The organism is Paractinoplanes rishiriensis, assembly GCF_016862375.1.
Classification (GTDB): Bacteria; Actinomycetota; Actinomycetes; order Mycobacteriales; family Micromonosporaceae; genus Actinoplanes; species Actinoplanes rishiriensis.
In genome coordinates this window covers 1-46,630 of record NZ_BOMV01000058.1, presented here as the reverse complement: position 1 = coordinate 46,630, position 46,630 = coordinate 1, and the positions used below count along the sequence as shown (strand labels likewise).

The 46,630-nt window shown below is 71.1% G+C and carries 53 protein-coding genes and 1 pseudogene; 31 read left to right on the top strand and 23 right to left on the bottom strand.

The annotated features are described in order from the left end of the window. Window positions 1-218: 218 nt before the first annotated feature. On the top strand, window positions 219-446 hold the full coding sequence (locus Ari01nite_RS26355) for an FmdB family zinc ribbon protein (RefSeq protein ID WP_203784858.1): 228 nt from the start codon (window positions 219-221) through the stop codon (window positions 444-446). A 625-nt stretch (window positions 447-1,071) separates the two neighbouring features. Next, window positions 1,072-3,813: an adenylate/guanylate cyclase domain-containing protein gene (locus Ari01nite_RS26350; protein WP_203784857.1), complete on the top strand. Its 2,742-nt coding sequence runs from the start codon at window positions 1,072-1,074 to the stop codon at window positions 3,811-3,813. A gap of 12 nt (window positions 3,814-3,825) precedes the next feature. Here the strand turns inward: Ari01nite_RS26350 and Ari01nite_RS26345 are convergent, their stop codons facing one another. Beyond that, window positions 3,826-4,329: a phospholipase gene (locus tag Ari01nite_RS26345; RefSeq protein ID WP_203784864.1), complete on the bottom strand. Its 504-nt coding sequence runs from the start codon at window positions 4,327-4,329 to the stop codon at window positions 3,826-3,828. A gap of 187 nt (window positions 4,330-4,516) precedes the next feature. Between Ari01nite_RS26345 and Ari01nite_RS26340 the strand changes: the two genes are divergently transcribed. Beyond that, window positions 4,517-5,530: a potassium channel family protein gene (locus Ari01nite_RS26340; protein ID WP_203784856.1), complete on the top strand. Its 1,014-nt coding sequence runs from the start codon at window positions 4,517-4,519 to the stop codon at window positions 5,528-5,530. 28 nt (window positions 5,531-5,558) lie between these two features. On the opposite strand, the gene Ari01nite_RS26335 is transcribed toward Ari01nite_RS26340, so the two are convergent. Genes Ari01nite_RS26335 through Ari01nite_RS26325 form a run of 3 tightly spaced genes read right to left on the bottom strand, consistent with a single transcriptional unit; the run spans window position 5,559 to window position 9,283 of the window. Then, entirely contained in the window at window positions 5,559-6,362 is an 804-nt protein-coding gene (locus Ari01nite_RS26335) for an SAM-dependent methyltransferase (protein ID WP_203784855.1), read from the bottom strand. 22 nt (window positions 6,363-6,384) lie between these two features. After that, a complete protein-coding gene (locus Ari01nite_RS26330) occupies window positions 6,385-7,437 on the bottom strand; it encodes a 2-oxoacid:ferredoxin oxidoreductase subunit beta (protein WP_203784854.1) in 1,053 nt (350 codons plus the stop codon). Then, on the bottom strand, window positions 7,430-9,283 hold the full coding sequence (locus tag Ari01nite_RS26325) for a 2-oxoacid:acceptor oxidoreductase subunit alpha (RefSeq protein WP_203784853.1): 1,854 nt from the start codon (window positions 9,281-9,283) through the stop codon (window positions 7,430-7,432). Before Ari01nite_RS26325 ends, Ari01nite_RS26330 begins: the two co-directional genes overlap by 8 nt. A gap of 205 nt (window positions 9,284-9,488) precedes the next feature. On the opposite strand from Ari01nite_RS26325, the gene ndhC reads away from it, so the two are divergent. From ndhC to Ari01nite_RS26300, 5 genes are all read left to right on the top strand, one after another. Continuing rightward, window positions 9,489-9,866, top strand: a complete 378-nt coding sequence (ndhC, locus tag Ari01nite_RS26320; RefSeq protein WP_203784852.1) for an NADH-quinone oxidoreductase subunit A — start codon at window positions 9,489-9,491, stop codon at window positions 9,864-9,866. Between the two features lie 69 nt (window positions 9,867-9,935). After that, the gene (locus Ari01nite_RS26315; protein WP_203784851.1) at window positions 9,936-10,469 is read left to right on the top strand and encodes a DivIVA domain-containing protein; all 534 of its coding nucleotides are present in this window, start codon (window positions 9,936-9,938) and stop codon (window positions 10,467-10,469) included. Further along, window positions 10,466-10,963 (top strand): SRPBCC family protein, encoded by a 498-nt coding sequence (locus Ari01nite_RS26310; protein ID WP_203784850.1) that lies wholly within the window; start codon window positions 10,466-10,468, stop codon window positions 10,961-10,963. Before Ari01nite_RS26315 ends, Ari01nite_RS26310 begins: the two co-directional genes overlap by 4 nt. Before the next feature lie 46 nt (window positions 10,964-11,009). Continuing rightward, window positions 11,010-11,603 (top strand): DNA-3-methyladenine glycosylase I, encoded by a 594-nt coding sequence (locus Ari01nite_RS26305; RefSeq protein WP_438872228.1) that lies wholly within the window; start codon window positions 11,010-11,012, stop codon window positions 11,601-11,603. Between the two features lie 12 nt (window positions 11,604-11,615). Further along, window positions 11,616-12,155, top strand: coding sequence for a hypothetical protein (locus Ari01nite_RS26300; protein WP_203784848.1), 540 nt, complete (start codon window positions 11,616-11,618; stop codon window positions 12,153-12,155). Window positions 12,156-12,368: 213 nt separating this feature from the next. Here the strand turns inward: Ari01nite_RS26300 and Ari01nite_RS26295 are convergent, their stop codons facing one another. The 3 genes from Ari01nite_RS26295 to Ari01nite_RS26285 all read right to left on the bottom strand — a co-directional run bounded on the left by Ari01nite_RS26295 (window position 12,369) and on the right by Ari01nite_RS26285 (window position 14,907). After that, window positions 12,369-13,160 carry a S1 family peptidase gene (locus Ari01nite_RS26295; RefSeq protein ID WP_203784847.1) on the bottom strand — a complete coding sequence of 264 codons (792 nt, stop codon included), beginning with the start codon at window positions 13,158-13,160 and terminating at the stop codon, window positions 12,369-12,371. A 104-nt stretch (window positions 13,161-13,264) separates the two neighbouring features. Then, window positions 13,265-14,098, bottom strand: a complete 834-nt coding sequence (locus Ari01nite_RS26290) for an enoyl-CoA hydratase/isomerase family protein (RefSeq protein WP_203784846.1) — start codon at window positions 14,096-14,098, stop codon at window positions 13,265-13,267. Next, window positions 14,095-14,907 (bottom strand): PaaX family transcriptional regulator, encoded by an 813-nt coding sequence (locus Ari01nite_RS26285; RefSeq protein ID WP_203784845.1) that lies wholly within the window; start codon window positions 14,905-14,907, stop codon window positions 14,095-14,097. Before Ari01nite_RS26285 ends, Ari01nite_RS26290 begins: the two co-directional genes overlap by 4 nt. 276 nt (window positions 14,908-15,183) lie before the next feature. On the opposite strand from Ari01nite_RS26285, the gene Ari01nite_RS26280 reads away from it, so the two are divergent. After that, entirely contained in the window at window positions 15,184-15,351 is a 168-nt protein-coding gene (locus Ari01nite_RS26280) for a DUF3117 domain-containing protein (protein ID WP_015625691.1), read from the top strand. A 160-nt stretch (window positions 15,352-15,511) separates the two neighbouring features. On the opposite strand, the gene Ari01nite_RS26275 is transcribed toward Ari01nite_RS26280, so the two are convergent. Then, the gene (locus Ari01nite_RS26275; protein ID WP_203784863.1) at window positions 15,512-16,144 is read right to left on the bottom strand and encodes an O-methyltransferase; all 633 of its coding nucleotides are present in this window, start codon (window positions 16,142-16,144) and stop codon (window positions 15,512-15,514) included. 269 nt (window positions 16,145-16,413) lie between these two features. Here Ari01nite_RS26275 and Ari01nite_RS26270 point away from each other — a divergent pair, with 269 nt between their 5' ends. Then, window positions 16,414-17,724, top strand: coding sequence for a S1C family serine protease (locus Ari01nite_RS26270; protein WP_438872227.1), 1,311 nt, complete (start codon window positions 16,414-16,416; stop codon window positions 17,722-17,724). Window positions 17,725-17,794: 70 nt separating this feature from the next. Continuing rightward, a complete protein-coding gene (locus tag Ari01nite_RS26265; RefSeq protein WP_203784844.1) occupies window positions 17,795-18,208 on the top strand; it encodes a twin-arginine translocase TatA/TatE family subunit in 414 nt (137 codons plus the stop codon). Window positions 18,209-18,211: 3 nt separating this feature from the next. On the opposite strand, the gene Ari01nite_RS26260 is transcribed toward Ari01nite_RS26265, so the two are convergent. The 3 genes from Ari01nite_RS26260 to Ari01nite_RS26250 are packed head-to-tail and all read right to left on the bottom strand — an operon-like array spanning window position 18,212 to window position 21,198. After that, complete coding sequence (locus Ari01nite_RS26260) at window positions 18,212-19,372, bottom strand: Mrp/NBP35 family ATP-binding protein (RefSeq protein ID WP_203784843.1); 1,161 nt, start codon at window positions 19,370-19,372, stop codon at window positions 18,212-18,214. A gap of 21 nt (window positions 19,373-19,393) precedes the next feature. Continuing rightward, window positions 19,394-19,921, bottom strand: coding sequence for a DUF1003 domain-containing protein (locus Ari01nite_RS26255; RefSeq protein WP_203784842.1), 528 nt, complete (start codon window positions 19,919-19,921; stop codon window positions 19,394-19,396). Next, window positions 19,918-21,198 carry a magnesium transporter MgtE N-terminal domain-containing protein gene (locus Ari01nite_RS26250; protein ID WP_203784841.1) on the bottom strand — a complete coding sequence of 427 codons (1,281 nt, stop codon included), beginning with the start codon at window positions 21,196-21,198 and terminating at the stop codon, window positions 19,918-19,920. Before Ari01nite_RS26250 ends, Ari01nite_RS26255 begins: the two co-directional genes overlap by 4 nt. Window positions 21,199-21,225: 27 nt before the next feature. Here Ari01nite_RS26250 and Ari01nite_RS26245 point away from each other — a divergent pair, with 27 nt between their 5' ends. Continuing rightward, window positions 21,226-22,101, top strand: coding sequence for a PhzF family phenazine biosynthesis protein (locus tag Ari01nite_RS26245; RefSeq protein ID WP_203784840.1), 876 nt, complete (start codon window positions 21,226-21,228; stop codon window positions 22,099-22,101). 27 nt (window positions 22,102-22,128) lie between these two features. Here Ari01nite_RS26245 and Ari01nite_RS26240 read toward each other — a convergent pair whose 3' ends face one another. Both Ari01nite_RS26240 and Ari01nite_RS26235 read right to left on the bottom strand, forming a co-directional pair. Continuing rightward, on the bottom strand, window positions 22,129-22,626 hold the full coding sequence (locus Ari01nite_RS26240; protein WP_203784839.1) for a hypothetical protein: 498 nt from the start codon (window positions 22,624-22,626) through the stop codon (window positions 22,129-22,131). 28 nt (window positions 22,627-22,654) lie between these two features. After that, window positions 22,655-23,374, bottom strand: coding sequence for an HAD family hydrolase (locus Ari01nite_RS26235; RefSeq protein ID WP_203784838.1), 720 nt, complete (start codon window positions 23,372-23,374; stop codon window positions 22,655-22,657). A gap of 133 nt (window positions 23,375-23,507) precedes the next feature. On the opposite strand from Ari01nite_RS26235, the gene Ari01nite_RS26230 reads away from it, so the two are divergent. Both Ari01nite_RS26230 and Ari01nite_RS26225 read left to right on the top strand, forming a co-directional pair. Next, the gene (locus Ari01nite_RS26230; RefSeq protein ID WP_203784837.1) at window positions 23,508-24,434 is read left to right on the top strand and encodes a DMT family transporter; all 927 of its coding nucleotides are present in this window, start codon (window positions 23,508-23,510) and stop codon (window positions 24,432-24,434) included. 339 nt (window positions 24,435-24,773) lie between these two features. Next, window positions 24,774-25,220, top strand: a complete 447-nt coding sequence (locus Ari01nite_RS26225; protein WP_239163040.1) for a hypothetical protein — start codon at window positions 24,774-24,776, stop codon at window positions 25,218-25,220. Here the strand turns inward: Ari01nite_RS26225 and Ari01nite_RS26220 are convergent. After that, window positions 25,217-25,822, bottom strand: a complete 606-nt coding sequence (locus tag Ari01nite_RS26220; protein WP_203784835.1) for a DUF4190 domain-containing protein — start codon at window positions 25,820-25,822, stop codon at window positions 25,217-25,219. The two genes, Ari01nite_RS26225 and Ari01nite_RS26220, sit on opposite strands and share 4 nt — an antisense overlap. 118 nt (window positions 25,823-25,940) lie before the next feature. Here Ari01nite_RS26220 and Ari01nite_RS26215 point away from each other — a divergent pair, with 118 nt between their 5' ends. Further along, a complete protein-coding gene (locus Ari01nite_RS26215) occupies window positions 25,941-26,837 on the top strand; it encodes an SDR family NAD(P)-dependent oxidoreductase (protein WP_203784861.1) in 897 nt (298 codons plus the stop codon). 45 nt (window positions 26,838-26,882) lie between these two features. On the opposite strand, the gene Ari01nite_RS50970 is transcribed toward Ari01nite_RS26215, so the two are convergent. From Ari01nite_RS50970 to trxA, 4 genes are all read right to left on the bottom strand, one after another. Further along, a complete protein-coding gene (locus tag Ari01nite_RS50970) occupies window positions 26,883-27,518 on the bottom strand; it encodes a DUF4190 domain-containing protein (RefSeq protein WP_203784834.1) in 636 nt (211 codons plus the stop codon). Window positions 27,519-27,636: 118 nt separating this feature from the next. Then, window positions 27,637-28,044, bottom strand: coding sequence for a CoA-binding protein (locus tag Ari01nite_RS26205; protein WP_203784833.1), 408 nt, complete (start codon window positions 28,042-28,044; stop codon window positions 27,637-27,639). A gap of 663 nt (window positions 28,045-28,707) precedes the next feature. Next, window positions 28,708-30,639 carry an intein-containing Rv2578c family radical SAM protein gene (locus Ari01nite_RS26200; RefSeq protein ID WP_203784832.1) on the bottom strand — a complete coding sequence of 644 codons (1,932 nt, stop codon included), beginning with the start codon at window positions 30,637-30,639 and terminating at the stop codon, window positions 28,708-28,710. Between the two features lie 129 nt (window positions 30,640-30,768). After that, window positions 30,769-31,131 carry a thioredoxin gene (trxA, locus tag Ari01nite_RS26195; protein WP_203784831.1) on the bottom strand — a complete coding sequence of 121 codons (363 nt, stop codon included), beginning with the start codon at window positions 31,129-31,131 and terminating at the stop codon, window positions 30,769-30,771. A 484-nt stretch (window positions 31,132-31,615) separates the two neighbouring features. Between trxA and Ari01nite_RS26190 the strand changes: the two genes are divergently transcribed. The 8 genes from Ari01nite_RS26190 (at window position 31,616) to Ari01nite_RS26155 (ending at window position 37,488) form a co-directional block, all read left to right on the top strand. Continuing rightward, complete coding sequence (locus tag Ari01nite_RS26190; protein ID WP_203784830.1) at window positions 31,616-32,248, top strand: TrmH family RNA methyltransferase; 633 nt, start codon at window positions 31,616-31,618, stop codon at window positions 32,246-32,248. Window positions 32,249-32,317: 69 nt separating this feature from the next. Next, window positions 32,318-32,992 carry a DUF6758 family protein gene (locus Ari01nite_RS26185; protein WP_307837786.1) on the top strand — a complete coding sequence of 225 codons (675 nt, stop codon included), beginning with the start codon at window positions 32,318-32,320 and terminating at the stop codon, window positions 32,990-32,992. Between the two features lie 10 nt (window positions 32,993-33,002). Next, window positions 33,003-33,281 carry a hypothetical protein gene (locus Ari01nite_RS26180; protein ID WP_203784865.1) on the top strand — a complete coding sequence of 93 codons (279 nt, stop codon included), beginning with the start codon at window positions 33,003-33,005 and terminating at the stop codon, window positions 33,279-33,281. 9 nt (window positions 33,282-33,290) lie between these two features. Next, window positions 33,291-34,139: a PH domain-containing protein gene (locus tag Ari01nite_RS26175; protein ID WP_203784829.1), complete on the top strand. Its 849-nt coding sequence runs from the start codon at window positions 33,291-33,293 to the stop codon at window positions 34,137-34,139. Window positions 34,140-34,163: 24 nt separating this feature from the next. Further along, on the top strand, window positions 34,164-35,015 hold the full coding sequence (locus Ari01nite_RS26170) for a PHP domain-containing protein (protein WP_203784828.1): 852 nt from the start codon (window positions 34,164-34,166) through the stop codon (window positions 35,013-35,015). 24 nt (window positions 35,016-35,039) lie between these two features. Further along, a complete protein-coding gene (locus Ari01nite_RS26165) occupies window positions 35,040-35,657 on the top strand; it encodes a MarC family protein (RefSeq protein WP_203784827.1) in 618 nt (205 codons plus the stop codon). A gap of 88 nt (window positions 35,658-35,745) precedes the next feature. Then, on the top strand, window positions 35,746-36,570 hold the full coding sequence (locus Ari01nite_RS26160; protein ID WP_203784859.1) for a RecB family exonuclease: 825 nt from the start codon (window positions 35,746-35,748) through the stop codon (window positions 36,568-36,570). A 60-nt stretch (window positions 36,571-36,630) separates the two neighbouring features. After that, window positions 36,631-37,488, top strand: a complete 858-nt coding sequence (locus Ari01nite_RS26155; RefSeq protein WP_203784826.1) for an oxygenase MpaB family protein — start codon at window positions 36,631-36,633, stop codon at window positions 37,486-37,488. A gap of 49 nt (window positions 37,489-37,537) precedes the next feature. Here Ari01nite_RS26155 and Ari01nite_RS26150 read toward each other — a convergent pair whose 3' ends face one another. After that, entirely contained in the window at window positions 37,538-37,972 is a 435-nt protein-coding gene (locus Ari01nite_RS26150) for a Fur family transcriptional regulator (protein ID WP_203784825.1), read from the bottom strand. Between the two features lie 181 nt (window positions 37,973-38,153). On the opposite strand from Ari01nite_RS26150, the gene Ari01nite_RS26145 reads away from it, so the two are divergent. Continuing rightward, window positions 38,154-38,627 (top strand): DUF2231 domain-containing protein, encoded by a 474-nt coding sequence (locus tag Ari01nite_RS26145; RefSeq protein WP_203784824.1) that lies wholly within the window; start codon window positions 38,154-38,156, stop codon window positions 38,625-38,627. Window positions 38,628-38,690: 63 nt separating this feature from the next. Here the strand turns inward: Ari01nite_RS26145 and Ari01nite_RS26140 are convergent, their stop codons facing one another. Then, window positions 38,691-39,014, bottom strand: a complete 324-nt coding sequence (locus tag Ari01nite_RS26140) for a translation initiation factor 2 (RefSeq protein ID WP_239163038.1) — start codon at window positions 39,012-39,014, stop codon at window positions 38,691-38,693. Between the two features lie 63 nt (window positions 39,015-39,077). Here Ari01nite_RS26140 and Ari01nite_RS26135 point away from each other — a divergent pair, with 63 nt between their 5' ends. Continuing rightward, window positions 39,078-39,254, top strand: coding sequence for a hypothetical protein (locus tag Ari01nite_RS26135; protein ID WP_203784822.1), 177 nt, complete (start codon window positions 39,078-39,080; stop codon window positions 39,252-39,254). 36 nt (window positions 39,255-39,290) lie between these two features. On the opposite strand, the gene Ari01nite_RS26130 is transcribed toward Ari01nite_RS26135, so the two are convergent. Then, window positions 39,291-39,467: a hypothetical protein gene (locus Ari01nite_RS26130; RefSeq protein ID WP_203784821.1), complete on the bottom strand. Its 177-nt coding sequence runs from the start codon at window positions 39,465-39,467 to the stop codon at window positions 39,291-39,293. Window positions 39,468-39,627: 160 nt separating this feature from the next. Here Ari01nite_RS26130 and Ari01nite_RS50065 point away from each other — a divergent pair, with 160 nt between their 5' ends. Beyond that, window positions 39,628-39,873: a hypothetical protein gene (locus tag Ari01nite_RS50065; protein WP_239163043.1), complete on the top strand. Its 246-nt coding sequence runs from the start codon at window positions 39,628-39,630 to the stop codon at window positions 39,871-39,873. Window positions 39,874-39,935: 62 nt separating this feature from the next. On the opposite strand, the pseudogene Ari01nite_RS50060 reads toward Ari01nite_RS50065, so the two are convergent. Both Ari01nite_RS50060 and Ari01nite_RS26120 read right to left on the bottom strand, forming a co-directional pair. Next, window positions 39,936-40,088 (bottom strand): annotated as a pseudogene (locus tag Ari01nite_RS50060) (FmdB family zinc ribbon protein); the annotation flags it as partial. A gap of 6 nt (window positions 40,089-40,094) precedes the next feature. After that, complete coding sequence (locus Ari01nite_RS26120; protein ID WP_203784819.1) at window positions 40,095-40,709, bottom strand: 5-formyltetrahydrofolate cyclo-ligase; 615 nt, start codon at window positions 40,707-40,709, stop codon at window positions 40,095-40,097. A gap of 81 nt (window positions 40,710-40,790) precedes the next feature. On the opposite strand from Ari01nite_RS26120, the gene Ari01nite_RS26115 reads away from it, so the two are divergent. The 5 genes from Ari01nite_RS26115 (at window position 40,791) to sepX (ending at window position 46,518) form a co-directional block, all read left to right on the top strand. Continuing rightward, window positions 40,791-42,749, top strand: coding sequence for a GGDEF domain-containing protein (locus Ari01nite_RS26115; protein ID WP_239163037.1), 1,959 nt, complete (start codon window positions 40,791-40,793; stop codon window positions 42,747-42,749). Window positions 42,750-42,797: 48 nt separating this feature from the next. Further along, entirely contained in the window at window positions 42,798-43,712 is a 915-nt protein-coding gene (locus Ari01nite_RS26110; RefSeq protein ID WP_203784817.1) for a UTP--glucose-1-phosphate uridylyltransferase, read from the top strand. Next, the gene (locus Ari01nite_RS26105; protein ID WP_203784816.1) at window positions 43,709-45,019 is read left to right on the top strand and encodes a molybdopterin molybdotransferase MoeA; all 1,311 of its coding nucleotides are present in this window, start codon (window positions 43,709-43,711) and stop codon (window positions 45,017-45,019) included. Before Ari01nite_RS26110 ends, Ari01nite_RS26105 begins: the two co-directional genes overlap by 4 nt. After that, entirely contained in the window at window positions 45,020-45,649 is a 630-nt protein-coding gene (locus tag Ari01nite_RS26100; protein WP_203784815.1) for a GNAT family N-acetyltransferase, read from the top strand. Window positions 45,650-45,792: 143 nt separating this feature from the next. Next, on the top strand, window positions 45,793-46,518 hold the full coding sequence (sepX, locus tag Ari01nite_RS26095) for a divisome protein SepX/GlpR (RefSeq protein ID WP_203784814.1): 726 nt from the start codon (window positions 45,793-45,795) through the stop codon (window positions 46,516-46,518). Window positions 46,519-46,630 lie beyond the last annotated feature (112 nt).

The window sequence follows — 46,630 nt, the reverse complement described above, 5'->3', positions numbered from 1 at the left end:
CGGCGGGGCCGGGTCCGGATCGGGCAGCTGCTCGGGCGCCGCGCCGGAGCTGCTGAGGGGCCCACCCTGGTGCGGCGCAGGCACCCGCCGCTCGGGGTGCTCCGCCGGTTTCTCCCGCCCGTTCGCCACGGCCCGACACTACCCGCCAAAGGCTCATAACAAGAGGCCGTGTTGATGCCGGCGGATGCTTCCCGGTCCCGGCGGCCTACGCTGTTCCCATGCCGCGTTACGAGTTCCGCTGCCGCGCCTGTGGCGACACGTTCGAGGTCACCCGCCCGATGCGCGACGCGTCCGCACCCACGCCCTGCCCCCAGGGCCACGCCGACACCGTAAAGCTGCTCTCCACCATCGCCCTGACCGGCCGCGGCGGCGCCGCCACCGGGATCAGCCCCCAGCCCTCGGCGGGTGGCGGGGGTGGCTGCTGCGGAGGCGGCTGCGGCTGCTGAACCCAGCGCCAGCGGCACCGCACCACTCGCTTGGCCGAGGGGGCCGGTAACCACGGCGTCGGCGCGCCTCGGCCCGCGCCTCGGCCCGTGCCTTCTGGGCCACAAGCCGCGGCTGCATGCCGCATCGACCGTGGCCTCGCGGGGCGTCCCGCGTCGACCGGCGCCCCGGTGAGCTCCGTGACGCCTTCGGGGGATTACTCAACACGGATGGCGGGTCTGGGCGCGTTGGGGTCGCGGCTGCCGGCGCGGGCCGCTATCTTGGCGGTGATCAATGCTTTGAGCTGCACATATGTCTCTCGCGGTGTGGCGCGGGGCGGAGCGGGCGAGGCGGCGGTCCGCGGTTACTGAGCGCAGTGACCGGACGATGTGGAGAGACGCTTCGCGGGTCTCTTGCGGGTACGTCCGAACGGCCGGGTGGAACTGGCCGACCGCCGCGTGTCTCGGCTCGATCCATTTCGTTACGTCACGCGTAGTGCATAGAGAATGTCGATGACTCCGGACCGGCTGTCCTTCGTCCGGGGTCGGCCGTGGCGGGCGGATTGTTACCGTCCGTTTCTACGATGCGCGGTAACGCTGTGATACGGCAGCATGAGACGCGACTTCCTAAAGGAGGCGGAGGTTCACCGTGTCGGGACGGACCGAGCTGCCGAGCGGCCTGGTGACCTTTGTGTTCACCGATATCGAGGGCTCGACTCGGCTGGCCCGGATGCTCGGCGACGACTACGGCTCCGTCCTTGGTGCTCACCGCCGGATCCTGCGCGCTGCGCTGAGTGACTTCGGTGGTGTCGAGCTGTTTACTGAGGGTGACTCTTTTTTCGTTGCGTTTCATGACGCTGGCGCGGCGCTGGCGGCCTGTGTAGAAGCACAGCGGCGACTGTCCGCACACGAATGGCCGGGGCGTGACGGTCAGCCGCGGGTTCGGATGGGCATGCACACCGGATGGGCCAAGCCGGTCGGTGGCGAGTACGCCAGCATCGAGGTGCACCGTGCCGCCCGGGTGGCCTCGGCCGCGCACGGCGGTCAGGTGCTCTGCTCCGGCGCCACCGCCCTGGCCGTGCTCACCGCCGGTGTCCCGGTCCCCTTCGGACCGGCCTTCCCGCTTCCCGCGCTGGCCCGAGCCAGAGCGTCCGCCAGCGCGGCGGCACCGTCAATCGGTGCCACGGTGGCAAGCAAAACCGGGACCAGCGACCGGAGAACCGCAGCCTGCCTGGCCGGCGTCGACCTGCTCGACCTCGGACCGCACCGCCTCCGCGGCTTCGACGACGACGAACGCCTCTTCCAGGCCATCGCGGCCGGCCTCGACCGCGACTTCCCCCGCCCGCGCACCCCGGGCGCCGCCCAGCACAACCTGCCGGCCCCGCTCACCTCGTTCATCGGCCGCCGCGCCGAACTGGCCGAGCTGACCACGCTGCTGTCCGGCAACCGGATCGTCACCATTGCCGGCCCGGGCGGTGCGGGCAAGACCCGGCTCTCCTACGCATTGGCCGAGCAGATGCTCACGGCGTACCCCCAAGGAATTTGGACGGTCGATGCGGTGAGCGCGGCAACCGGCCTGGCCCCCGCCCTGGCCGCGGCCATGGGCCTGCGCACCGAGCCGGGCCGCCCGGTGCTCGACACCGTGCTGGAGGAGTGCGCGGGGCGGCGGATGCTGCTGCTCCTGCAAACCTGCGAGGTGGCACCGGCGGCCTGCGCGGGACTGGTGCGGCGCCTGCTGGCCGCGTGCCCGGGCGTCGACGTGCTGATCACCGGCCGGGAACCGCTCGGCGTGCACGGTGAGGTTGTCTGGCGGCTACCGCCGATGTCGCCGGCCGACCTGTTCACCCTGCTCAGCGAGCGTGCAACGGCGGCGCGCGGCGGCCGGCCGGCATCGGCCGACGACGGCGCCGAGCTGGCCCGGGTGGCCGCCGGGCTGGAGGGTTCGCCGCTGGCCGCCGAACTGGCCGCGGTCCGGCTGCGGCTGCTCTCGGCGGGTCAGCTGGCCGCCCGGCTGGACGACCCGATCGCCGCCCTCGACCCGCTGACCGCGGGGATAGGGGACACCGACGACCGCCACGACAGCCTCACCGCCAGCATGGCCTGGTCGTACCGCACCCTGAGCGGCCGGGCTGCCGGCCTGCTGCGCCGGCTCGCCGTCTTCGCCGGCGCGGTCGACCTGTCCACCGTCGAATGGTGCGGCCCGGACGCGCTCGGCGCGCTCTCCGAGCTCTCCGAGAAGTCGCTCATCGAGGTGGTGCCGGGTCCGCGGTACCGGATGTCCGAGCAGGTTCGGGCGTACGCGACCCGGCAGCTCGCCACGGCCGGCGACGAGCACGCCGCCCGGGACCGGCACGTGGCCTGGTCGCTGCACGCCGTGGAGCGGGTCACCGTGGACACCGACGGCCAGCCGCGCACCGTGTCGCTGACCGAGCTGACGCCGTACGTGGCCGAGTGGCGCGCCGCCCTGCGCTGGGCCGCCACCCACGGCAGCGTCCGAGCGGGGCTGCGACTGGCCGGTGCGCTCGACCCGTGGTGGCGCGAGCACAGCGGCGCCCGGGAGGGCCGTGACCTTCTCTACCGCCTGTACCGGCGGCTGGACGGCCGGGTCGGCGAGTCCGAAGTGGCCGCCGCCTACCTGGTGCACGCCGGCCTGGCCGACGACCGCGACGAACGCGCCCGCTTCCTGGACCGGGCCGAGTCGATCGCCCGCGACGTGGACAACCCCACCCTGCTGATCCACGCCCAGTCGGCCCGGCGGACCACGCTGCTGGAGGAGCGCCGGTACGGGGAGGCCGAGCAGCTCTGCCGCGAGGTGTCCGCCCGGGCCGAGCAGGCCGGCGTGCCCGAGTCGGCGCTGCCGGCCGTGGTCACGCTGGCCGAGCTGCTCTGGCGCCGGGACGCCGTGGACGACGCGGCCGAGCTGCTGGGCGGCGCCCGGCAGTGGGAGGCCGGCCGCCCGGAGGACCGCGGCCGGCGCACCGTGGACTGGCTGCTCGGGATGGTGGCGTTGCGGCGCCGCGACCTGGTGGCGGCGCACGACCATCTGGTGGTGGCACTGCGGTCCCGGCTGCGGCACGGCTACCGGGGTGCCGCGGCCGACGCCGTCGCGGCGATCGCCGTCCGCTGTGCGCTGGGCGGCGACCCCGCGACGGCCGCGGTGCTGTTCGGTGGTGCCGAGGCCGCCCGCGGTGCGCGGCGCACCGACGTGTTCGGCCGCTTCTGGTCGGAACAGCAGCTGGCGCTGCGCTCCGCCCTCGGCGACGCGACGTTCGACGCCGCGTACGCCGATGGTGTTGGTCTTGGCTTTGATCGGATTGTGGCGATGGCACTGGCGGTCGAGCACCCGGACCTGGAGGACGGGGCGGCCCGCCTGGCCCAGACACTCGGTTGACCAGCCCCTCGGTTAAGCCGCGTTCTCCATCATCGCGGCGGCCTTGTCGATGTCCGCCTTCTTGACCGCGCTGAGCGAGCCGAAGGTGCGGACGGCCTGGTAGTAGGTCCAGGCCAGGCTGAGGCAGGCCGGCCGGACCAGTGAGCTGTGCGTCCCGCAGACCCGCTTCAGGTCGGCGTAGAAGGTGTCGTCGAGCCGGGGCTTGTTGGCCGGGAACTGCCCGGCGGCCTTGTAGTTGCGGTACCCGAAGTCGTGGTGCCAGCAGGAGATCGTGAAGTCGAAGCCGAGTGGGCGATCCGGGCTGGCCGAGCAGTAGTCGGTGGACCAGTCGAAGTTGTACGACTGCCAGGGCACCCGGTTGAGCCGGGCGGTGTTCCAGGCGTTGGTGCTGGCCGCGGTGGGCTGAGTCCAGCCGGCGAGGACCGCCAGCTTGTCCGCGGTGGCCGCGGCGGCCGCACTGGTGGGTGCGAGCACGGCGAGGACGACGGCCAGGGTGAGGAGGATGCGACGGATCATCATCTGAGCCCCCATTGTCGGTGACTCACAGTCTTCGATCCGTTACTCCTGGCGCTCAATGATGGGGATCCACTTTGCGCGGACCATGCCGAAGTTACCGCTTGGTATTCCTGAACGACGGTTAATGTGATGTCCTGGAGTGCCGACTTCCACCAGGCCGCTATGGTGTGCGTGTGCGGGGCAAGAAATGATCCATCTGCCGCGGGTCCGGCAAGGGCCGCTGCGGGCACTCGGCGTACGTCTTGCCCTGGCTGTCTCGCTCGTGCTGTTCGTTGTCACGGTCATCTACCTCGACCGCGACGGCTATCGCGACGTCAACGAGGACGGCCTCACCCTGCTGGACTGCTTCTACTACGCGGTCGTCTCGCTGTCCACGACCGGCTACGGCGACATCACTCCGACCAGCTCCCAGGCCCGGCTGGTCAACGTTCTCGTGATCACCCCGTGCCGCGTGCTCTTCCTGATCATCCTGGTCGGCACGACCCTCGAGGTGCTCACCGACCAGTACCGCAACAGCCTGCTGATCAGCCGGTGGAGGCGAAAGTTGAAGGACCACGTCATCGTCTGCGGCTACGGCACCAAGGGCCGGGCCGCCGTGGCCGCCCTCCTCGAGACCGGCTACGACAAGTCCAAAATCATCGTGGTCGAGAGCCGCGAGGAGGGTCTGCGCCAAGCCGCGTCCCACGGCCTGGTCGCCATCGAGGGCAACGCCACCCGCTCCTCGGTCCTGCTCGATGCCGACGTCAAGAACTGCCGCTCGGTCATCATCGCGACCGATACCGACGAGGCCTCGGTCCTGATCACGCTGACCGTCCGCCAGCTGACCGCCGGCCAGGTCCGCATCATCGCCTCCGTGCGTGAGCAGGAAAATGCCGCCCTTCTCAAGCAGAGCGGCGCCCACCACGTGATCGTCTCGTCCGCCACCGCCGGCCGCCTGCTGGGTCTGACCACGACGGCCCCGCCGCTGATCGACGTGGTCGAGGACCTGCTGACCCCCGGTCAGGGCATGGCGCTGGCGATGCGCAGCGCCGAGCGGGCCGAGGTCGGCCAGAACCCTCGCGAGCTGCCCACCCTGGTGGTCGCCCTGATCCGCCGCGGCAAGGTGCTGCCGCTGGGCGGGGAGCATGTGGTCACCATCGAGACGGGCGATCTGCTGGTCTACATCCGCGACGAGAACAGCACGGTCGGCATCGCGGTCTGACTGCCGCGTCAGTGGCTGCTGGCGGTGATCAGGGCTTTCGAGCCACGCCGGCAAACTCGGAAACCGTGTCGGTGATGCCGGGGCGGGCCGGGTCGGGGCGCCAGGCCGTGCAGGTCACCACGCCGGGGTCGAGCAGGTCGAGACCGGTGAAGAAGGCGGCGATCCCGTCCCGGGAGCGGGCCGTGATGGGGGCGGCGCCGCTCTCGTTCCACTGGCGCATCGACTCGCGCACCGCGGGGCCGTTGACCTCCTCGGTGGGGTGCGAGATCAGCAGGTAGCTGCCGGACGGCACGGCGGCCAGCAGGTGGTCGACGATCTCGCGGGCCTCGGCGTCGTCGACGACGAAGTTCAGGATGCCGGACAGGATGATCGCGACCGGCTGGTCGAAGTCGAGGGTCTTGCGGGCGTCGGCCAGGATGCGGCCGGTGGCACGCAGGTCGGCTTCGATGTAGTCGGTGGCGCCCTGTGGCGTGCTGGTCAGCAGGGCGCGGGCGTGCACCAGCACCATCGGGTCGTTGTCGACGTAGACAATGCGGCTGTCGGCGGCGACCGCCTGGGCCACCTCGTGTGTGTTGCTGGCCGTGGGCAGGCCGGTGCCGACGTCGAGGAACTGGCGGATGCCCTCGCCGGCCAGGTATCGCACCGCGCGGCCGAGGAACTCGCGGTTGGCCCGGGCCGACTGCACCAACTCGGGCATCAGGGCCAGCGCGTACTCGGCGGCCTCGCGGTCGGCCGCGAAGTTGTCCTTGCCGCCGAGCAGGTAGTTCCACAGCCGGGCCGAGTGCGGGACATCGGTGTTGAGCATCGCGTGCAGGTCGGATTGATCGCTCATGGACACCAGCCCCTCGGTTGGGTCAGAGGATAGTCCAGGTGTCGGCCGAGCTGAGCAGGCCGTTGAGCATCTCGTCGGGCGTACCCGTGCTCTGGGCCTTGGCGTCCTCCAACTGCTTCTGGACCAGCTCGTCGTAGGTGGGGCGCCGCACGTTGCGGAACACACCGATCGGCGTGGTGCCGAGGTCGGAGCCGGAGAGCCGGGAGAGGGCGAACGCGTACGCCGGGTCGTCGACCGTGGCGTCGTGCACCACCGGGGTCTCGCCGCCCAGGTCGGCGGTGCCGCGGACGGACAGGCCGAAGCCGCCGGCCGGGTGCACCACGGCGAACTGGTCCTCGCTGCCGAACGTGATCGGCTGGTCCTGCTCGAGGCGGATCAGATGGTCGTCCCGGGTGGACGAGTCCTTGATCAGCTCGAAGGCGTTGTCGTTGAAGATGTTGCAGTTCTGGTAGATCTCGACGAACGCGCTGCCCTGGTGCTCGGCCGCGGCCCGCAGCACCGACTGGAGGTGCTTGCGGTCCGAGTCGATGGTGCGCGCCACGAAGGTGGCCTCGGCACCCAGCGCCAGCGACAGCGGGTTGAACGGCGAGTCGGCCGAACCAGCCGGCGTCGACTTGGTGATCTTGCCGATCTCGGAGGTTGGCGAGTACTGGCCCTTGGTGAGCCCGTAGATCCGGTTGTTGAACAGCAGGATCTTGAGGTTCACGTTGCGGCGCAGCGCGTGGATCAGGTGGTTGCCGCCGATCGAGAGCGCGTCGCCGTCGCCGGTGACCACCCAGACCGACAGGTCTGGCCGGGACGCGGACAGCCCGGTGGCGATCGCCGGTGCCCGGCCGTGGATCGAGTGCATCCCGTACGTGTTCATGTAGTACGGGAAGCGCGACGAGCACCCGATGCCGGAGACGAAGACGATGTTCTCCCGCGGGATGTTCAGCTCGGGCATGAAGCCCTGCACCGCCGCCAGGATGGCGTAGTCACCGCAGCCCGGGCACCAGCGCACCTCCTGGTCGGACTTGAAGTCTTTCGCCGTCAGTTTCAACTCACCAGGTTTGATAAGCACAGTGGGGCTATCCATTTTTCACAACGTCCTCGAGCATGCTTTCCAGGGTCGCGGCGGTGAACGGCAGGCCGCTGACCTGGTTGAACGGAACGGCGTCGACCAGGTACCGGGCCCGGATGACGTGGGCCAGCTGACCCAGGTTCATCTCCGGGATGACCACCTTGTCGTACGCCTGGAGCACCTCGCCGAGGTTGGCCGGCAGCGGCGACAGGTGCCGCAGGTGCGCCTGCGCGATCGGCAACCCGCGCTGCCGCAGCGCCCGGCAGGCCGCGCCGATCGGGCCGTAGGTCGAGCCCCAGCCCAGCACCAGCACGCGGGCGTTCTCATCGGCGTCCTCGACCTCGACGTCCGGTACGTCGATGGCCTCGATCCGGGCCGCCCGGGTGCGCACCATGAACTCGTGGTTGGCCGGGTCGTACGAGATGTCGCCGGTCTTGTCCGCCTTTTCCAGGCCGCCGATGCGGTGCTCGAGCCCGGGCGTGCCGGGGATGGCCCACGGCCGGGCCATCGTCTCGGGGTCGCGCAGGTAGGGCAGGAAGCGGCCGTCCTCGGTGTTCGGCGCGCTGGCGAACGAGACTGAGAGGTCGGGCAGCTCGCCGGCCTCGGGCAGCAGCCACGGCTCGGAGCCGTTGGCCACGTAGTTGTCGGAGAGCAGGATCACCGGCGTGCGGTAGGTGAGCGCGATCCGGGCCGCCTCGATGGCCGCGTGGAAGCAGTCGGAGGGCGACTTGGGCGCGATCACCGCGAGCGGCGCCTCGCCGTGCCGGCCGTACAGCGCCATGTTGAGGTCGGCCTGCTCGGTCTTGGTCGGCATGCCGGTGGACGGGCCGGCCCGCTGCACGTCGACGATCACCAGCGGCAGTTCGAGGGCGACCGCCAGCGAGATCGTCTCGCCCTTGAGCGCCACGCCGGGGCCCGAGGTGGTGGTGACGCCGAGCGCGCCGCCGTACGAGGCACCCAGCGCCGCGCCGACCGCGGCGATCTCGTCCTCGGCCTGCATCGTGGTGATGCCGAACCGCTTGTGCTTGGACAGCTCGTGCAGGATGTCCGAGGCCGGGGTGATCGGGTAGGCACCCAGGAACAGCGGCAGCTTGGACCGGACGCACGCGGCCACCAGACCGAGCGCAAGCGCCTGGTTGCCGGTGATGTTGCGGTAGGTGCCGGGCCGCATCTTGGCCGGCTTGACCTCGTACCGGACCGCGAAGGTCTCGGTGGTCTCGCCGAAGTTCCAGCCGGCCTGGAACGCCGCCTTGTTGGCCGCGACCAGGTCGGGGCGCTTGGCGAACTTGCGCTCGAGGAACCGGATGGTGGACTCGAACGGACGCGAGTACATCCAGCTCAGCAGGCCGAGCGCGAACATGTTCTTGGCTCGCTCGGCGTCCTTCTTGGCGACGCCGAGCTCGCTCAGCGCCCCGATCGTCATCGAGGTCAGCCCGACCGGGTGTACCGCGTATTCGGAGAGCGAGCCGTCCTCGAGCGGGCTGGTCGCATAGCCGACCTTCGCCAGATTTCGTTTGGTGAACTCGTCGGTGTTGACGATGATGTCGGCGCCCGCCGGCAGGTCGGCGAGGTTGGCCTTGAGCGCGGCCGGGTTCATCGCCACCAGCACGTTCGGCGCGTCGCCGGGCGTGAGGATGTCGTAGTCGGCGAAGTGCACCTGGAAGCTCGACACGCCAGGCAGGGTGCCGGCGGGGGCCCGGATCTCGGCTGGGAAGTTGGGCAGCGTCGAGATGTCGTTGCCCAGCTGAGCGGTCTCGGAGGTGAACCGGTCACCCGTCAGCTGCATGCCGTCGCCAGAGTCGCCGGCGAACCGGATGACCACCCGGTCCAGCTGTTCGACTCGTTTTGCTCCAGCGGCCACGTTCCAACCTCCAAGCAGCCGGCCACGCGGGATATGTGCACATCGATGGGCCGGCCCGCAATCGTCACTTCCAGCCTACGTCGGCGCTCCTTACGGGCGGTCGCGGGCCGTTGACCACAGTAGCCAGGTCATGCATGCCCGGGCCAGCGGAGTCCACCATGCGGCGGGTCATGAGCGTCACTGATTTCCACTAGGCTGTCCGATCGTGGACGGGTATCTCGGTTCGTACGCCACCCTCGGGCTCGTGCTGGCCGCCGGCGTGCTCGTTTTCGTGGGTGCGTTCTCGGCCAACCGGCTGCTCCGGCCGGCCAATCCGGCCTCTCCGCCCGGCAAGTTCATCGCGTACGAGAGCGGCATCGACCCGGTCGGCGGTGACTGGGCGCAGGCGCAGATCAGGTACTACGTCTACGCGTACCTTTATGTGCTTTTCGCCGTCGAGGCCGTTTTTCTCTTCCCCTGGGCCGTGGTGTTCGACCTGCCGGGCTTCGGGGTGATGGTCGCGGTCGAGATGGCCATCTTCGTCGCGGTGCTCGCCCTGGGCATCCTGTACGCCTGGCGTAAAAAGATCCTGACCTGGACCTGAGCGCTCGCAGTACCACCGGACGGGGTGGCGGGCTCGCCAGGCGGAAGCGGGCATGTCAACATCGTGCGCATGGGTCAGCTTCTCCTGTTCATCGTCGTGGCTCTGGTCGTGGCTGCGATCGTTTTCGGCGTGACCGTGATGATGAGCGGAGGCGACTCCGGATTGACGCCCGTCGAACCCGACGGTCGCGCTGTGCCGCTGCCGGCCGACCGCCCGCTCGGCGAGGACGACATCACCCGGACGCAGTTCGACACCGCGTTCCGGGGCTACCGGATGTCCCAGGTCGATCAGGCGCTCCAGCGCGCCGCCTATGACATCGGCTACAAGGGCGAGCTGATCAGCGTGCTCGAGGCCGAGGTGGCCGCCCTGCGGGACGGCCGGCTGGCCGACGCCGACGCGCTGCGCCGGGCCCGGGAGGCGGCGATCGCGCCCAGCGCGGCCGAGCCGGCCCCGGCCGACGGCCCGATGGTCGAGGTGGGCGCGATACCGCCGGACGACAAACCGGCCGAGGCCGAGGACGCCGGCGCCAAGGAGTCCGGCGCCAAGGAGTCCAGCGCCAAGGAGTCCAGCGCCAAGGAGTCCGAGCCGGTGGAGCGCCGGTGAGCTCGACCGGTCCCGTCGACGGGCTCGGCGACGCCGCCCAGCCCGGCACCGGCGAGGTGACCGCCACGGTCATCGTCAACGCGCCCGCCCCGCGTGTCTTCGCCGCGTTCCTGAACTGGGAGAAGCAGTCCGACTGGATCCCGTTCACCAAGGTCCGGGTGGTCGAGGGCGACGGCGGCGAGGGCAGCCTGGTCGAGGCGGTCACCGCGATCGGTCCGGCGTCGCTGCGCGACGAGATGCGGGTGGTCAAGATCAATCCGCCGTACGAGGTACGCGTCGTGCACTGCGGCAAGGTGCTGCGCGGTCCCGGCTCGGTGCGCTGCACGGCGATGTCCGGCGACCGCACCCAGGTCGTCCTGCACGAGTGGTTCCACCTGCCGGCGGGTGCGGCCGGCAAGGTCGCCTGGCCGGTGCTCTGGCCGGGCTCGAAACTGACGTTCACCGGCGCGCTGCGCAGGTTCGGCAAGCTGGTGGAGCAGGGCCGCCTCCCCTGATCCGGGTTTTGTCACACCCCCGCCCTACGGTGTCGCCATGACAGACATGCTCGAGGCCGGTCTCGTGGTCGGCGCCGACGGCCGGACCCGGTGCTTCTGGGGTGGCAGCACCCCCGACTACGTCGGCTATCACGACACCGAGTGGGGCCAGCCGGTCCGCGGCGACGACGCGCTGTTCGAACGGATGAGCCTCGAGGCGTTCCAGTCCGGGCTGTCCTGGATCACCATCCTGCGCAAGCGCCCGGCGTTCCGGCAGGCGTTCGACGGTTTCCGGATCGACCGGGTGGCCGCGTTCTCCGAGGCCGACGCGGCCCGGCTGATGGCCGACCCGGGCATCGTCCGCAACCGGATGAAGGTGGACGCCACCCTGCACAACGCCCGGGTCGCGGCCGATCTGCCGGGCGGCCTCTCGGCGCTGCTCTGGTCGTTCGCGCCACCGGCCCGCCCGCGCCCGCAAAACCGGGCCGGCGTCCCGGCCACGACGCCCGAGTCGATTGCCATGGCCAAGGACCTGAAACGCCGCGGGTTCAAGTTCGTGGGCCCCACCACGGCCTACGCGTTGATGCAGGCCACCGGCATGGTCGACGACCACCTGGCGGGCTGTTGGGTCCCACCGATCGGTGCCGATACCGCCGCGTGATGGGATGAGCGCATGGCTCAGTGGGCGGTGATCATTCCGGCGGATCAGTGGGCGACCGAGCGGCTCTTCCACAACGAGGCCGTGACGGTGGCGGGCGGCGCGGGCGCGGTGGCCCCCGACGACGAGGTGCTGCTGGTCGCGGACGGCCGGGTGGTGGCGCTGACCCGGGCCGCCAAGACCGACAACGACGACCTGGTCCTGGTCTACCTGCGCCGCTCCTTCGACGACCCGGTGCCGGCCGGTGGGCTGACCCTGGCGCCCTCCGGGCCGGTCGAGGTCGAGCCCGACCTGTTCCGCCGCCTGTCCGCGTCGCTGGCCGGGGGCACCGCCCCGGCCGGCGCGCTGCCGTCCTGGCTGGTGAGCGTGGCACTGCCGATCGAGGCCGCGACCCCGGCGGCCGCGGTGCGCCAGTTCTGGTCGCACGTGCTCGAGCTGGGTCCGGTCGAGCTGCCGACCTACGTCTGGCCCTACGGCGACGAGTTGGCCATGCAGGCATTCGTCCTGGGCGAGGAGGCCAACCAAGACCCGGAAGAGGAGGACGACCAGGATTGACCCGCGGCGGCGCGGCAGGAGCGGGGCGGCCCGGCTGAGGCGGCCCGGCGCGGTCGGAGTGCGGGCGCGACACGGCCCCGCAGGACACCTGCGGGGCCGTGGGGCGCGGCGCCGTTGCCGCGCGGGAGACGACGGTCGCGGCCCGTCGGGGGGAAAGACCGCGACCGCGTGGCCGGGCGCCCAGGCCGATGGGCGCCGGCCGAGTGGTGCGGGTCAGCCGCCCAGGCTCGCGGCGGCCGACTGGATCGACGAGGCGAAGTAGCTGACCTGGGTGTATACGCCGGGCTTGTTGGGCCGGGCGCAGCCGGCACCCCAGCTCACGATGCCGACCTGGACGCCGTTGCGGAACATCGGGCCGCCCGAGTCGCCCTGGCAGGTGTCCACGCCGCCCGCGGTGTAGCCGGCGCAGATCTCCTGGGCCGCGATCACCTGGCCGCCGTACATGGATCCGGAGTTGCAGGTGGCGTCGCTGACGAACGGCACCGAGGCCTTCAGCAGGTAGCGCGACTGGCCGCCGTTCTCCCGGGTCGCGCCCCAGCCGGCGATCGTGAAGGTGCCGCTGTCGTTGGCGGTCGTGGTGGCGATGGGCAGGGTGGCGAGGCCGGTCACCGGGCTGGCCAGCCGGATCAGCGCCCAGTCCCGGCCGTTGCCGTTGTACCCGGGTGCCCGGTAGACGTAGTTCGACCGCCGGGTGATCCGGCTGCTCGACTGGAGGTCGACCACGCCCATGGTGGCCGTGATCGAGGTGTTCGTGCCGGTCGCACCGACGCAGTGCGCCGCGGTGAGCACCAGCGTGGGGCTGTAGAGCGCGCCGCCGCAGCCCATCGACAGCCGGACCATGAAGGGGAACTCACCCTGCGCGGCTTGGCTGCCACCGACCACCGAGTCCGGTGCCACCGCGTTGCCGTCACCCGACGGGGCCGCCGCGGCCGGAGACGCGGTCGCGCCCACGGCCACGGTGAGCGCGGCCACCGCCGTACCCAGAAGAATCCGCCACCTGACCATCTCGGTCCTCCCAGTTGGAATGCGCGTCCGGTAGGACGCGATGGGAGAAGCTAAACATCGAGCGTCTTTTATGTGGCGATATCAAAACCGTAATAACGCCGGGATCAGTTGCCCCCGAACACCGGCTTCTGCTTGGCCAGGAACGACTCGACGGCCGCCTGGTGGTCGGCCGTGGCGCCGCAGATCGCCTGGGCCTGCGCCTCGGCCGACAGGGCGTCGGAGAGGGTGCCGGCGTCGCCGATGGACAGCTCCCGCTTGATCGCTCCGTAGGCCACCGTGGGGCCCTTGGCCAGCCGTGCGGCCAGCTCCTGGGCGGCCGGCAGCACCTGCTCGTCGTCGTCCACCAGGCGGGACAGCAGGCCGATCCGGTGTGCCTCGCCGGCCGTCACCGGCTCGGCCAGCAGCAGCAGTTCCACCGCCCGGGCGTGACCCACGATCCGGGGTAGCGACCACGAGACGCCGGTGTCGCCGGCCAGGCCCACGTTGGCGAACGCCATCAGGAACCGGGTCTTGGGCCCGCCGATCCGGAAGTCGGCCAGCAGGGCGAGCGACGCGCCGGCGCCGGCCGCCATGCCGCGGACCGCGGCCACCACCGGCTTGGGCATGCTGGCCAGCCGCTGCGCGATCGGGTTGTAGTGCACCCGGACGGTGTCCAGTTCGGTGCGGCCGGTCGCCAGTTGCTCGGCGTGCTCGCGCAGGTCCTGTCCCACGCAGAACGCCCCGCCCGACCCGGCCAGCACGATCGCCCGGCAGGACCGGTCGCTCTCCAGGCCGGTCAGCGTGTCCCGCAGCGCTTCCTTGAGGCCGACGTCCAGGGCGTTCATCGCGTCCGGGCGGTTGAGCGTGAGCGTGACGACCGCGTCGGTGCGGTCGACGAGCAGGGAGTCAGTCTTCAGCCCGTTTATGGGTGGCGGGTGGGGTGGTCGGACGGCAGTCATGGTTCTGAGAATCCCACACGTCCGCCCCTCGTCACCGAATGCAGACAACGTTCCACGTACCGGTCGGCGGCCGGGCGCAGCCGGGTGGCGTGCCGGTCGAAGAAGCCGGCCGCGCTCGCACCGGGCCACCGGGCCGGCAGCAGCGCGGACGGCAGCTGCGGATCGCGGAACAGGAACGCCCGCCACGCGTGCACGAGCTGGAACCGGGCCGCGTACGCCTCCTCGTCGCTGCTGCGGTTGTTCACCGAGGCGACCACCGGGCGCAGGTCGGCCACGAAGGTCTCGTACGATCGGGCCAGCTCGCCGAGATCCCAGGCCCGCCCGACCACGTCGGCGGCACCGGGCGACCCGGCGGCGTGCGCGGCGCTGAACCGTTCGTACCCGACGCCGGCCTCGGCCAGCATGGCGTCCACGTCGTCGGCGGCGCGCGGGGCGACCCAGGCGTGCTCGCCGAGCGAGCCATAGCCGAGAAACGCGAGCCGGTTGGCGTCCCGCCGGGCGAGCGGGCCGTGCAGCAGGATGAGATCGAACTTCCCGTCCCAGCCCGTGCGGCCGGTGCGGTAGATCCGGGCAGCCGCCTCGTCCAGACGTCGGGCGGCTTTCGGGGTCAGCAGATAGCCCGGTCCGGACACCAGGCGCAGGGGGTGCAACCAGCCCTGACGCACCATCCGGGAGACCGCGGTGCGCACCGCCGGAGGGGCGATACCGAGCGGCGCCAGCAGCCTGACCAGGGCGGCGACCGGCGCCCGGCCGCCTCGGGGGCGGAGGTAGTCGCCGTACAGGTCGAAGAGTGCCGACCGCGCCTGCATGACCGCACATTGTGACAGCCCAAAAGACGATATGCTAGACGCTGTCACATCCGCCCGGGCTGGGTTTGGGTTCGCCGGTGTTCATCAGGGAAAATGTTTGATCGGCACGGTGGGCCGGGTCGCGTCGACAGCGCGCGAGGGCCCTCGGCCGCCGGTCGGAAAACGAAGAACGGCACCGCGTGGGGCTGAGCACGCGGCGTCGTACTGAGCTAGCTGAAGAGCAGTGGCAGTGGGGCAACCCACCGACACCCTGATGTGGGTCTGAGGGGAGACAAGATGGCGGCGATGAAGCCGCGGACGGGCGATGGTCCGCTGGAGGTCACCAAGGAGGGGCGGGGCATCGTCATGCGTGTCCCGCTGGAAGGTGGTGGCCGTCTCGTCGTTGAGATGACTCCGGACGAGGCCAACGCGCTGGGTGACGCGTTGAAGGCGATCGCCGGCTGACGTTTCACGCGGAGCCCGCCGGTACGGTACCGCCCGTACCGGCGGGCTTTCCACGTCTTCGAGAAAGGTCACGCTCTCGTGTTCGCTTTCGCCGATCGCCCCTCCGGCCCACTGTGGCACGCCGGCGGCGACCTCGGCGTCGAAACGGCGGACGCCCGGTTCAGCGTTTGACCGCGACCAGCAGCCCGGCGCCGGACGGGATGATCGCCGGGATCCACTCCTCGGACTCGCGCACGCTCCGGACGGTTTCCCGGATGGTGAGCGTGTCGACATCCCGGGCGGACGGGTCGCTGATCCGCCCGCCGGCCAGCGCGCCGTTCACCGCCAGCACCCCGCCCGGCCGCAGCAGCCGCAGGGCGGCGTCGGCGCAGGCGCTGTACTCGGTCGGGTCGGCGTCGACGAACACCAGGTCGTAGACGCCGTCGGCGAGCCGGGGCAGCACGTCCAGCGCGCGGCCCGTGATGATCCGGGTGCGCGACGAGGCGAACCCGGCCTCCTGGAAGATCCGGCGGGCGATCCGCTGGTGCTCGTGTTCCACGTCGATGGTGGTGAGCACCGCGTCCGGCCGCATGCCTCGCAGCAGCCAGGTGCCGCTCACCCCCGTACCCGTGCCGATCTCCACCACCGCCTTGGCGCTCCCCGCGGCAGCAAGCAGGCGCAGCACGGAGCCCGCGGCCGGGGTGACGCTGTCCAGGCCCAGTTCCCGGGCCAGGCTGCGGGCGGTCTGCAGGACGATGTCCTCGGTCGCGTACGCCTCCGCGAACGGGTGCGACTGTGCCGTCGGCGGGCCGATCGGACGGGCTGGCGGGACGATGACGACCTCCGGCGGCGAGAGGCGGGCGAGGGGCTGGGCGAGGGGCTGGGCGAGGGGCTGGGCGGGGCTGGCAAGGGGATGCACGTGCGGAATCGGCGTACATCGGATATGAGAGTAGAGCGATGCTCTCGCGGGATGCACCGGGCCGTCGATGGGTTAAACGGACCGGGGCCGGGCGTGGCCCGGATTCCGTGTCATCCTGGAGGGGGAGCGGGGCACCTGGGGCGGACATGAGTGGAGGCACCGACGTGACCGACGGCTGGAATGCGCGCTTCACTCCGCCGCCTGCCACCGGTCGTTCCATGCCGCCCGCGCCGGCCCCTCCGCACGGCCAGACCCAGCACGGCCAGACCCAGCACGGCCAGGCCCAGAACTGGTGGTCCGACGCGCTGGCCGATCCCTGGCGAGATCCGTGGGCGCCCGCACAGGTCGTGGTCCCGGCCACCGGCGAGGGCACCGGCCCGCCGCCCGAGCCGGTCACCGATCCCGATGCACCCCGCCGCTCGCTCGTCCCGGTTCTGGCGATCTGCCTGGTCACGGCCCTGTTAGCGGGTGGTCTGGGCGGCGCGCTCGGCTTCCTGTTCGCGGTCCGCGGCGGCTATCAGACGGGCGTGGGCGCCCAGTTGGGGGCTGCGCCCGCCGAGGCGCCGGGCGGGGTCAACCGGTCGCCCGACTCGTTCGGCGGCATCGTGCAGAAGGTGCAGCCCAGCGTCGTCACGGTCCGGGTCACCGGCGCGATCGGCTCCGGTTTCGTGGTCTCCGAGGACGGCTACGTGATCACCAACGACCACGTGGTGGAGGGCGGCGACGACGCCCTGTCGGTGTCGTTCAGCGACGGCTCCACGGCCCGGGCGACCCTGGTGGGCCGCGACCCCGAATCGGACGTCGCCGTGATCAAGGTCGCAAAGTCCGGCCTGGTCCCGGTGGCCCTGGGCAACTCCGACCAGATTGCGGTGGGTGACCCGGTGCTCGCGTTCGGTTCGCCGCTGGCCCTGGAGAACACCGTGACACAGGGCATCGTGAGCGCGCTCGACCGCACCATCCAGGCCGGCGAGCCGGGTGGCACCACCCGCTACTACGCGGCCATCCAGACCGACGCCGCGGTCAACCAGGGCAACTCCGGCGGCCCGCTGGTCAACGCGGCCGGCCAGGTGATCGGGGTCAACTCGGTGATCCGCTCGGTGGGCGGCACCGACACCGAGGCCGGCAACATCGGCCTCGCCTTCGCCATCCCGATCAACCAGGCCAAACGCATCGCGGGCGACATCATCGACCACGGCAAGGCCCGGCGTACGGTGATCGGCGCCGAGGTGGCCACCGGCAACACCAGTTCGTCCGGTGCCCGGCTGCGCTCGGTCGAGCCGTCCGGCCCGGCGGCCGCAGCCGGCCTGGAGTCCGGCGATGTGGTCACCAAGATCGACAGCCACGTCCTCGGCGACGGCACCGACCTGATCGCGATGGTCCGCAAGTACGCCCCCGGCACGGTGGTGGCCGTGGAATACCGGCGCGGCAGCAGCACCCAGAACGCCTCGGTGACTCTCGCGGCCGACTCGAATTGACCCGGCCGGGGTGTGTAGGAGTAGCCCCGCGTGCGTAGGCTTGGCGCCGGACCGCTAGGGAGGCCGCCTCATGTTCGAAAATCTGAACTGGTGGGAGATCGGTGCGCTGCTGCTGCTCGCGCTGCTGATCTTCGGTGAGCGCCTGCCCAAGGTCATCGCCGACGGCATGCGGATGCTGCGTGGCCTGCGTGCCATGGCCCAAAATGCGACCACCGACCTCAACCGCGAGCTGGGCACCGACCTCGAACTCCAGGACCTGCACCCCAAGGCCTTCATCCGCAAGCATCTGCTGAGCGAGGAGGACGAGGAGGCAATCCGCAAGCCGCTACAGGGCCTGTTCGACGACGTGAAAAAGGACCTGAACGGCGTGAAGTCGGACCTCACCGAGGTGGCCGCGGCGGCCGACATCAAGTCGCACACCACCCCGGCCCCCGCCGCGACGCCCAGCCTCCCGGAAAAGAAGCTGGACCTCGACGCTACGTAGCCCCTAGCCCTTCTTGGCGGTCACCATCAGGCCGAGCGGCTTGCCGACCAGGGAGTCGCGGCGCACCGCGAGCCGGCCGGCCACTTCGTCCAGCGCCTTCGCCGCCGGAGCGTCCGGGTCGGCCAGCACGATCGGGGTGCCGCCGTCGCCGGCCTCACGCACCCGGGTGTCCAGCGGCACCTGACCGAGCAGCGGCACCGACGCCCCCATGGTCTTGGTGAGCGAGTCGGCCACTGTCTGGCCGCCGCCCGCGCCGAAGACCTCCATCCGGGAACCGTCCGGCAGCTCGAGCCACGACATGTTTTCCACCACACCGACCAGGCGCTGGTGGGTCTGCATCGCGATCGCGCCGGCCCGCTCGGCCACCTCGGCGGCGGCCATCTGCGGGGTGGTGACAACCACGATCTCCGCGTTCGGCAGCAGCTGGGCCAGCGAGATGGCCACGTCGCCGGTGCCCGGCGGCAGGTCGAGCAGCAGCACGTCCAGGTCGCCCCAGTAGACGTCGGCGAGGAACTGCTGGAGGGCCCGGTGCAGCATCGGGCCGCGCCACACCACCGCGGCGTTGCCGGCCGTGAACATGCCGATCGAGATCACCTTCACGCCATGTGACTCCGGCGGCATGATCATGTCTTCGACCCGGGTGGGCCGGCCCTCCACGCCCAGCATCCGCGGCACCGAGTGGCCGTAGATGTCCGCGTCGACCACGCCGACCGACAGTCCCCGTTTCGCCAGGGCTGCCGCCAGGTTGACGGTCACGCTGGATTTGCCCACGCCGCCCTTGCCGCTGGCCACCGCGTACACCCTCGTGCGGGAGCCGGGCTGGGCAAACGGAATGACCGGTTCCGCTGAAGCGCCACCACCGCGCAGCGTGCTCTGCAGCGCCTTGCGCTGCTCCTCGGACATGACGCCGAAGTCGATGCTCACTGTCTCGATCCCGGGGACCTTGGTGACGGCCGCGGTGATGTCGGTGGTGAGCTTGTCGCGCAGCGGGCAGCCGGCCACCGTCAGCAGCAACTCGACCTTGACGTGGGAGTCGGCGACGGTGAAGCCCTTGACCATGCCGAGGTCGGTGATGGGCCGGTGGATCTCGGGGTCGTCGACCGTGGCCAATGCGGCCTGGATAGCGTCCTCGAGCGTTGGGGCGGGTGATGTTGGCACAGCCATGTCACCGACTTTACTGCGCGGTCAGGAGTGGTCGTCCTCCCACTCCATACGCGCCCGTTTCTCCCGCCGGAGCGCCGCCTCGTCCAGTTCGCCGGCCAGCCGGGCCAGTTCGTTGCGCAGGAAGTCGCGGGTGGCGACCTCGCCGAGCGCGATCCGCAGCGAGGCGATCTCGCGGGCCAGGTATTCGGTGTCGGCCTTCTGCATGGCGGCCCGGCGCCGGTCCTCCTCCATGGCCAGCCGGTCCCGGTCGGTCTGCCGGTTCTGCGCCAGCAGGATCAGCGGCGCCGCGTAGGACGCCTGCAAGGACAAGATCAAGGTCAAGAACGTGAAGGTGTACGGGTCGAAACGCAGATCGGCCGGCGCCAGCGTGTTCCAGGCGAACCAGGCGATGATCGCGATCGTCATCCACACGATGAACTGGGCGGTGCCCATGTACCGCGCGATGTTTTCCGACCAGCGGCCGAACGTCTCCGGGTTGAACCGGGGCAGCCGCACCCGGCCCGGCTCGACGGGCTGGTCCAGGCGGTCGCGGCGGGGTTCGGTGCTCACAGTCGCACCTGCTCACCGGGGTCGAGATTGTCGCGGTCACGCCAGTCGCGGGGCAGCGAGTGGTCGAGCACGTCGTCCACGGTCACCGCGCCGAGCAGCCGGTGCGACGAGTCGATCACCGGCATCGCGACCAGGTCGTACGTGGCCATCTGTTTGATCACCTCGGTCAGCGTGGCCTCCGGGCGCAGCGGCTCCAGATCGCTGTCGACCAGGCCGCCGACGATCGAGGCGGGCGGTTCGCGCAGCAGCCGCTGGAAGTGGACCATGCCCAGGTATTTACCGGTCGGCGTCGCGGCCGGCGCCCGGGCCACGAAGACCTGGGCGGCGACCACCGGGGACAGCTCCGGCTCACGGATGCGGGCCAGGGCCTCGGCCACCGTCGTGTCCGGGGTGAGGATCACCGGCTCGGAGGTCATCACGCTGCCCGCGGTGCCGGCCTGGTAGCTCATCAGCTGCCGGACCGGGGCGGCCTCCTCGGGCTCCATCAGGTCGAGCAGGACGGTCTGCTCGGTCTGCGGCAGCTCGGCGAGCAGGTCGGCGGCGTCGTCCGGGTCCATCCGTTCCAGCACGTCGGCGGCGCGCTCGCGGTCCAGGTGTACCAGGATCTCCACCTGGTCGTGCTCCGGCAGCTCCTCGAGGACGTCGGCCAGCTTGCGGTCGCTCAGCGCCGCGGCCACCTCGTTGCGCCGGGCGTCCGGCAGGTCCTGCAGGGCGTTGGCCATGTCGGCCGGGCGCATCTGTTCGAGCAGCGCCAGCAGGTTGGAGGTGCCCTGCGTCTCGGTGGGGCCGAACAGTCCGCGGATGCGTTCGTACTCCGCCTGGAAGACGTGCCCGCGCCGGGCCAGCCGCCCGGTGTGCCCGCGCACCGCGACCCGGGTGACCAGCCACTCGTTGGCACGGGTCAGCTCCATGCCGATGTCGACGACCATGGCCTGGGTGCCCGGCCCGTCGCCGCCGTCGGGCACCACGGTGACCCGGCGGTCCAGCAGATCCTCGACCACGAGCAACTCGTTCGGCCGTTTCTCGAACCGGCGCAGGTTGAGCGTGCCGGTGCTGAGCACGACCGCCTCGGAGTCCATCGTGGTGATCCGGCCGATCGGTAGGAAGATCCGCCGGCGCAGCGCCATCTCGGCGACCAGGCCCACGATCTGCGGCGGCCGGTTCGTGGTGCGCAGCCGGACCACGGCGTCGCGGATCCGCCCGACCCGGTCACCGTTGGGGTCGAACACGGGCAACCCGGCAAGCCGGGCCAGATAAACCCTCGTCCCCATGGTCACAGCACCAGCCTAGGTTAGGGTCCGGACATGTCCACCGTGGCGTACGAGATCGTCGACGTGTTCACCGACCGGCCGTTCGCGGGAAATCCACTGGCCGTGGTCTACGGCGCCGACGACCTTGCCGGTGACCAGATGCACACCCTGGCCCGCGAGTTCAACCTGGCCGAGACGGTCTTCGTCCTCCCGCCCACGGCGCCTGCCGCCACCTACCGCGCCCGGATCTTCACCCCCGAGTCGGAACTCCCGTTCGCCGGCCACCCCAGCGTCGGCGCCGCGGTCACCTCGATGCGGCGCGGTCTCTTCCCGCCCGGCCGGGTCGTGCAGGAGTGCGGGGCCGGCCTGCTGACGGTGGACGTGCTGGAGGCCGGTGCGGCGACGCTGACCGGCGCGGCGCCCACGCTGGGTGCGCCGCTCGACCCGGAGCCCCTGCTGGCGATCGCCGGCTTGACCCCGGCGGATTTCGCCGGGGACGAGGTGGCTGCCCCACGTTCCGCCGGGTGCGGCCTGGCCTGGGTGATTTTGCCGGTACGCCGGGAGGCCCTGGCGTCCGTCCGGGTCGATGCCGCGGCCGCCGAAAAGGCCGGCGTCACCGACCTCAGCGTGGTCGCCTGGTCCGGCGGCGAGGCCTACGCCCGGGTGTTCGTCCCCGGTGGGGCGGTCCCCGAAGATCCGGCAACCGGCTCGGCGGCGCTCGGCCTGGGCGTGTGGCTGGTGGCGGCGGGCTGGCTCCCCGGCGACGGCGAATCGGCGTACCGAGTCCATCAGGGCCTGGAGATGAAGCGACCGTCCCTGCTCGACTGCACGGTCATCGCCGCCGGCGGCGCCGCCACCTCAGCGACGGTGACGGGTCAGGTGTGCCCGATAGCCCGTGGCGAGATAGCAGTCCCACCCTTCATCGGCTGACCCGGCGCTGCCGCTCCCGCGCGCCTTTCAGCGGCGGCGGACTCGGTGCAGGCGGAACGGGCGGCGGGTCTCCACCCGGGCCGGGGTCTCCCGGGGCGGGGCGACGCCCGATTCGGACGGCAGGTCGGGTGCGCCGACCGCGGTGTCCTGGTCGGACGGCGTGAGCCGGACGACCGCGCAGCCCGACTCGGCCCAGCGCGCCACCACCTCGTCGGCCGTGCCCGAGGCGTTCAACCTCTTCTGCGCCAGCTGCGGCGCCACCTCGGTCCACTCGTCGGAGCCCGGTGCCAGCCGGGACACCGCCATCTCGCTGACCACGATGAGCCCGCCGCTGTCGCCGCGCAGCCGGACCGTCGCGCGGGTGGCGCCGGCCAGGTCGGGCGCGAACTGCTCGCCCGGCCCGCTCACCACGATCAGCGAACCGTCGAGCGGCATGCACCACAGCCCCAGCGCCGGGCCGTCGCCGACCGAGACCCAGGCCAGCGCCGCCTTCTTGAGGGCTTCCTCGAGCACCGCGGACGTCACCGCGCCATCCTCGCACGCCGGTGGCGGGTCAGACGGCTGCGGGCAGCGGCTCCGAGCGCGCCAGGGACTGGTCGACCAGGCTCACGATCTCGGTGAGCGACCGCACCGTCCGGCCCGCGAAGTTGGTGTCCGCGTCGAACACCAGGTGGTTCGCGAGGTCGGCGGCGGCCAGCCGGACCGGGGTCATCCCGACCGCGGCCGCACCGGTGAGCTCATGGCTGCCGCCATCGCCGACATAGAGGCATTCGGCTGGGTGCACCCCGAGCTCCGCGCACGCGGCCAGGTAGATCCGGGGGTCCGGCTTACAGACGCCCAGGCGTACGGAGTAAATCTTGGCATCCAGCAGCGGAGCCACCGGCAGGCTCGGCAGAAAGGCCGGCAGTTCGTGCGTGCAGTCACTGATCACGGCGGTGGCCAGCCCGCGCCGTTTGATCGCGGTCAGCGCGGTGACCGCATCGGCGCGCAGCTGGGTGTCGGCCTTCAACGCGCTGATCCGGGCCGGCACGCCGGCCCGCACCTGGGCCGGCCGGGGGGAGCCGCCCGCCTGCTCGATGACCCACCGTAGGGTGGCCTCCGCGGAACCGTATCGGCCCCGGGCGCGCGCCCGGAACGTGCGGTCCAGCACCCCGAGCACGGCGTCGGGGTCAGCGCCGAGAGCCCGGGCGATCTCGGCGTGCTGGGGTCCGCGCTGGACCGAGCGGGTCAAGGTGCCAAAAAAGTCAAACACGACCGCACCGTATGCGGGCATGGTAAATCAGCCTCCCGGGCATGGGTGGTTCAAAAGGGTCGGGGAACTCGGTGACTGTAGCGACCGCGTTACTTTCCGTTCAATAGGCACCCATGAACGTGACGTGTGACTCTGCAAGAAGCGACGGCCGGGGATGAATGCTGGCTCTCCTCGCCAACAACCTGGTTTCCTGACCGCCCTGGCGCTCACCGTCGCGGTGCTCGCGGTCTCGTCGTCGGCCCCGCTGATCGCGTTCGCGGCCGCTCCCGCCCTGGCCATAGCGTTCTGGCGCAACGGCCTGGCCGCCGTGGCCCTGACCCCGATCACCCTCGGCCCCCGCCGCGCCGAACTGACCGGAGCGACCAAAAGAAATTTGACCTTTTGCGTGCTTTCCGGCTTGGCGCTCGCGATTCACTTCGCCACCTGGATGCCCAGCGTCCAGTTGGGCTCGGTCGCCACCGCCACCGCGTTGGTCGCCACCCAGCCGGTCTGGCAGGGCCTGATAGCCGCGGCCCAGGGCCGTCGCCCGTCCACCGCCGGCTGGCTGGGCATCGCCCTGGCAGTGCTGGGCGCCGCCTGGGCCACCGGCGCCGACATCGGCGTCTCGGCCAACGCGGTCCTGGCCGACGTTCTGGCCCTGCTGGGCGCCGTGGCCGCCGCCGTCTACACCGCGCTGGGCGAGCAGGCAAGATCGGCGCTGAGCACCACGACGTACACCTGGATCTGTTACGGCACGTGCGCCGTGGTCCTGCTGGCGGTATGCCTCACCGCCGGCGTGGACCTGCACGGCTACAACGGCGAGACCTGGCTGGCGATCCTGGCCCTGGTGGCCGGCGCCCAGTTACTGGGTCACTCGATGTTCAGCTACGCCCTGCACCGAACCTCCGCCACTACCGTCAGCGTCCTGATCCTGCTCGAGGTGCCGGGCGCCGCCCTCCTCGCCTGGCTGTGGCTGGGCCAGACCCCACGCCCGGCAGCGTTACCCGGTTTGGCCCTGCTCCTGGCCGGCGTGGCGGTGGTGATCCTGGGCGCCGCCCGAGCCACTCGCCCCGCCCCGCCACCACCGGTCCTCGCCGACTGATCGGCCGCGCGCCCGGTCGCGCCACCTGCTCCACCAGCTCGCGCCGTCCACCCCGCCCGCATCACCCGATCGTCCGGCGTGCCGTTTTGGGGTGGTTCGGTCGTTTATTGGGTGGGGGCGGCGGTTGGCGGCGGCTGCCGGGGGCGGGTAAAGAGGGGGAATGCGTTGTACCGCGATCGATTTCGGGTTGGCGTGGGGCTCCTGCTGGGGGCGGTGGCGCTCGTGAGCGGGGGCTGTGGTGACCCGCGGGCTGAGCCCGGCGGGCCGGAGGACGGGTGGAGCACGCTCGGGTGTGGCAACGCCCGGGTTCCGGCGCGTGTGACGGTGGGCAGTCACACGATGCCGACCACGCCGGTGGAGTTGGCGGCGGCCATGGAGCGGATCGAGCGGGCCGGGCGGGCGGAGTTCGCGGAGAGCTTCGCCGGGATCGAGGTCGATCAGGAACGCGTCCGGGCGATCGTGTACCGGGTGCCGGCTGAGGCGTTCGACGACTTTGTTCGGCGTACGGCCGAAAGCTCTTGCATTGTTGTCCGGAATGCCCGCCACTCGGCCGAGGCCCTGGACGCCTGGCACGACCGGGTGATCGCCGAGTTGGCCTTCTGGTCGCACCGTGGCCTGCACATCGTCAGTGTCGGCGCCCGGCACGACGGGTCCGGGGTCGAGATCGGCACGGACGACGTCGACAAGGCCCGGCAGGAACTGCTCGGACGCTACGGAGCCGACGCGCCGCTGATCTTCGTGCCGCAGGCGCCGGCCCGTCCGCTGTCGCTCCCGCCCCGCGCTTAGGAACCGGCGTCGTTGGCGATCGCAACGATCAGGCCGACGATGATGATCACGGTGATCGCGAACATCACCCAGCCGACGATGATGCCGGCCAGCGCCATGCCGGCGCCCTGGGAGCCGTTGCGGCTGATCCGGCCGCGGGCGACGTGACCGAGGATGGCGCCGACCACGCCGATGATGCCGCCGAGGCCGTACCCGCACATGCCGAGCACCGCGGCGCAGGAGACCACGAGCGAGGCGATCGCCATGCCCTCGGTGGGCTTGGTCACCGGGTAGCCGTACGGCGGGTACATGGTCGGCGGCGGGTACTGATAGGTCGGCGCCTGGTAGGCCGACGGCGCCTGGAACTCTGCCGGCGGCTGGAACTCCGACGGCGGCTGGTAGCCCGGTTGCTGCTGGTATTCGGCCGGCGGCTGGTAGCCCGACTGCTGGTAATCGGCCGGCGACTGGTAGCCGGGCTGCTGTTGGTATTCGGTGGGCGGCAGGTAGGCCGTCGGCGGCTGATAGGGCGACGGCGACGCTGACGGCGGCTGATAAGGCTGGACCGGCGGGTCGGTCGGCGGCGGCGTCGGGTCGGGTGGGCCGGGTTGGTAGGGGTAAGTCATCTCGGCCTCCTCGACATGTCTGCGGACGTCACTGTAATCGGCCCCTCCTACCTCCCTTGAGTGCGCCACGATCGGTGCGATGTTTGCCCTGGCCCACGGGAAGCGGCAGGATCGCCGCATGGTCTTCGACGCCCGCTCCTCCAGCGGCAGCCGTTCCCGGCGTGACGCCACCCGCCCCGCGGCCGGGCGCCGGCCGCGTACCACGTTGCCGGACATGCCGGTCGACCCGGACTCCGCGCCGGGCGAAGCGCCCGTCACCTTGCGCTTGGATGGCAAGGTTGCGCTGGTCACGGGCGCGGGCAGTCCGGACGGCATCGGGTACGCGACGGCCCGCCGGCTGCGCGACCTGGGCGCCCGGGTGGCGATCGTCTCGACCACCCGGCGCATCCACGACCGGGCTGCCGAACTCGGTGTGACCGGCTTTGTCGCCGATCTGACCGACGAGGCCGAGGTGGGCGCGCTCGCTGACGCGATCACCGACCAGCTGGGTGACGTCGAGGTGCTGGTCAACAATGCGGGCCTGGCGAGCCGGGCCAGCCCCGAGGTGCTCCGCCCGGTGGCCCAGTTGACCTACGACGAGTGGAAGTCGGAGATCGACCGGAACCTGGGCACCGCGTTCCTGTGCAGCCGTGCCTTCCAGGGCGCGATGGCCGAACGCGGCTGGGGCCGGATCGTCAACCTGGCAGCCACCGCCGGCCCGGTCAACGCCCTGCCGACCGAGGCGGCGTACGCGGCCGCGAAGGCCGGCGTGGTCGGCCTGACTCGCGCCCTCGCCATGGAACTGGTGGCCGACGGCGTGAACGTGAACTGCGTGGCTCCGGGCACGATCTACACGGCCGCCTCCACGGTGACCGAGATCAAGCAGGGTCTGGGCACGCCGATAGGGCGTCCCGGCGCCCCCGACGAGGTAGCGGCCGCGATCGCCTTCCTGTGCTCCCCGGCCGCCTCCTACATCACCGGCCAGATGCTGGTCGTCGACGGCGGCAACAGCGTGCGCGAGGCAGAGTTCCGCTGAGCGATCGGGCCGGCCACCGTTCGCGGGGCCGGCCCGGCGCCCGGATCAGAACGTGGAGCTGTTGCCGGCTGTCGAGCCGATGACGGCGAACAGCACGATATAGAAGACGCAGACCAGCACCAACAGCGACGTGTAGATGTAGCCGACCCACAGACCGGCAGTGGCCAGGCCCTCGCCCTGCTCACCGGTCTGCCGGATCTGTTTCTTGGACACGTGGCCCATCACGATGCCGGCCGGCGGGAAGACAAACGCGAACACGAGGGCCAGGATCGCCATCGTGTTGGTCGTGGCCACCACGGGCACGTAGGGCTGGCCGTACGGCCCCGCCCCGTAGGGCGGCTGCCCATAGCCGGGCTGGCCGTAGCCGGGCTGCCCATAGCCGGGCTGCTGTCCGTAGCCCGGCTGCTGCCCGTAGCCGGGCTGTTGACCGTAGCCGTCGGGCTGCTTTAGTCCGGCCGGCGGCCCGTATGGCGACGACTGGTCGAACGGCGAGGGTTGGCCGCTGGTGGGCGGCTGGCCGTAAGTCGACGGTTGGCCGCTGGTGGGCGGCTGGCCGTAGGACGGCTGCCCGCTGGCCGGCTGGTCCGGCGTGTACGGCTGCGTCGGGTCGTACGGCTGCCCGTAGCCGGGCTGCTGTTGCTGATATGGATCCGGCGTGCCACCGGACGTCGGATAAGTCATCAGGTCCTCCTAGTTCCCCGGGGCACCGTACTCGCCGAGGGGAAGCGGAGGCCGCGATAGCCGCACGTGTCCATGGATTGCGACGCCGACCGCAGCGATAAGCGCCGAATTCACACGATCAGGCCAGCTTGCTGAGCTGCCCAGAAGCCCGTTCGACCGCGAGGCAACGGTCTTCGACGTAGTCGATCCCCGCTTCCTCGGCGATCCGCCGAGCCTCGGCCGACACGATGCCGCTCTGCAGCCACACCGCCGGTGCCTTGATCGCAACCGCCTGCCGAACCACCTCAACCGCGTCGCGCGCCGGCCGGAACACGTTGACCATGTCCACCGGCCCGTCGATCGCAGCGAGCGACGGCACCGTCCGCACCCCGAAGATCTCGTCCACAAACGGGTTCACCGGAATGATGCGCCACCCGTGCCGAAGCATCTGGAGCGGAACGGTGTGCGACGGCTTCATCGGATCCCGAGACGCGCCGACCACGGCGATGACGTTGGCCTCCGCCAGGATCTGCTGTGCGCTCCTCATGTCATCGACTGTAGTCACGGCCTCCTTTCTCGCACTGATCCGTTGGTCACAGCCGATCGTCGGCCGGGTTCGGCTGATGGACAGTTCACTTGGGGTTGGGCCGATCGGGGCCACGGCCCAACGGCCGCCGTGCATCGGTGAGTGAGTGGGTAGCCCAGCCGTCGGCGCCCGGCCTGGCGACGGACGCGGTGCCACGGCGCGCGGCGCTCCGGTGGGAGCGGTCGGTCAGGTGGGAGCGGTCGGTCAGGTGGGAGCGGTCGGTCAGGTGTGCGGGCCGGGGTCAGCCGGCGGACCGGCTCGCCGCCGGTGGGCCGGAGCGAATGCCGCCAGCTCCAGGCTCGGCACTGCCGGCCGCGCCCGCACCAACCCCGACGCGATCCTGATCTCCGAGGCACTCAGCCAGCGCGAGACCGAGGTGCTCCAGGGCGTGGTCAGTCGGGAGGGGCGAGTGGTCGGGGAGCAGAGGCAAGCGGAAGGGAGGTTGGTCCGGAGAAGCCGAGCGGTGGGGAGGCGGTCGGGCTAGGAGCGGTCGTCGGAAGGGTGGGGGTAGGGGCGGTTGGACGGAAGCGGCCGGGCGCGGTCGCTCTGGGGCGGCCGGGCAGGGGAGATCCGTCGGATAGCGGAGGGGCGGGGAAGGGCGGGAGCGGGCGGAGGTGCGGCTTTTTACAGCAGGGTCAGCTGTCGTGTCGTCGGCTGGGGCGTGGGGTCTGGGTTGACCGTTCGGGCCTGGACCGGGTCGGGGCGGTGGAGGCCGTGTCGGCGGGCTGCCATGCGGACCCGGGCGCCTATCTCGTCCTGGTAGGTCTGCGGCGCGTAGGAGCCGTTGCCGTACAGCTCCCGGTAGCGCGGCGCCAACTGCGGGTGCGTGCGGGTGAGCCAGGCCGCATACCACTCGCGGGCACCCGGGCGCAGGTGGAGCGGGATGGGCGTGACGCTGGTGGCGCCGGCGGCAGCTATGGCGGCGACGGTCTCGTCGATCGACTCGGCCGTGTCGGTGAGGCCGGGCAGGATCGGCGCGATCAGCACGGCCACCGGGAAGCCGGCGTCGGTCAGCCGGCGGACCACGTCGAGGCGGCGCTGAGGGCTGGGCGCGCCCGACTCGACCGAGCGCCAGACGGTCTGGTCGAGGAAGCCGATCGAGACCGCAAGCCCGACGTGGGTGACCTCGGCGGCCTGGCGCAGCAGGTCGAGGTCGCGCAGGATCAGCGTGCCCTTGGTGAGGATCGAGAACGGGTTGGCGCGGTCGCGCAGGGCGGCCAGGATCTCGGGCATCAGCCGGTAGCGGCCCTCGGCGCGCTGGTAGACGTCGACATTGGTGCCCATCGCGATCGGGGCGCCGGACCAGCGGGGCGCGGCGAGTTCGCGGCGGATCAGCTCGCCCGCGTTGACCTTGACCACGATCTTGGTGTCGAAGTCGTGGCCGGTGTCGAGGTCGAGATAGCGGTGGGTGGGCCGGGCGAAGCAGTTGTGGCTGACCACGCCGTCGGCGATGAAGTCGCCGGTGCCGGTGCTGATGTCGAACAGCGGCAGGGTCAGACCGAGTTCCTCGATGTCGGCGACGGCCAACTCGCGACTGCTGCGGACGCCGACACCCGAGGCGTCCAGCGGGGCGCCGTCGATGCCGGTGAGGTGGCGGAAGCGCAGCGCGGCCCACAGGTCGCGGTCGATCTCGACGCTGCCGCTGATGCCGGGCCGGGTGCGGACGGGCGCCCGGCTGGGCAGTCCGAGCCGGGTGAGCGCGTCGGTGACCCGGCTGAGGAACAGCTGGTCGCCGCTGGTGAACGAGATGGCCAGGCGGTCGCTGCGGCCGGTGGCGCCGAACGCGCCGGCCAGGAAACCGCGGTACCACCCGCCGGACGGCTGCTCGGGCCAGCGCAGCGCCTCGTGCAGCGGGAGGTCCTCGAGGTAGCCGTCGGCGCGGATCCAGGCGTCGCCCTCACGGCTCGACCCGTCGGCCAGTGAGGCGTCGCCACGGATGAGCCCGCAGAGGAAGCCGGCCTGATAGTCGGGGGTCTCCTTGGGCGGCTCGGCGAAGTGGCCGACGCCGAACATCAGGTCGCCGACGGCCAGGGCCGGCAGGTGCGGCTCGGCCGGGCTGACGTGCCGCCAGCCGCGGTCGGTGAGGAACCGGTGATCGCCGCTGGCGACCAGGCGGGTGCCGTCGGCCAGGGTCACCCGGAACGCCGGTTTCGACGTGGTCCATTGGTCGAGCACGGTGGTGGGGACGTATCGCCGGCAGGGACCGGCGCCCATGGTGCCCATGATGGCGTCGCCGGGGCGGAGGTCGGCCAGGGGGCGGGTGGTGCCGTCGGCCATCAGGATCGGCGTGTCACCGGCCAGGCAGTAGGAGCAGGCGTGCGAACACCCTCGATAGGGGTTGACGGTCCACTCGAACGGAACACGCGACTGACCGGGCACGCGGTTGATCAGGCTTTTCGCCTGGATCTCGTAGAAGGTCATGCCGGCGAAGCCCGGGGTGTCGAACGTGCGGACGGTCGCCCCGGGCAGCGCCAGCGGCAGGGGTGGAGCCGCCGGCGCCGCCCTGTCAGGGAGCGGGTCGCCGCCGTGAGAAGCCGACAGGTTGGACCATCGCATGGCGAGATTCGAACACATGTTCGATCTCGTTGTCCAGTCGCCCGCGGGCGTGTCGGCGGGCCGGCGTGTCGAGCAAAGAAACGGCCCGCGGACCGGGGAGGGTCCGCGGGCCGAACGTCGCCGCCGAACTCAGTGGCTGTGCGCCGCGAGCTGCTTGCGTACGTCCTCCATGTCGAGCTTTTCCACCTGCTCGATCAGGTTTTCCAGCGCCGACTCGGGCAGGGCCCCCGGCTGCGAGAAGACGATGACGCCGTCGCGGACGGCCATGATCGTCGGGATCGAGCGAATGTCGAACTTCGCGGCCAGTGCCTGCTCCGCCTCGGTGTCGACCTTGCCGAAGGTGATTTCCGGGTGCTTCTCGGAGGACCGCTCGTATGTCGGAGCGAAGCGGACGCACGGGCCGCACCAGCTGGCCCAGAAGTCCACCAGGACGATGCCGTCCTTGCCGGTGACCTCGTCGAAGTTCTCAGCGGTCAGCGCAACCGTCGCCATGATGTCTCCGTCCACGGGAAAATTGGCTTGCGTGCGTTCAAACCCATCGTCCCCCTTCGTCATTCCCGGCGCGCGGGCGATGACACGTGTGCTGGGGCACGATTTCGAGACGCGGTGTTGGCCTTGAGCAACTCATCGTAACGATAAGTAGGGAGAGCGCTCCCAGTTCCGCTGCAACTGGTGACGTCCGTTTAGTCCAGAAAACTCCGACATGGCACCTCGGTCGGGGATGGACCACTGTCTGATCGGCCGTCCGCGAGCACCGAAAGTAATAGGAAACAAACTTAAATGTGACTTCCCTCACATTTGAGAGCCCTTCACCGCGATACTCACGGTAAGGCAGACTGATGCCCAACCAGAGCGTGGGCGGCGGGTGCCGGGGAGGGCCCCGCCGCTCATTGCGTCCCGTCATTGCGTCCTGGCCGGATCGTTGAGCCACCCGGCCTGCCCGCTCACGCGGGGCCGCTGGGTAGCGTAACCGCCCATGATTGCGGGTGAGGACGAGTCCGCCGAGGTCGGCGTCGGTCCGTGGGCGGGTGAGTGGCCGACCGGCCCGCAGTACGACCCCGAACTGCTGGCCAACGGTGACCGCCGCAACGTCGTCGACCGCTACCGCTACTGGCGTCGCGAGGCCGTGGTCGCCGACCTGGACCGCCGCCGCCACGACTTCCACGTCGCGATCGAGAACTGGCAGCACGACCTCAACATCGGCACGGTGGTGCGCAACGCCAACGCGTTCCTGGCCGCCGAGGTCCACATCGTGGGGCTACGCAAGTGGAACCGTCGCGGCGCCATGGTGACCGACCGTTATCAGCACGTCCGGCACCACCCGACCATCGACGAGTTCGTGGCCTGGGCGTCCGACCGGGGCCTCCCGGTGATCGGCATCGACAACCTGCCCGGCTCCCGGCCGATGGAGACCAGCGCCCTGCCCCGGCACTGTGTGCTGCTCTTCGGACAGGAGGGCCCGGGTCTGTCCGACATCGCCCGCGCGGCCTGCACCGAGTTGTTCTCGATCGCGCAATACGGCTCGACCCGGTCGATCAATGCCGGCGTGGCCAGCGGAATTGCGATGCACGCGTGGGTTCGCGCGCACGCGGGACCCCCGCCGGAGTGAATCTTTCTGATACGTCCGGGTATTGCCGATCCGCTTGACGAGGACACGCCGGAGCCGCACGGTAGGTGGGTGGGTGTCACGGTGAGTTGCCCCAGGTGCGCTGCGCAGGTCCGCAAGCCGGATCTGATGCACACCGCATGGCGCTGTGACAACTGTGGCGAGGTGCCGCCGTTCCACGTGGCCGAGCACATCAGCGCCGAGATCGTCGAGAGCATGTTGCGCCCGGTCGCGCGCAGCGCCGACCGGGTGCCGTTCTGGTGTCCGTGGCCGCTGCCCGCCGGATGGATGGTCACCGGCGTCGGCTGGGCCGGCGACGACCGGGCGGGCGTACGCGCCAGCGCGGTCTCCTGCAGCGGCCCGGAGCCGCTCGGTGGCGGACCGGCCGATGTGGTGCTGATCGCCGAGCAACCGGGCGTCGGACTGGGCACGCGATTCGCCGGCATTCCGGGCATCGACCCTGGTTATCTGATTGCCGAGGCCCTCGCGGACCCCAATGGACACCAAGGTCCACATGCCAAGATCAAGGCCGCGGGACACCCCACTCCACTGTGGTGCGTCAAGTCCCCGGAAGATCGAAGTGCCTACGTGAGTGAGGCCAAAGGAATGTGGCTCTATGCGGTAGCGTGGCCGGCAAGCGCGGGTTACTTCCTCGCAGAGCACGTCGTTCTGCACGATCTCTCCGAGGGGGTGCCACCCGAGCTCGTGTACGGAGCGCCGTCGCCATATCTGCAGGGCCGGGCCTGATACTTGGGGCTTGACCTGCGGGAACGGTATCGGCTTTTCGGTCACATTGTTCACACGGAGCGACGAAGCTGATACCGTCAGTACTGCCGCGGCGCTGACCGTCACCCGCACCTACAGGAGAAGGCCCGCCATGATCAAGAAGGTTCTCACCTGGCTTGGTATCGCGTTCTTGATCTTTTTCATCGCCTTCAACCCGAGTTCGGCGGCCGATGTGTTCTCCTCCCTCGGAGGGACCATCGCCGATATTGCCCGGGGCTTCGGCCAGTTCTTCACTAACCTCGTCGCTTAGCATCACCATATGGGTGGTCCTGCTGAGCCGCGCGAGCCTCGAGGCGAGGGTGCTGGGCGCCCTCGGGACGACGACGACAGTTTCGGGTACAACGACCCGGCTTTCGACGATCCCGCCTACGCCCGGCGGCGCACCTATTCGGATGGTCCGGGCTTTTCGCCCGACGCCGGCTACTCGCCAGACGCTGGTTACTCGGGCGACGCCGGCTACGCCACTGACACGGGCGAATATGAAGCGCCCGTGTTCACCGAGGAGGAACTCGAGGGTCTCGGCCCCGAGGGTGGTGGCGGCGGACCTCGCCGCGTACTCCCGCTCGAGGACGAGCCGACCACACTGGTCGCCCGCTACCTGTTCCCCACCGAGCGCTACCGCGGTGAGTGGAAGCGGCACTGGATCCACCTCTCCGGGCCGCTCGGCATCGGTGCCGGCGCCACCCTGGCCCTCGGTTACCTGGCCGGCTTCCTGACCCGGCAGCACGTGGACGGCCTGGTCACGGTCGCGGTGCTGATCTGGCTGGGCGTCATCGGCTGGGTGGCGTGGAAGGTCTTCGACTGGTATTTCGACCGCTTCATCCTGACCAACAAACGGGTGATGGTGGTCAACGGGATCATCACCCGGCGGGTGGCCATGATGCCGCTCCTGCGGGTGACCGACATGAAGTACGAACAGTCGGCACTCGGCCGGATGCTGAGCTACGGCACATTCGTCCTCGAGTCGGCCGGCCAGGACCAGGCACTCCGCGAGGTCAAGCATCTGCCCAACCCCAACGAGCTGTACCTGCGCGTGGTCGAGGAGATGTACGAGCCGCAGGCGGTCGAGGCACGGCTCGGCAAGGACGGGGACGGCGACGACGCCTAAAGGCCGTACCGGTAGCGTTTTCGGGTGACCCGAATCGACCTGCACTGCCATTCGACGGCCAGCGACGGCACTCTCACCCCCGCGCAACTGGTCACCGCAGGGGCGGCCGCGGGCCTCGATGTGATGGCCATCACCGATCACGACACCACCGGTGGGTGGGCGGACGCGGCGGCATCGCTGCCGCCGGGTCTGCGTCTGGTACGCGGTGCCGAACTCTCCTGCCGGTGGTTCGGCGCCCGCCCGGCCGTGCCGTTGCACCTGCTCGCGTACCTCTTCGACCCGGCCGAACCGCGGCTGGCCGGCGACCTCGCCACTCTCCGGAGTGACCGCGAGCAACGCGCCGAAAAGATCGTTACCAAACTGCGAGCCGACGGCGTGCCGATCACCTGGGACGAGGTGCGGGGCTACGCGGCCGGTGGCTCGGTGGGGCGGCCGCACATCGCGCAGGCGCTGATCCGGGCCGGTCTGGTCGGCACGACCGACGAGGCTTTCGCCTCGCAGTGGCTGGGCTCGCGGTACTTCGTACCGAAGGCGGACCTTGATGTTTTTGAGGCGGTACGCGCGGTCCGAGCCGCCGGTGGGGTGGCCGTCTTCGCGCATCCGCGGGCGACGTCACGCGGCCGGGTGGTGCCGGACCGGTTGATCGCCGAGCTTGCCGACAACGGCCTGTTCGGACTGGAGGCGGATCACGAGGACCACTCGCCGGCGGAGCGGGAGCACGTCCGGGATCTTGCCGATCAGCTCGGGCTGGTGGTTACCGGATCGTCCGATTTTCACGGTACGCACAAGACCGTCCAGCTAGGCGCGTTCAGCACGGCGCCCGAGGCGTACGAGAAAATCGTCTCCGCGGCGACCGGGGTGCCGGTGCTCGGCTGATCACCCAGCACCTACCTTGATCGGGTGAATCTGAAGCTGCTCGGCGAGGTTCTCGTCACTCTGCTGGTGATCGTCGATCCGCCCGGCATGGTGCCGGTCTTCCTGGCGCTGACCGGGTCGATGTCCGGCCGGGCCCGGATGAAGGCGGCCACCCAGGCAGTGCTGCTGGCGCTCGGCGTGATCGTCGGCTTCGCGGTGGCCGGGCAGACCCTGCTCGACTACCTGCACGTCCAGCTGCCCGCGCTGCAGGGCGCCGGCGGACTGCTGCTGGTCCTGGTCGCCCTGCAACTGCTCACCGGCAAGGCCGACACGCCCGCCGAACAGGTCGGTACCAGCAACGTCGCGCTGGTACCGATCGGGACGCCGCTGCTGGCCGGACCGGGTGCCATCGTGGCCACCATGCTCTTCGTGCAGCGGGCCGGGGGCGCCGACGAGTACGCGGTGATCGGTCTCGGCATCCTGCTGGTGATGGTCGTGGTCTGGCTGGTGCTGCGCTTCTCCGGGGTGATCGTCAAGCTGCTCCGGCCGGGCGGCATCGAGGTGCTCACCCGGATCGCCGGCCTGCTGCTGGCGGCCATCGCGGTTCAGCTGATCGCGGACGCGGTGGCGGCTTTCGTGCGGCTGTACACGGCCGCGGGCTGACATTCCTGTCGTACCCGGCTGGCAGGATTACCCCGTGGCCCCCACCAGATCCCGCAACGCGGTCCCCGAGCAGCTCGGCTTCGACGGGATGCCCGAGCGGCTCTTCGTCTGCACGCCCAGCAAGCTCGGGGCCTATGCGGATTGCCCCCGCCGCTACCGATATTCCTACGTCGACCGACCGACCCCGCCCAAGGGGCCGCCCTGGGCACACAACTCGCTGGGTGCCAGCGTCCACACCGCGCTGAAAAACTGGTTCGCCCTGCCGCCCGACCGCCGGGTGCCCGGTGCACTGCCGACCCTTCTCAAATCAACATGGGTCCGCGAGGGCTACCGCGACGTCGACCAGGAGCGGGCGAGTTATCGGCAGGCCCTGCAGTGGCTCGAGACCTACGTGGCGACCCTCGATCCGCAGGAGGAACCGCTCGGTGTCGAGCGGGTGGTGGCGACCAAGACCGCGGTGCTCGCCTTCAACGGCCGCGCCGACCGCATCGACTCGCGGATGGGCCCGTCCGGCACCGAGGCGGTGATCGTCGACTACAAGACCGGCCGGTCCGGCCTCGACGCCGACGACGCGCGCGGTTCGCAGGCCTTGGCGCTTTACGCGTACGCCGCACAGCGGGTTTTCCGCCGGCCGTGTCACCGGGTCGAGCTGCACCATCTGCCCAGCGGCACGGTCGCGGCGCACGAGCACACCGAGGAGTCCCTGGCCCGTCAGCTCCGCCGCGCCGAGGACACGGCCCGCGACATCATGACGGCCGAGCGCGCGGTGGCCGACGGCGCCGACCCGGACACCGAGTTTCCGACCGCTCCCGGCGCGCTGTGCAGCTGGTGTGATTTCCGGCGGGTCTGCCCGGCCGGTCAGGAGTCCGTCGCGAGGGAGCCGTGGACGGCGGTGGAGCACCTGGGCACCTGACGGGGTTGCCCTTCCTGAACGAGTTCAAGTTTGGCGGTGATCCGTGGCAATCTGGATCGCATGACTGGGGACGTGGGTCTGTTCGGGCCGGGTTCGGTCACCTGGCGGCTGCATCGAGAACCGATCCTGCTGCTCGGCGGGTTGCGCTCGCTCTACCTGCAAGCGCTGCACCCGCGCGCGGTGGCCGCGGTGATGCAAAACTCCGGCTACCGGGCCGACCCGTGGGGGCGGTTGCTGCGGACATCGGCGTACGTTGGCGCGATCGTCTGGGGCACCACCGAGGAGGTCCACGCGGCCGCGCGCCGGGTGCGCCGGCTGCACTCCCGGCTGTCGGCGATCGACCCGCGCACCGGCGAGCGGTTCCGGGTCGACGAGCCCGAACTGCTCCGCTGGGTGCATGTGGCCGAGGTGGAGTCGTTCCTGACCACGGCGGCCCGGGCCGGCGTGCGGTTGACACCCGCCGAGATCGACGGCTACTACACCGAACAGTTGCGCGCGGCCGAGTTGATCGGCCTCGACCCGGCGACCGTGCCGGGCACGGCGGCCGAGGTGGCGGCCTACTACGAGCGGATGCAGCCCGATCTGGCCCTGACCCGCGACAGCGCCGAGGCGGCCCTGTTCCTGACCGTTCCGCCAGCGCCCGAACTCTGGGGCAGCCGGGTCCTGCGCCTTGGCCTCAACCTGGGGCCGACCCGCTGGGCCTACACCGCGATCGCCGCGACCGCCGTCGCCCTGCTGCCCCCGTGGGCCCGGCGGCTCTACGGCGGCCTCGGCTGGCCCACCATCGACCTGACCGCCGACCTCTCCGCCCGCGGCCTGCGCCTGCTGATCGCCACGGTGATGTCGACCCTGCCCCGCCGCTACCGGGTGACCAAAGCCAGCGAACTCGCCATGGAACGGGCAGCCGCCCTCTCCTGACCCCGCCGTCGGCGGGGTGGAGGCGCTGGTAAGAGGGGTGGGGCGCGTGCTAGGCCAGGGTGTCGGCGCGGCGGCGGGTTTGGCACGCCGGACAAAGGCCCCAGAAGGTCACCTCGGCCTCGTCGAGTTCGAAGCCCTGGCGGTCGTTGGGGGTGAGGCAGGGGCGTTCGCCCACCGCGCAGTCGACGTCGGCTATCGCGCCGCAGCCCCGGCAGACGATGTGGTGATGGTTGTCGCCGACGCGGGCCTCGAAGCGGGCGGGGCTGCCGGCCGGTTCGAGGCGGCGGGCCAGGCCGGCCCGGGACAGCGCGCCCAGCACGTCGTACACGGCCTGGGTGGAAACCGAGTCGAGGCGGGTGCGGGCGCGGTTGGCGATGTCTTCCACCTCGAGGTGGCCGCCCTCGTGCAGAACCTCCAACACGGCGAGGCGCGGCTTGGTGACCCGCAGTCCGTTCGCGCGCAGCAAATCCTCACCGGTGGACATTGGTCCATGACAGCACGGTTCCGGCGAAACCCCAACACCGAAGATCTCCTACCTGGGGATATCACAAGATCGGACCAGTGGGTGAACCGGAACGGCCGAGCAGACGTATGCGCACACAGCGGATGCTTGCGCCGTCAGATACTTCTAAGCTGGCGGTCCGTCCCACGATCGAGGAGGCGCCTTGTTCGACCAAGTCAACGGCCTGCCGGTGCACGCACTCGTCCTGCATGCGGCGGTTATTTTTGTCCCGCTCCTGGCGCTGGGCGCCGTCGTGTACGCCCTGGTGCCGGCCTGGCGACCAAAGATCGGTTGGGCCGTGGCGCTGCTCGCCATCGTGGCTCCGGCCGCCACGTTCGTCACCAAGGCGTCGGGGGAGGAACTCTACGACCGGCTGCTGGCCCAGGGCCTCTCCGGTCCGGGCAAGGAGATCCTCGACGACCACATGGGCTACGGCGGGCTGACCCTCTGGTTCGCACTCGGGCTCGGCCTGGTCTCGCTCGTGATGGTGGGACTCACCCTGCGCAAGGCCGGCTCACTGGCGAAGCCTGCCGAGTGGGGCCTGGCGGCCGTCATGATCGTGCTGGCCGGCCTGTCCGGCTACTACGTCTTCAAGACCGGCGACTCGGGCGCGACCGCGGTGTGGGGGCAGTACTAGGTCGCGGGAAGACCCGACGGGATTGACCTGCCGCGCCGGCGGGGCGCGGCTGTTTGGGCACGACTAGAAGAGGGCTCGGGCGCACAGCAGGCACATCAGGATCAGGGCTATGGCGCCTGCCACCAGGCCGATGCCGTAGGTCACCGTGCGGGCCGAGCCCTCGGCCTCGTCGAGGGCGTCCATGTCCTGCGGGGGCAGGGCGCGCGGCGGCGGGGGCGTGGCGATCGTGGGCGGGCGCCAGTGCGGGGACGGCGACGGGGTTGTCGGTGGGCCGGCGTAGGTCGGGGCGGGCGGCTCCGGTCGGCGCGCCGGTGCCGGCGGGGGAGTCGCGGCCGGGTCGGGGCGCTGCCAGTACGCGTCGTCGGGGGCGCCGGTGGGGGAACTCACGTTCACTGACGGTACAGCCGAAGGGGGAAGACGGCTGAAGCGGCGCGGCCTAACCTCGTACGCGTGGACATCCTGGATGAGCCAGAGCGTGACAACGACGCCGAACGCGAGGTCGATTTCGAATCGGAGGAGGCCGTCGTCCTGCCGGATCAGACCCGTGACGACACCGAGCGGGGCTGGGGCGAGCGCGGTGACTCCAACGACGAGCGGCTCCTGGAGGACCGGCCGCCGCACTGGTAGCCGGCTCCGCCCAGCCGATTGCACCGCATCACCCGGTCAACCGCTCGGGTGCGGCGCCGCGGCCGGCATGGAGACGGGGGGAACGGCCGCGACGCCGCCCTCTGCCGCGCAGGTCTGCGCGGGTGACCACGACGTCGCGGCGGCGGTCACCAGCAGGGCCGCGACCGCTGCAAGGCGCAGCAGCGTGCCGCGGGCCGGCCGATGCCGGTGCACGGGGTCCAGGCGCCCGTCGCCGCGCGTGCGGCGTGCGGACCCATGTGCCTGGGGCTGGGCCATCGTTACACCCATCGTCCTGCCCTTCCGTCCGGGACGCCGCGGTCGTGGGCGCCGGGGACGAAGTTAGGGCAGGCGGGAGATCGCCCGCTGCGGCCGTGTGGACAACCGCGCGCTGTGGATAACTCAGGAGGCCGCGGGCGCCTTGGTTACGCTGGACGACGAGGAAGACGAAGACGTAGAAGACGTGGACGGCGACGCGGTCGAGGTCGAGGAAGAGGACGACGAGCCGCTGTCGGACGACGTCGAGGAAGAGGACGAGGACGAGTCCGCGGCGCCGTTCGCGGCCGGAGCCTTGTCGCCGTCAGAGCCGGTGCCGGCGCCGGAGCGGGAGTCGTTGCGGTAGAAGCCGGAGCCCTTGAAGACGATGCCCACCGAGTTGAAGACTTTGCGGAGCTTGCCCTGGCAGGCCGGGCACTCGGTCAGTGCCGGGTCGGAGAACGACTGGACCGCCTCGAGTTGGTCACCACACTCGGTGCAGGCGTACTGATAGGTGGGCACGGCTCCTCCGAAAGCTCGGCTGCTGGCACTCGCCAACTCCGAGTGCCAATCCTGCGGCATCGGAGGTCATTTCGTCCACTCGGCCGCCGGGTTGAGGGTGACGGTCCCGCCCGGGAGGATCACCGCGTCGACCGGCCGGTCGTGGGGTTCGGCGGGTACCTCGTCGAGCAGTTCGCCGTCGTGCAACAGGGCCACCGTCGGCGCGGCGCCGTCGAGCCGGGCCAGGACCCGGTCGTAGGAACCGCCGCCGCGACCCATCCGCCGGCCGCGCCGGTCGACCGCCAGCGCCGGCACCAGCACCAGGTCTGCGGAGCGGATCGCGTCCGCGCCGAGCCGGGGGCCGGGCGGTTCGAGGAGGCCGCGCGGACCGGGGCTCAGTTCGCCGTCGTACCCGGCCCAGTCGAGGTCGTCGTCGTCGCGCAGCACCGGCAGCAGGACGCGGGCATGCACGGCCAGGACATCGGGCAGGTTGGCGCCGCCGGGTTCGGTACCGACCGGCACGTACGCGGCGATGGTGGACGGGTGCTCACGGCGTACGAGCGCCTGAATTTGACCTTGAAGTTGATCGGCGAACGCCAGGCGCGTGGCGGGCAGTAAATGGCGGCGTGCTGTAATCAGACGACTGCGCAGTGCGATCTTGGCTGCTCGTGATCCTTCCGCATCATCGGTCAAATCGGACATGCAACACCCCCTTACGAAAAGCGGCAAACGGGGCACACTATGTCAGCATCGCTCCAAAGAGGGCCACTCCCGGGAGGATGCGTGACGCTTCGTGGCCGGCTGACCACCGCGTTCCTGGTGGTCGTGCTCGGTCCGGTTCTGTTCGGCTCCATCTTCGTCGCGACGACCGTCGCCACGGTGAGTCAGGATCGTGCGGACGAGCGACTCGATCATGCTGCCACCACGGTACGCACCGGCATCGGCGCCGTCTGCCGGCAGTTGCAGACCGCCGCCGACGCGGTCGCCGTGGTGCCGCCGGGTGATCGTGCGGCGGTGGCCAACCAGCTGGTGGCACGCGGGCTGGCCAGCGACATCCGGATCGCCGGAGAGACGCCGCCGGCGCCGCCCGGCACCCGGATGAGTGACACCGACGGCTGGCAGGACTGTGCCAATCCGGCCGACGGACCGGCCGCCGCGATCACCGCGACCGCAACCTCGGGCCCCCTCACGGTCGTTGCGGCCCAGCTCATCGACGATGCCTTCCTCGATCGGCTGGCCGCCAGCAGCGGCGCGCAGATCACCCTGGACGGCCCGGAGACACCGGAAAACCGCCGGCTCGGCGTGGAGTCCGGCCAGCCGCTGCCGCTCACGCTCACCGTGCCGAGGAGCAAACCCACATTCCTGTACGCCGTGCTGCTCGCCGTGGTGCTGTCGGCCGGCCTGGTCGCGGTGCTGGTGGCGCGCTGGCTGGCACACTCCACCACCCGGCCGCTGGGCGAACTGGCGGTAGCCGCCGACCTGGTGGCCGGCGGCGATCTGGACACCCGGGTGCCGATTCCGCGGCCCGACGAGCTGGGCCGGCTCGCCTCGACCTTCAACCGGATGACCCGCGAGCTGCAGGCCTACGTGCAGGCCCTCACCGCGAGCCGGGACCAGTTGCGCGGGCACCTCGCGATCCTCGGCGAGACGCTGTCCAGCACCCATGACGTCGACCGCATCCTGCACGTCATCCTGCGGACCGCGCTGGCCGCCACCGGCGCCCGGGCCGGCTTGGTGCTGCTGCTCGACCCGACCGGCCGGCACCTGGTGGCACGCTGCGCGGTCGGTCTCACCGGTGACTGGGACGTGCCCGAGGCCGACCTCGCCAAGCTGCGCCTGCCGGTCGGCTCCGGGGTGCTCGGCGCGGTCGCGGCCGGCAACGAGGCGCGGCGCGGGCAGGGCGAGGTGGGCTCGGCCGAACCGCCGTGCCGCACCTACGTGGCGGTGCCGATCTGCGCGCCGGCCACCGTCGACGATCCGCTGGTGCCCGACAACGGCCCGGCCACGCTCGGCGTGCTGGCCCTCTACGACCGGGTCGGCGGTGACGAGTTCGACGAAGGTGACCTGCACACACTGCGTACCTTCGCCGGGCAGGCCGGGGTCGCGGTGCACAACGTGCGGGTGCACGAGGAGGCCCAGCGGCTCTCGCTCACCGATCCGCTCACCGGCTTGTGGAATTACCGTTACCTGCGGGAATCGTTGCGCCGGGAGGTGGAACGAGCGAACCGGTTCGGTCGCATGCTGGCCGTGCTGGTGCTCGACCTCGACCACTTCAAGGAGGTCAACGACACGTACGGGCACGCGGCCGGCGACGCGGTGCTGGGCGAGTTCGCCCGGCGCATCCGGGTCGGGCTGCGCGAGGTCGACGTGGCGTTCCGTCAGGGCGGTGAGGAGTTCGTGGTGCTGTTGCCGGAGACCGACGCGTACGGCGGGGCGATCGTGGCCGAGCGCCTCGGCGCCGCGGTGCGGGCCCGGCCGGTGCCGATCGAACCCCGCCGGCCCGGTCAGCCCGACCGGATCCCGGTCACGGTGTCCATCGGGGTGGCCGTTTTCCCGGAGCACGGCGCCGACGCCCAGCAGGTGCTGCACGCCGCCGACGACGCTCTCTACGCCGCCAAACGAGCGGGCCGCGACACATATCGCCTCGCCGAGATGTCCTCAGGCGTACCCGAGGTTAACTTTGGTCCCACGGGTAACGCAGCGGGTGGGCCGCAGCCGCCGCGCCAGACGCGTGGCCGATAGTCTCGCGGAATACCCAGGGCACGACTGAGTGAAGGTGCGGTGACCTCGATGACCACGAACGCGCATGCGCCCGGCCGCCGGGCGGTCAAGGCAGTCATTCCCGCGGCCGGTCTCGCCACCCGGTTCCTGCCGGCCACCAAGGCCGTGCCGAAAGAGCTGCTGCCGGTGGTGGACCGGCCCGTCCTCCAGTACATCGTGGAGGAGGCCGCGGCCGCCGGCATCACCGACGTGCTGCTGGTCACCGGCCGGGGCAAGACGTCCATGGTGGACCACTTCGACCGTCGGCCCGACGTGGAGGCCCGGCTCGAGGAGAAGGGCGACCGGGAACGCCTCGCCGCGGTCCGCCGCACCAGCGAGCTCGCCGACATCTACACGGTCCGTCAGGGCGAAGCGCTCGGCCTGGGACACGCGGTCGGCACCGCCGCCGCGCACGTCGGTGACAACCCGTTCGCGGTGCTTCTCGGCGACGAGTTCGTCGAGGAGGACAAGCCGCTGCTGCCGGCCATGCTCGACCTGCAGGCGCGTACCGGTGGCATCGTGCTCGCCTTCATGGAGGTCAAGCCCGAGGAGACGTCCCGCTACGGGATCGCCTCGGTCTCCCCGTCCGACCTGGGCGACGACATCGTGCAGGTGACCGGCCTGGTGGAGAAGCCAGCACCCGAGGAGGCACCGAGCAACCTGGCCGTGCTGGGCCGCTACATCCTGCCCGGCTCGATCTTCGAGGCGATCCGGGACACCAAGCCGGGCAGCGGCGGCGAGATCCAGCTGACCGACGCGATGGCCCAGTTGCTGGCCGACGGCACGCCGGTGCACGGCATCGTCTACCGCGGCCACCGGTACGACACCGGCATGCCGCTGGGCTACCTGCAGGCCGTGGTGATGCTCGCCAGCCAGCGGCCTGACCTGGGCGAGGAGTTCCGCGGCTGGCTCGCCGAATTCGTCGCCGGCGGTGCGAAAGGATGACGGCCACGGCCGATACCGAGGCGGCCGCCAACGAGCTGATGCCTCTCGCCGAATACCTGGGCAGCGTGCTGCGCAGGTTGCGGGCGCTGCCTCCGCTCGACCTCGATCTGACCCAGGCGCACGGCAACGTACTGGCCAACGACGTGCTGGCGCCACATCCCTACCCCGCCTTCGACCAGGCCGCGATCGACGGATACGCGGCCCGGTGGGAGGACCTGTCGTCGGCCGGCCGGGTCGGCTCGCACCCGTCCTTCGGCAAGTTCGAGGGCGGGCAGCGGCCGGTCCGGCTCAACGTCGTGGGCGACCTCGGCGCGGCCAGCTGGCGCCCGGTCCGGCTGACCCCCGGCACCTGCTTCTCGGTGGCGGCCGGCGCGCCGCTGCCGCTCGGCGCCGACGTGGTGGTGCCGGTGCACTGGACCGACCAGGGCATGGCCGCGGTCGAGATCCTGCACGCCCCGAAACGCGGCTCCGGGGTCCGGCGCACCGGCGAGGAACTGGCCGCCGGGCAGGTGCTCGCCGCGGCCGGCACCTACGTGTCGCCGGCGATGGTGGCGACGTTCGCGGCGTCCGGCATCGGGCACGTGGTGGTGCGGCCCAGCCCGCGGGTCGTGGTGGTGGCCACCGGCGACGAACTGGTCGACGTGGGCCGGCCCAGCCAGCCCGGGCAGGTGGTGGACGCCAACTCGCACGCGCTCACCGCCGCCGCGGTCGAGGCAGGCGCGCTCGCGTACCGGATCGGCATCTGCGACGACGACCCGGAGGGCCTGCGTGGCCTGCTCGAAGACCAGACGCTGCGGGCCGATCTGATCATCACGACCGGCGGCACCGGCACCGGGCCGGGCGACATGCTGCGCCGGGTGCTGTCCCGCCGCGACCCGGGGCGGGGGGCGGTCGAGTTCACCGACGTGGCGCTCTGCCCCGGCGCGACCCTCGGGTTCGGCACCGTCGGCGGCGAGGAGGTGCCGGTGGTGTGCCTGCCCGGCGAGCCCGGCGCCGCCCTGATCGGCTTCGAGGTGCTGGCCCGGCCGGTGATCCAGCTGCTGGCGGGGGCCGAACCGGTGTTCCGCCGCAGCGTCAAGGCGCACCTGCTGGAGACCGTCTCGTCGCCCGGTGGACTGCGCGAGTTCCGGCCGGCTGCGGTGGCCGAGCGGCGCGGCGGGGGCTACACGGTGCAACCGCTCGCCGGTGGGCCGTACACTCTCTCCGGCCTTGCCGAGGCCAACGGTCTGCTGGTGCTCGGCGAACGGGTCACCACGGCGGCGGCCGGCTCGACCGTGGATGTGCTGCTTCTCGACCGGAGGCGATAGATGCTGGGGTCCACGCCCGGATGGCCTGCCGTCCTGGCGGACGGTCCCGTGCTGCTGCGCCCCTACAAACGCGGCGACGCGCGCGCCTGGTCCGAGGTGCGGGTCGCCAACCAGGCCTGGCTGGCCCCCTGGGAGTCGGCGCCGCCCGGCCCGTGGGCCGACATGAACTCGACCCGCGCCTACGGCTACGTCTACCAGGACATGAAGCGGGCCGCTCGGCGCGGCGACAGCATGCCGTTCGCGGTGTGCCTGCGCGAAAACGGTCACGAGCGCCTGGTCGGCCACCTCAACCTGGGCAACATCGTCCGGCGGGCATTCAGTTCCGCGTACGCGGGCTACTGGGTCGACGCCCGGGTGGCCGGCCGTGGCGTGATCCCCACCGCGCTGGCGCTGGCCGTCGACCACGCGTTCGGCGCCGGCGGCCTGCACCGCATCGAGGTCAACATCCGCCCGGAGAACAAGGCATCCCGCCGGGTGGTGGAGAAGCTCGGCTTCCGCGAGGAGGCCTACCACCAGCGCTACATGCACATCGACGGCGGCTGGCGCGACCATCTTGGATATGCCCTGACCAGCGAGGAAGTCGCCGTCGAGGGTGGCCTGCTGGCGCGCTGGCGACGCGTACGCGCCTAGTCTCCTGATCTTGCACCGCGACGCGCCCGGCGCGGCGCGCCCATTTCCGCAGCTCGCGCCCGTAGCCTCGGGGAGATTGGGTCTTGCGGTCCGTGGCCAGGGGAGGTAAAGCGGGCCGCCCGTAGCTGACGGGAGGGGTGAGGGTGCCGACCTCGGTGCTCCTCGCCGTCCTCGCCGCGGCCGGACTGCTCGCTCTCGCACCGGCGCTCGTGCGCCGGTACGACGCTACCGAGCGGCTGGCCGCGGAGCGGGCGTCGTCGACGGCGCGGGTGCTGCAGCGCCGCCGCCGTCGCCGCACCGTGCCCGGACGCCGACCGATCAACCCCGGACGGACCGTTACGGTTACGGTTCCGGCTGATTCTCCTCGTCCGGAACGGCGGCTCCGAGTGGTGACCGGCAAGCGGCCGGTCCGGCGCCCGCCGCCCCGCCGGCACACCCCCGCGGTGGTCCGCCGGCGCCGGGTTTTCGCGGCCCTGCTGCTGCTCAACGTGATCGAGCTGGTCGGGGTCCTGACGGTCGGTCCGGGCTTCTGGATCGGGTTCGCGGTGACCGCCAGCCTGCTCGCGCTGTACCTGGTGCACCTGCGCAACCGCGCCCTGGCCGACCGGCGCCGCCGCCGGATCGAGGCCCGGGAGGCGGCGTGGCTGGCCGCGCGGCAGGCCGAGGTGCGTCGCGAGCAGGCCCGGCGCGCGGCCGCCCGGCGGGAGGCGCAGCGTCGGATCGTGGCCCAGCGGGAGGCGGTGCGGCGGGCGGCCATGGGCCTGGACCGGGATCCGTCGGACCTGCCGGCGGCGTCGGTGTCCTACCGGCGGGCGGGTGGACTGCGGGGACGCGCGTACGAGGCGGGAGGCCGGCACCACACGGCGTAGGTGGGGGAGGCGGTTCGCGGGGCGGGTCGCCGACCTGTTAGCCTTGCTGCGGTTCCACGGGATGCGTTCCGGTGGGCGGTAAGGGGCTGTGGCGCAGACTGGTAGCGCACCT

Bases quoted from the DNA above. Each gene is read 5' to 3' on its own strand.
- Ari01nite_RS26330 (WP_203784854.1), bottom strand. From the start codon at position 7,437: ATGGATAGCCCCACTGTGCTTATCAAACCTGGTGAGTTGAAACTGACG.
- Ari01nite_RS26260 (WP_203784843.1), bottom strand. From the start codon at position 19,372: ATGGCTGTGCCAACATCACCCGCCCCAACGCTCGAGGACGCTATCCAG.
- Ari01nite_RS26290 (WP_203784846.1), bottom strand. From the start codon at position 14,098: ATGACTGCCGTCCGACCACCCCACCCGCCACCCATAAACGGGCTGAAG.
- Ari01nite_RS26300 (WP_203784848.1), top strand. From the start codon at position 11,616: ATGGCTCAGTGGGCGGTGATCATTCCGGCGGATCAGTGGGCGACCGAG.
- Ari01nite_RS26175 (WP_203784829.1), top strand. From the start codon at position 33,291: ATGGGTGGTCCTGCTGAGCCGCGCGAGCCTCGAGGCGAGGGTGCTGGG.
- Ari01nite_RS26100 (WP_203784815.1), top strand. From the start codon at position 45,020: ATGCTGGGGTCCACGCCCGGATGGCCTGCCGTCCTGGCGGACGGTCCC.
- Ari01nite_RS50970 (WP_203784834.1), bottom strand. From the start codon at position 27,518: ATGACTTATCCGACGTCCGGTGGCACGCCGGATCCATATCAGCAACAG.
- Ari01nite_RS26280 (WP_015625691.1), top strand. From the start codon at position 15,184: ATGGCGGCGATGAAGCCGCGGACGGGCGATGGTCCGCTGGAGGTCACC.
- Ari01nite_RS26295 (WP_203784847.1), bottom strand. From the start codon at position 13,160: ATGGTCAGGTGGCGGATTCTTCTGGGTACGGCGGTGGCCGCGCTCACC.
- Ari01nite_RS26355 (WP_203784858.1), top strand. From the start codon at position 219: ATGCCGCGTTACGAGTTCCGCTGCCGCGCCTGTGGCGACACGTTCGAG.
- Ari01nite_RS26305 (WP_438872228.1), top strand. From the start codon at position 11,010: ATGCTCGAGGCCGGTCTCGTGGTCGGCGCCGACGGCCGGACCCGGTGC.
- Ari01nite_RS26345 (WP_203784864.1), bottom strand. From the start codon at position 4,329: ATGATCCGTCGCATCCTCCTCACCCTGGCCGTCGTCCTCGCCGTGCTC.
- Ari01nite_RS26190 (WP_203784830.1), top strand. From the start codon at position 31,616: ATGATTGCGGGTGAGGACGAGTCCGCCGAGGTCGGCGTCGGTCCGTGG.
- Ari01nite_RS26105 (WP_203784816.1), top strand. From the start codon at position 43,709: ATGACGGCCACGGCCGATACCGAGGCGGCCGCCAACGAGCTGATGCCT.
- Ari01nite_RS26200 (WP_203784832.1), bottom strand. From the start codon at position 30,639: ATGCGATGGTCCAACCTGTCGGCTTCTCACGGCGGCGACCCGCTCCCT.
- Ari01nite_RS26225 (WP_239163040.1), top strand. From the start codon at position 24,774: ATGCCGACCACGCCGGTGGAGTTGGCGGCGGCCATGGAGCGGATCGAG.
- Ari01nite_RS26265 (WP_203784844.1), top strand. From the start codon at position 17,795: ATGTTCGAAAATCTGAACTGGTGGGAGATCGGTGCGCTGCTGCTGCTC.
- Ari01nite_RS26285 (WP_203784845.1), bottom strand. From the start codon at position 14,907: ATGCAGGCGCGGTCGGCACTCTTCGACCTGTACGGCGACTACCTCCGC.
- Ari01nite_RS26220 (WP_203784835.1), bottom strand. From the start codon at position 25,822: ATGACTTACCCCTACCAACCCGGCCCACCCGACCCGACGCCGCCGCCG.
- trxA (WP_203784831.1), bottom strand. From the start codon at position 31,131: ATGGCGACGGTTGCGCTGACCGCTGAGAACTTCGACGAGGTCACCGGC.
- Ari01nite_RS26155 (WP_203784826.1), top strand. From the start codon at position 36,631: ATGACTGGGGACGTGGGTCTGTTCGGGCCGGGTTCGGTCACCTGGCGG.
- Ari01nite_RS26110 (WP_203784817.1), top strand. From the start codon at position 42,798: ATGACCACGAACGCGCATGCGCCCGGCCGCCGGGCGGTCAAGGCAGTC.
- Ari01nite_RS26215 (WP_203784861.1), top strand. From the start codon at position 25,941: ATGGTCTTCGACGCCCGCTCCTCCAGCGGCAGCCGTTCCCGGCGTGAC.
- Ari01nite_RS26120 (WP_203784819.1), bottom strand. From the start codon at position 40,709: ATGTCCGATTTGACCGATGATGCGGAAGGATCACGAGCAGCCAAGATC.
- Ari01nite_RS26205 (WP_203784833.1), bottom strand. From the start codon at position 28,044: ATGAGGAGCGCACAGCAGATCCTGGCGGAGGCCAACGTCATCGCCGTG.
- Ari01nite_RS26235 (WP_203784838.1), bottom strand. From the start codon at position 23,374: ATGCCCGCATACGGTGCGGTCGTGTTTGACTTTTTTGGCACCTTGACC.
- Ari01nite_RS26230 (WP_203784837.1), top strand. From the start codon at position 23,508: ATGAATGCTGGCTCTCCTCGCCAACAACCTGGTTTCCTGACCGCCCTG.
- Ari01nite_RS26160 (WP_203784859.1), top strand. From the start codon at position 35,746: ATGCCCGAGCGGCTCTTCGTCTGCACGCCCAGCAAGCTCGGGGCCTAT.
- Ari01nite_RS26315 (WP_203784851.1), top strand. From the start codon at position 9,936: ATGGGTCAGCTTCTCCTGTTCATCGTCGTGGCTCTGGTCGTGGCTGCG.
- Ari01nite_RS26335 (WP_203784855.1), bottom strand. From the start codon at position 6,362: ATGAGCGATCAATCCGACCTGCACGCGATGCTCAACACCGATGTCCCG.
- Ari01nite_RS26245 (WP_203784840.1), top strand. From the start codon at position 21,226: ATGTCCACCGTGGCGTACGAGATCGTCGACGTGTTCACCGACCGGCCG.
- Ari01nite_RS26150 (WP_203784825.1), bottom strand. From the start codon at position 37,972: ATGTCCACCGGTGAGGATTTGCTGCGCGCGAACGGACTGCGGGTCACC.
- Ari01nite_RS26340 (WP_203784856.1), top strand. From the start codon at position 4,517: ATGATCCATCTGCCGCGGGTCCGGCAAGGGCCGCTGCGGGCACTCGGC.